This window comes from Janthinobacterium sp. GW460-12-1-14-LB5 (assembly GCF_059423585.1).
The window spans coordinates 1-55493 of the sequence record NZ_JBWKYD010000031.1 but is presented as its reverse complement, the minus strand read 5'-3'; the positions used below and the strand labels follow the sequence as shown (position 1 = coordinate 55493).

Below are 55493 nucleotides of genomic sequence, written 5' to 3'. Positions count from 1 at the left end.
CCGCGGCTGATTAATCTGACCTTGACCCTTTGCCGTGGCGACGAGAGCGACCAGCTCGACATTGCCCTGGACGACAGCGACGGCAAGCTGGCCCTGCCGCCGCGCGGCGCGCAGATCGCCCTGGCGCTGGGCTGGCAAGCCACCGGCCTGGTGGACATGGGCAAGTTCACCGTCGACGAGGTGGAGCACAGCGGCGCGCCCGACACTATCACCCTGCGCGCCAGGTCGGCCAACCTGATCGACACCTTCAAACAGCAGCAGGAACACAGCTTCCACAAGACCACCCTGGGCGCCATCATCGAGGCGATTGCCTTCCGCAACGAGCTGGCGTCGGGCGTGTCCGCGCGCCTGCGCGACACGGCCATCGAGCACATCGACCAGACCCACGAAAGCGATGCGGCCTTCCTGCGCCGGCTGGGCAGGAAGTACGACGCCGTGGCCACCGTCAAGAACGACACCTTGCTCTTCATCCCAATCAACCTGAGCCGCACCGCCAGCGGCAAGGCGCTGCCCGTCATTCCCATCACGCGCGCACTGGGCGACGGCCACCGCTACCACAGCGCCGAAAGCGACGCCTACACGGGCGTGCGCGCCTTCTGGCATGACGAGCGCTACGCGCGCCGCCGCAGCGTCGTGGCCGGCGTGCCGGGCAACAGCAAACGCCTGCGCACCACGTTCGCCAACGAAACCGACGCGCGCGCGGCCGCCGTCGCCGAATGGCAGCGCATCCTGCGCGGCCTGGCCACCTTTGAAATGAGCCTGGCCCTGGGCAACCCGGCCGTGTTTCCGCAATCACCCGTGACCGTGCGAGGCTTCAAGCCCGAGATCGACGCCACCGAGTGGCTATCGGTCAAGGTCACGCACAGCCTGGGCGGCAACGGTTTTATCACGCGCGTGGAGTTTGAAACGAAGACGGAAGCGGTCGAGGCGGAGCGCGAGGACGAGAAAGACCCGGACGAAGGCGTCACGGGCGTGGTGGCCAAGTGGAAAGACGTGGCAGCGAAGAAGAAAAAAGCGGGGCAGGAGCAGGCCGGCGCTACGGGCACGCTCAAGACGCTGGAGCATCTTTACAAAAGCAAGAGCGGTGCCAAGCGGGCCGCGAAACTGGCGTGGGAGCACATCAAGGAGGTGCGCGAAATCATTCGGGAGAACAGCGAGGAGCCATGGAAGCCGGCGGAAACGGCTTCCAAAGCCCAGGCGTGACGAACTACGGGAGGGTGACGGACTTTATCAGGACGCTCAATACTTCATTTGTTACACCCTTGAGTGTCTCCATAGTTCCGGCCTTCACTGATTGCACCAATCTCTCGCCCAAGGTAACGCGGCTGACCAGACTATCGGGGACAGCTTTGAGGGCGGTCAAACCTTTTTCGGAAAGTACCGCATCCGAAAAGCCTGTGGCTGACTTGCTATTGGGGCGTACGGAAATGTACCCCTCTTGCACCAACCATGTGGCGGTGTTGATAAATGCCTCTGCCGGAGGAGTCACTTCGGCACCTGTGAAGCTGTCAGCATTGAAGCATGCAGCTTCGCCACCTTCTACAAATTTTCTCGCGTCCAGGAAGATTGGTTTCGGGAAATTTTCGTACAATCTTGCAAAAATTTTGCCAGTTAGTACATCAAAAGCATCAATATTGGAAAGTGTCATGATTACCAGAAATTTTGAAGAAGTAGAACGTCAGGAAAACGAAATTCGGAACCATATCCATCGGCAGATATTGGGGCTATCTGACCAAGTACGGTCCAAAGAAATATGGCATAAGATTTTGGTGGCTGCTGATCCGGAAATCATTGCAACCGCGCTAAGCACACAGCTCACGCATTTCAACTATCAGGAAGTGCTCAGCCGCAAACAGTGCAACTGCTGCCAGTAATGAGCTCGCTTGGCGGGAGACTAGAAACTGGCAGGCCCCAACAGCACACTAAAGACGCTGGAGCATCTTTACAAGAGCAAGCAGGCCGCCAAACTGGCGGCGCTGCATGCGTGGAGGCATATTGAAGAAGTGCGGGACATCATTCGCGAGAATAGCGAGGAACCTTGGACGTCCGCGAAAGCCATAATAGCCGACGCAAAAGCGGCATGAAAGTGCAACACTTACATTCGCTCAGCGGCTACTTCCGCGTCAAAGCTGCTTGTCAAGCTACCTTGTATGTTTGCAGAACGACGCGATTCTCTAGCTCATTACCAAACGAACGCATTATGCCGATAGTGTTCTCCGTTATTTTATCTAACTCATCAAACGCAATTAATGTATCTTCTCCATGCGCGATGGAGTTTCGGCGCTTGAGTAAAATAACATCGATAAATGTCGCATTCTCCGAAAATAATGAAACCGAGAGGCCACACACTAAGCAGATATCGGTAAATACGTCAAAGTTAAGATTGGCCTTCGTGTTGATCAAATCATCGTTCACATGAGTGAATCTCCGATCAGAACAATCCAATACTTCATCAAGCAAAGTACAGCGCTCAGCCACGCTTATCTTTGATGTGGAAAGCGCCGCTAATCGGGGCAAAAAATAGTTCCGAGTGAATTGCCTATCAAGAGTTTTAAATGGGAATTTTCGCAGTGCAATATGCTCGAAATATTTTCTTGCTGCAAATTTTACGTAACCTTCCCAGTGAGCATAACAAATTGCAACTAAAGCGCGCAGAAGTACTTTCCGCATGCCCTCGTCTCCCCTTTTGATCGCCAGTTTTAGATCGGATATTTCTTTAACTCGCCAGTTTCTATCCGTAGTAATCTGCGTGGAAAACTCACCTTCCGTATAGGGTTTGCTCATGGACGGAACCATCTCTCGCCAAACGGAACGGTACGCTGAATTCGCACTGTGCCGCGGAGACCGAGCGAAGTAAATTGCGGTACCTCTGGCTGGTTCCAGAACGTCTCCATTTTCTCCTTGATAAATGCTTTGGCTTGAGCTTCGCCTAGGGCTTCTATCGCATCGAGGTTCTTTGCGACACCTACGGCTATGCCCTCTAAGCCGGACAGAACGACCTTGCCAACGTACTGACCACCGTTGTAACGTCGAAGCGCGTTGGCACCAGCGACATCGTTCAGCAATTGGAAAGTTTTGGTGATTAAATTAATAGCGCTGGCTTGGTCTCCGGCCGTAGCCAATTCAATGATGCCTTCATCAATGAATTCCTCAACGTCCAATCGACCATCATATGACAGCTTCACATGCACAAGAAAACGCATTGCCAACTCTATGTGCTTTTGCTTTTCGATTTGCTCCTCTCCAACAGATATAACGGTTCTGAACGCAGCTAAATCGGCTGCAGCCTTCACTGCTCGGAAATATGGACCGTTGACCATAAGCACAATGCAATTCCGAAGCTCTTGTGCATTGGCCTGCGTCCCTCCGGCATTGAGTCTTTGGAAAAGATCATACTTCGTCTGATCGTCACTCGGACGTTTTAGTATTTCAACGCCAAGTCTGCTGCGACGGATGGCAAGTTGCTGTGTTTTATCAATTGGCTTCTGATCGTGAATAGGCACATCGACAATACCGGCCGAGCTTTCCCACACTGCATTGTAAAGCGACGGCAAATACTTAGTCGCCTCGAGAGTGGATGGCGAATAATGACCGCCCGCAGGGTCACGCAAAGCACCCATGAATTCAAGTATGGTCGAAACACGTTGTAAACCGTCTACAAGCTCCCATTTCCCATCTTCTTTTTCAAATACGAAAATCGAAGGAAGTGGTATTCCAAGCAACAATGACTCAATTAATTTTGACTTCTGTCCGATATCCCATCTAAATAGTCGCTGAAACTCCGGATCGATAATCAAATCTTCGTCGTTGTACATAGTTACAATTTCACCGATAGACATCTGGTAAGCATCAGTTCGCACAAGGCGTTGTGCGACTTCAATTTCTTGACTAAGCATCTTGAATTCCCTTTTTTTGACTGAACGTTAGTTGCGTAATTTAAACCACTGATCGACCAACAACTCTTGTGCGGCACCATCGTTTTCAGGGTATGCCTGTAAAATTAGTTAAGTTGCAATTTTTCCCAGCAATGAGTACTTTTTACGGTATCGCAATCTGCTCTTTTAGTCATGACAGCTTTCTAACTTACGTCAAATGTGCATAGCTGAATATGATGCAAAAGGAAAACGTCCAACTCTGCAGGTTCAAGCGCTCGCATCTAGGAATTATAGGGGCGGAAAACTATGCAGAGTAAACAAACAGCAACTACAATAAGCATAAGAAGATGAATCATTTGCAGACTATTTTTCCTTTTTTCGTCCGCTACCGGCCACATTAAAAGTCTGCGGCCCAATGATATTCCCCACGAAATTTTGACCAATCTTGCCGTGGGTCTCAACGTGTGGGGCATTCCCTGCTTGGGATGCTGGGGGCGTTGGCGAGCGCATGCCACCAATCATCCCTAGTACGCCTGCTTTCCCGCGAACGTCCATACTTCTATAACCATCCAGCAGTTCTCTCTCATCCGAGGTAACGGCTGATTGCAGTCTCTCGCCCGTGATTATGTAATGGACATCGACCCCGATTCCAGCCAGCGCGCGCAAGTAAAGCGCATCCGGCGCACGCTCGTTTTGTTCATACAGCGTCTGCGCGCGTCGCTTCAGTCCGCCGGCGGCAGCAAAATCTTCTTGATTCATGCCCAGCCGCTGACGCTCTTCTTTTAGTATTTCACCAATTGATCTCATTTGTGCTCAAATTTATCTTTACAATGCTCTCATTTGGGAGCTATAGTTACGCCATTCCGTAGCGATTACAGATCATAACATTATGAAAAACGTATCCATTGTTGGACGCATTGCCAAGGGTGTAACTTCCCATCCCATGGGCGTCCGTCTAGCCCCGGCTGAAGTGGCCGAAGTCGAAGCCTTTGCCGCAGAACATGAACGATCTCGCGCCTGGTTCCTCCGCTTCCTGATCCTGCGCGGCCTCGCCGACTACAAGCGCGAACTCGCCTCCAAACCCACCCACTAAGGACAACGTCATGTACCCCGATGCAAAACGTATCCGCAGCCACCGCGTCATGCTGCGCCTCGATGACTATGAGCACCAGCTCGTTTCCTCGATCGCCAACTACCAAGGCGAAGAGCTTGCGGTGCTGGTGCGCCAGATCGTGATGCGTGAAGCCTTGGCCGTGATCGCCTTGGATGACGCCACCATCGACAGCGTACAGCGTCGCAGCGTTTAAACCGAGTCACTTTTGAGCAACTCTAAAGTTACAGAAAATGCCAGACCATCAAATTCACCTCAATGACGAAGAGCGCGCGGTGCTGGAACTCGTGCGCCAGCGCCAGGGGCTGGCAAGTATCGATCAGGCGGCTGAATGGCTCGTCAAGTCGCGCTTACGCAAGCAGTCAAAAAACATGACGGGTCGCGGTCGCGCCCTGTACCAAGTGGAAAGAAAGCAGAAATGAGAGTCATCGGCCTGCCCTGCCCGCATTGCGAATACACCGTCCGTGCCGTCAAAAGCCGCACGATGTCCGCCATGTTCAAGGAAATCACCTATATGTGCCAGAACCCGGACTGCGGGCACTCCTTCGTGGCAGGCCTGGAAGTGCTGCGCACCCTCTCGCTGTCCGCCATGCCCAGGGCCGATATCCGCATCCCGATGTCCCAGCATGCGCGCACGGCTGCCACCAGCCAGCTGGCCCTGGACCTGACAGCGGGCTGCTGATGGCTATCCCGATCCTCGCGCCGCCGTAACCCGGCCGCTGTAACTCCCCTCTTTTTCTGTGCCCTGCAGCGCTCCCTTTTGAGCGTGCGGGATTCGTTCAACCTGAAATAAGGAAAACCGATGGAAACCACGCTGCACGCCGCCATTCATGCCGACATATCCATGCCGTCAAACACGATCAACCCGATGTCGCAAAACTGCATTGTCCCCGTCGCACCTACGTGTTTTCTGCTGCAAGCCGGCGCCTGCATCAGCATCGCAGCGCTGACAGCCCAAATCCATGAGATTGCCAAGACCTATCACGCCTACGGCGCTGCCAATCTGACCTTCATCGTCAGCGATGCGCAGGCGCTGGAGCGTGACGGCTTTTTCGCGCCAGCCAAGCAGCGCGCCTTGGTCGGCAAGCTGCCCATCGAGGTGAACTACCTTTTCGCCAATGAGGCGGGTTCCCGGCACTGCTGCGGCGCATCGCACACGCTCCCGTACTGGGCAGAACATTTTCTCAAGGCAGGGGCACGCTAATGCAGCGCCTGGCCAAAACCTGCGGCATCTGGCTGCTGTCGCTCCTGATCGTCATCACCCCTGCCTTGCTGCAGGCCATCGGCGCCATCAAGGACTGAACCATGCCGGCGTCCCTTATCGACAATCACCTGTCCTTCCAGCCTGCCGCCGAGATTCTGGCCGCGCGCGACAAGGATATGCCAACGCCGCCAGGCGCCGGGCATGCGCTGGCCGCCATCGCCGAGGCCAAGGCCCAGCTACGCAGCATCAAGCCGCGCAACCTGGCGCCCTTCATGGCCCAGGCCTGGGGATTGTCGCCGCGCGGCGCGCGCCGCTCCGTGCTGATCGCTGCCGGTATGGACGCTGACCGCTGGGAATCGCCCATCCACTCATTTACCGAGGAAGAGCGCATCGAGCTGCGCGCCGCCACCTCCGCCGCTATCCGTGTGTACGAAAGACTGTTGAATGCCATCTAAAGAAATTCTCAAGCCCGCTCAGCGTCACGAGGCGTTTTTGCGATCCCCGTACTTCGCGCCCGAGCTGGCCCGTATCCCGTTCAAGTGGCGCAACCGCGTCATCACGGCCGCCATGGCCAAGATGGCGTGGTCGTCCTGGTACAGAGTGTACGAATCCATCGCCACCAGCTTTGTGCGCAAGTTCGCCGAGCAGTATGTGCCGGCCGGCGTTGACCTGTCGCAAAGCGACGCCGACATCGTGGCCACCGCCGAGCGTGCGGCCGATGGCGTGACCAAAATGCTGTGGATGGCAGTGTCCGACACGCACGCCTTGCAGATCATGGAAGACGAATGCGCCTCGTATGGCATCGAGCTGCCTGAGTTCGACGCGCTGACCGACACCATCGCCCGCCTGGTGGACGCCCGCTGGTGGCGCCGCCAATTGCGCAAGCGCGTAGGTCGCGCCTTTGAGGCCGGCAATATCCGCCTGGGCTACGTCAACTATCACGGTGAACCTTTCGCCAGTACCGAAGCAGTGCTTGCCCGTCTGGCGCAAAACCGGCGCAACGCGGCGGCGCTGGCCGCCACCCTGGTGCAAAACGAGAATGGCCAGCAATTCAGTATCGCCGAGCTGGCCGAGAAAACGACTGCGAATAAAGCCATCCGGCGCGGTGAGCTCATGTTGCGCATCAACGGCTTTGAGCAGATCGCCCGCGAGTGCGGCGACCAGGGCATTTTCGTCACCTGGACGTGCCCATCGCGCTTTCACGCCGTGCAGCACAGCGGCAAGCCAAATCCAAAATACGACAACTCGACGCCACGCGAGGCCAATGCCTACCTTGGCAAGATGACAGCCCTGTGCCGCTCCGCACTGGCGCGCCGTGGCATTGGCCTGTACGGATTTCGCATCGCCGAGCCGCATCACGATGGCTGCCCGCATTGGCATCTGCTGCTGTTCGTGCGCCCCACCGTGAAATACAAGACGGCCCACTTGCAGGACGTGGCCGGCCGCGCCATCCGCATCATGAAGCGCTACGCCTGGCGCATGGACCGTGGCGAACCGGGCGCCTTTGCGCGCCGCTTGGACGTCAAGCGCATCGACTGGGCCATCGGCAGTGCTGCCGGCTACATCATCAAGTATGTGGCCAAGAACATCGACGGCGTGGCCGAGCACAAGACAAAGGAAGGCTATGTCATCACGCCGGACACCGAAGGCGACATCGAGCTGACGCCATCGGCGCGCGTCGAGGCCTGGGCCGCGCGCTGGGGCATCCGTCAATTCCAGCAATGGGGCGGCGCGCCCGTCACCGTGTGGCGCGAACTGCGCCGCATCGAGGAAAGCATGCTCAACGAAGCGCCGGCCGCCATGCGCCGCGCCTGGAACGCCGTGCAAAAAATCGAGGGCGAAAAGCGCGCCTGCTGGGCCGAATACCTGCGCGCCCAGGGCGGCGCCCTGGTGCCGCGCAAGGAACTGGTCGTCACGCTGGCCAAGGATGAAAAGACCGTCATCGGCCGCTATGGCGAAACGCAACGTATCACGCCCTACGGCGTGCGCTGCAGCGACCTCATTGGCGTGGTCTTCAAGTCCGTGCGCCATACGTGGACGCCGGTACAGGCCACAGGCGGGCGCGCGGTGGCTGTTGGGGTTGCCGTTCCTCGGACTCGTGTAAATAACTGTACGCACCCCGACCGCCCTGCCCCGGCCGCGCCGCCAGCGGCGCCTATCCCTGACCTGCCTGACGAGGCAAAAACAGCGGTCATTGCCGCCTGGGCGGCCGTCAACGCCTGCCCGTATCCCCGGCTGATCGTCCCCGACACCCCACCCCATAAAGGAAATGGCACATGAGCACCTATGCCGTGATCGTTCGCACGCAAACCGAACGCTTTGAATTTTTTGAGGTTGCCGCATCCAGCGGCGACGTGATCGACGCCGCCATCGACCGCTTCGGCGTGTGCGGCGTTACCGCCAAACTGAAAGGAGCACCGCAATGCTGAACACCCTGACCGATTCGCCGCGGCAAATCGCCCTGGGCGACCGCGTGACATTCGATACCGACGAAGGCTACCAGGCCGGCACCGTCAACGACCTGCGCCGCGACGTGGGCAATGGCGAGCTGCATGCGTGGGTGGAACTGGACCACCAGTGGCCGGGCATGTTCCGGGCGGTGCCGCTAGCGGCCATTGTTTCCAGCCACGCTGCCCTGTTGGTGGCCGCATGAACGATACCGCAACGCTCGACATGTTCCCGCCAGAGGTCCGCGCACCGCGCAAACCAATCACCAGCGCAGATCGTGAGGCGGCACGCGCGCTGCGCGCACAGAAGCTGGCTGAGAAACACGAAGCGAAACGCTGGGTGGTGGTAGAGGCCCCTGGAACAGTGGATGAATACGTTTGGGACCATTGCAGGTGCAGCACGTACCGCGAGGCTTTGCGAATGGGCAGTGACTGCGGAGTGAGATTCGATGTGATGTTCAGGCTGCCAGACGGCAGTTTGACCACGGAGTTTTAAGCCATGAACAAAACATCCTACAAAAAATCCTTCCAAGCGAAGCTGACTAGCGAGGAAATGCGCCTTGACGCACTGGTTATGGCCGGCAGTCAGCCAGGCGACATTGCACGAGTCTGGAAGTACCGTGGCGGCGTCACCGTAGAGCGCGGCGGCATGGTCGTGCTGAGTGTAAGTCGTGCGCAGATCGGGCTGAACATGGCGTTGCCAGGGTGAAGTGCAGCGCCGCAAAAAAAGACGAGCGTATCCCCGCATGATGAGCTACCTGAATGAGCAATATTTCCACGAGTTGGTCTGCATGAGTGACAAGCAACGAAGAAAGCTGTTTTTCGGCCAATTTAATCAATCAAGTGAAGCACAAACAAACCATATGGACCAATACAAAGAATTCTGCCGGCTGCGCGACTACCGCAAGCCTGGCGTCGAAGTACCGCACCACACCGAGGCCGAAGCATTCGCCTTGGCGGTGCAAAGCAAAGCCGGCCATACAGAACCAGCCCAGCGCAAGAAAAACCCCACCACGAAAGGACTCAAATAATGAACGAAGACCGAATTATCTACCGCCAGGACTTATACAAAATGCTGGGCGTCACTTCGGAGACGCTGCGCAGATGGGTCAAGGATAACAAGCTGCCGCCAGCGGACGTTGCCATAACCCAGCGCACGCTGGGATGGCGCCTTTCAACGCTCCAAGCCGCTGGGATCAGGCTGCTTTAACAGCCAGTCAGCGAAGGCCTGAAGCATCACCCGGCGCTGTTTCAGGTACTCCGCGGAGTTGTAGACCCCGCGCACGCCGCCATCCTTGTGCGCGAGCTGCACCTCAACGTGGTCCGAGTTGTATTCGTGCTCGTTGGCCCAGGTGGAACCGACCTTACGCCAGCCGTGGCCCGTCATCTTGCCCTTGAAGCCGATACGGTGAATGAGGTAAAGAATCGCGTTTTCACTCATGGGGCGGCTACCGCCACGGTCGTTCGGGAAAACGTAGTTGCTGCCCCGCGAACGCAGCTTCATTTCCGCCAGCAGGGCCAGCGCCTGGGATGACAGCGGCACAAGGTGCTCGCGGCCCTTCTTCATGCGCTTGCCCGGTATCCGCCAGACATCCCCCTCCACTTCCGCCCAGGTCATGCGCCGCAGCTCGTCCGTGCGCGTCCACGTCAACGCCAGCAGCTTGCAGGCCAGCACGGACTGAATTTCATCTTCCAGGGCCAGGCGCTCCATGAACGGATGCACCTCAGCCAATGCCAGGGCGGCGAAGCCTTCGCGCGGCTTGCGGGAAAAGGCGACCTTCGAATTGATGTTCGATGCGGGATTTTCTTCGCAGTGGCCGTGCTGAATGGACCAGTCGAGCACCTGGCCCACCCACATGCGCACGCGCCGGACGTACACGGACAGGCCGGCGGCATCCATCGGGCGCAGCGCCGCCATCAAGTCTTCCTTGGTAATTTCACGCACGGTTTTCGCGCCCAGCGTCGGCGAGACGTACATGGCCAGCGCGCGCAATGCATTGGCCTTGTAGCCGGCGCTGATGTCCGTGCGTCCCGCCCAGTAGGTATCGATGGCGGCATCAAGGGTAATGGATGGGCTGCTTGTCTTGCGCTTGGGCTTGAGGTCTTCGCCGTCGATCAGTTTCAACCGCAAAACGTCCCGGCGCTCGCGCGCTTCCTTGAGGCCGATCAGGGGATACGGGCCGATGACGGCAGTTTGCTGCTTCCCGTCGTCGTTACGATAGGCCATGCGCCAAACCTTGTTTCCGCTCGGCAGGACGGCCAGCATCAGGCCGTGGCCATCGAAGAGCTTGCGCAGCTTGCCGTCGTTCGGCGTTGCGCGGCGGCAGTCTGCATCGGTAAGCGTATTGATGGCCATGCGAAATCCTGTAGGTACGGGTTTGAGAAAAACCGCATGATACCTACATTTCAGCCTACGCGTGATTCTGTGGGAAGGTTTTTGGATGGCTCCGAATCTGTGACTCGGAGGGATGAAAATCAAGCTAAGTCGTTGATTTTCAATGAAATTCGGTGGAATATAGGTTGAGTATACTCACGAATTTTTTATGTACTTGGCGGAAGCGGTGAGATTCGAACTCACGAACAGTTTAACCCGTCGCTAGTTTTCAAGACTAGTGCCTTCAACCACTCGGCCACGCTTCCAGATGGCAGCATTATACATAAAGGTCAGTGGCTTACCAATGGCTAGCACTCCCGTGGCCTTATTTACCCCGGCTCTTTGCTTGTGGCATAAACACTCATGCCAGCACACATGCCTTACACGCCCCAGTTTTCCCGCAGCGCCTTCTCGAACTCCCCCGCCGGCAATGGGCGCGAGAAGAGGTAGCCCTGTACTTCGTCGCAGCCGGAACTCTTCAGGAAGGCCAGCTGTTCGGCCGTTTCCACGCCTTCGGCGATGACTTTGTGGTGCAGTTGCTGGGCGATGCTGATGATGGTGCTGGCGATGGCGCAGTCGCTGGCGTCGGTCGGGATGCCGGTGGTGAACGAGCGGTCGATTTTCAGGGTGTCGATGGGGAAGCGCTTGAGGTAGGACAAGCTCGAATAACCGGTGCCGAAGTCGTCCAGCGACAGGGCTACGCCCAAGGCCGTGATGCGGTCCATGATGCCGATGACCCTCTCGATGTTGTGCATCAGGGTGCTTTCCGTGATTTCCAGTTCCAGCCAGGCCGCTTCCAGGCCGTAGCGGGCCAGGGTTGCCGCCACCCTGGCGGGCAAGGCCGCCGTGAATTCGCGCGCGGAGACGTTGACGGCCAGGCGGATCGGCGGCAAGCCCGCCAGTTTCCACGCTTGCGCCTGGGCGCAGGCCGCTTCCAGCACCCATTCGCCCACTTGCACCACCAGGCCCGTCGATTCGGCCAGGGGGATGAATTCGGCGGGCGGGATCATGCCGTGCTGCGGGTGGTGCCAGCGCACCAGCGCTTCGGCGCCGATGATGCGGCCGCTGCCCAGCGCATACTTTGGCTGGTAGTGCAGCAGCAGTTGCTGTTCCGACAAGGCCTGGCGCAAGCCTGTTTCCAGACGCATGCGCGCCTGCATGCCCAGGTTCATGTCCTGGCTGTAGAAAGCCACGCTTTCCGCTTCGCCGCCGCTGTCCTGCTTGGCGCGGTACATGGCGATGTCGGCCAGGCGCAGCAGGGTTTCCGCGTCTTGCCCGTCCTGCGGATACACGCTGATGCCGATGCTGGCGCCCACGCGCAGGTCGTGGCCCTCGATCAAAAACGGTTCCACCAGGGAAGCGAGCAGCTTTTGCGCCACCATGCTGGCCTCGAAATGCTGGCCGATGTCGAACAGACCGACGGCGAACTCGTCGCCGCCCAGGCGCGCCACCAGATCCTGGTCGCGCAAGGCATGGCGGAAACGCAGCGAGACTTGCCGCAGCAGCTCGTCGCCGATGCGCCGGCCCAGGGTGTCGTTGATCAGTTTAAAACGGTTCAGGTCGATGAACAGCACGCAGCCGAGCATCTTGCTGCGCTGCGCCACGGAGAGGGCCTGGTCGACCAGCTTGGCCAGCAAGGTGCGGTTAGGCAGGCTGGTCAGCGGGTCGTAATACGCCAGGTGGTGCAAGCGCTCTTCGGCCAGCTTGCGCTCCGTGATGTCCGTCAGGTAGGCGATGAGTCCGATGGGCTTGTCGTCCAGGTCTTGCAGCGGCGACAAGGACAGGCTGGCCCAGAAGACTTCGCCCGACTTCTTTCGGCGGCGCACCTCCATCAGGCGTCCTCCCTGCTCCAGGAAGGCGTCGTGGAACCCCGTGTCTTCATCGTCGTACAGGAACAGGATGTTGCGCCCCACGGCTTCCACCGAGGTGTAGCCGAACAGGCGCTCGGCGCCCTTGTTCCAGCTGGTGATGTAGCCCGTCAAGTCCATCGTCAGCACGGATTCGTGCAACTGGTCGAGGATTTGCGTCTGCTGCGCCAGCAAGGCTTCGACTTGCGCGTAGGCGTGCGTGGAACGTTGCGCCAGCGAATGCACTTGCAAGACGCCCGCCGTCAAGGATGCCAGGCTGGCCAGGTGGCGGCGGTCGGCGTCGCTGTACAGGCTGCGTCCCGCCACGCTGTAATGGCCGAAACAGTGGCCATCAAAACTGATTTCCTGCAGCAAGGCGGGCGTATCGCGGGGAAATGGCGCGGGCGGCGCAGCGGCGTCCAGGCTGGCCGCGGGCAGGAACTGGCCGTGCGGGCTGGCCATCACGGCGCTGGCGATGCGGCCCAGCTCGGCGACCAGCGCGGCGCCGCGCAAACGCACGACGGCGTCGCACAGGGCGGCGCTGTCACCGAGGAAATCCGACACCGGAAACAGGGTCATGCTAGAGGTTCCGGCTGACCTGGATGGCCCATTGGTAGGCCTGCAGCAGGCTGCGCCAATAGGTTTCTCCGTCGATGCCGGCGCGGCGCAAGCCCTCGGGCGGCGGCGCGGCGCTTTCGACCAGCGCCAGCAAGGTGCCCAGCTCGCCCTTGCGTTCGAGCAAGGCGACGCTCACTTCCGGCGCCAGGTTCAGGGTGGCGATGATCTCTTCCATCGGCATGCCCAGCAGGACATCCAGCAGGGAAAACACGCCCGCCATGAAGGCCAGGTCTTGCGCGTCGCGGTCGCCGCCGCGCAGCTGGCACAGCGCTTCCATCTGCGCCGCGCGCACGGCCGCCAGCGGCAGCAGCGCGTGGATCTTGCCGTCGTCCTGTTGCCGCGCATACAGCAGCAGTTGCAGCCAGCGCTGCAGCTGGCGCCGGCCCAGCAGGGTGATGGCCTGGCTGAAGCCCGTAATCGGCGCCGTGAAACCGAAGGCGGCCGAGTTGACCAGTTTTAATAAATGATAGCTGAGCGAGGGATCTTGCTTGAGCGGCACTTCCAGCTCGTGCGCGTCGGCATCGCGGGCCAGCAAGCCCAGCAACGCCAGCAGGCGGCGCCGCGAGGTGGCGTCTTCCGGCTCGCTTTGCTGGCGCGCCTGGTGCAGGGCGTAATCGCCGGCAAACCAGCTCACGCCGAGTTCTTGCAATGCGGCAAGCTGCCCCGCGTCGGCGATGTTGTAGGCCAGGTGCGGCCCCGGCAAGGGCAGCAGCTGATGCAGGGCCGGGCGGGTGCCGGCCGCATCAAAGCTCAAGGCGCGCGCCTCGACCTGCGCCGCCGTCACGGGACCGGCATCATCGCCATCGAGCAGGATGCGGTAGCCGGCGTCGCGCCATTGCTGGCATTTCTTTTGAATCTGCTTGTCGCCGGCAAGCTGCACAGGCAAACGGAAAATGGTGCGTTGCGGCGCCAGTTGCGCCAGCACGGCCTCGTCCACGCCATGCGGGTCGGCCAGGGGAATGATGCAGTCGAGCGGCGCCAGGAAGGCATACGCATCGGCGGCGGCCAGCGCCGCCAGCAGCGGCGCCGTCGAGGCCTGCGGTACATGCAGGGTGACAGCGACCCACTCGTTATGAGCATTGGCCACTGCTTGTAATCCCACCAACGGAAACAGGTTTGATTCAGACGCTGACATCGGTATCTCAGTGTGGGTAGGGCGCCATAGTAAATAAACTGGCCAGCATTGGCAACCCTGGCCCGACAGGGATGCCATTTCGACAGCAAGAATCATTCTATCCGAATCTCACCCACGAAACAGTTTAATTTTGGCAATAAATGTTCAAAAAAAACATTCCACCGGGAAACCCGCCTGGCATGCGGCTTGGACAAAAGACGGCGCCGCGCGCGGGCTCAGGCGCTGCCGCCATGCGCGTGCTCGACCGCGTATTTGATCAGTTCAGCCTGCCCTTCGATACCGAGCTTGCGCTTGATGTTCAGGCGGTGCGTCTCCACCGTGCGCACGCTCAGGTCCAGGTCGCGGGCGATCTGCTTGTTCGACTGGCCCGCCGCGATGTGCTGCAGCACTTGCTGCTCGCGCGTGGTGAGGAAGGAATCGTGGACTTGCGGGCGCGACAGCTGCCGCGCCAGGGCCGCGCTGTAATAAATGCCGCCGGACATCACCGTCTCGATGGCGAAGACGATATCTTTCCCTGGAGCATCTTTGAGCACATAGCCGCGCGCGCCGGCGGCGATGGCTTGCGACACGTATTCGAGCTTGTCGTGCATGGACAGGATCAACACGGCAATCTGCGGAAACGCCTGCTTGAACAGCGCCGTCGCTTCGATGCCGTTGATGCCGCGCATATTGATATCCATCAACACGAGGTCCACCTGGTGCGCGCGCGCCTGGGCCAGCGCCTCATCGGCGCCGCCCGCCTCGGCCACCACGTCGAAATGCGCCACCGCTTCCAGGCGCGCGCGCAAGCCGTCGCGCACGAGGGGGTGGTCGTCCACCAGCAAAATTCGGATCGTGTCGCTCATGGTTCTCATTATTAGTGTGTGGAGGGAAGATCGAGCCGCGCCAGCACCACGGTGCCGGCCGGGGACGAGGCGATGTGCAGGCTGCCGCCGATGGCTTCCATGCGTTCCGTCATGTTGCGCAGGCCGATGCCGCGCTGCGGGTGCAGGGCGATGCCGTCGAAGTCGAAGCCGCCGCCATTATCCTCGATGCGCAATTCCACGGCCTTGCCCGCCTCGCGCAGGCTCACTTCCACGCCCCTGGCATGGGCATGGCGCTCGCAATTGGTCAGCGCTTCCTGGGCGATGCGGAACAGGACGGTATTCACCATGTCGGGCAAGCCCTCGCCCGCCGCCGCCGGGCTGGCCGTGAAACTGGCTTGCGCGCTGCTGCTGTCGTTAAATTCATGCACCAGATGGTCGAGCGCGGCGGCCAGGCCCAGGTCGTCGAGGATGGCCGGGCGCAGGTTGTGCGAAATGCGCCGCACCTCGCCCAGCACCTTGTTCAGCTGCTCGGCGGCCCGTTCGAAGGTGGCGGGCGCCTTGTCTTTCTGCTCGGCATTGCCGGCCAAGCGCGCGATGCCCGCCTCGATCTGCAGTTTAATCGACACCAGCCACTGGCTGATGCCATCATGCAAGTCGCGCGACAGCCGCGCCCGCTCTTCTTCCTGCGATTCGACCACCCGCTGCGCCAGCACTTTCAGCTTGGCGTCGGCCACGCGCAGTTCGCGCAGGTTCAGCACGAGGCCGCAGGCGGCCACCAGCAGGGAGCCGAGGATGGCGATGGCGGCGATCAGTTCCATGGTCGAGCGGATATTGCGCGACTGCTGGGCGTCGACCTTGGCCAGCGCCTGGTCCACGTCATCCATGTAGATGCCGGTGCCCATCATCCAGCCCCACTCCGGCATCAAAATCACATAGCCGAGCTTGGGCGCGGACTTGTTCGTCGACGGCTTGATCCAGTTGTAGCGCTCGAAGCCGCCGCCGCCCTTCGCCCGCTGCATCAGGCGCTGGATGGTCAGGTTGCCCTCGGCGTCGCGCAACTGCCACAGGTTCTGCCCCACCAGCTCGGGCTGGCGCGGATGCATCAGCGACTTGCCCTGCAAATCATAGATGAAGAAATAGCCGTCGTCGCCATAGCTGAGGGCGGACAGGATGCGCTTGGCCTCCTCTTGCGTGGCGGCATCCTTGCGGCCCGACTGGTACAGGGAGGCGATGGAATGGCTGGCCAGGGTCACGTAATGCTTGAGTTCGGCTTCCTTGCTGGCCAGATACGCTTGCTGGATGGTGGCGCGCTGCTGCTCTGCCAGGGTAATTGCCTGGTGCCGCACGGCAAACGCGATGGCGCACAGGGCGAGGATCAGCGGCGTGAGGGCCAGGAAGATGACTTTCTGTCTGAGTTTCATGGCCTGGCGCTCCGGCGGCGTCTTTGCTGGTGGGAAGGCGTGATTTTACGTCGCGGCGCCGCGATCGGTCTGCGTAGTAATACTGAGCGTTACTGCGTAGTCGTGCGCTTGCGGCAATTATACGATTCCTGAATACTCGCCATAAGCTGCAGATACACCAAACTGACACCCAAACTGGCGACGACCAGGCCCGGCAGCACACATCATCGCACGGCACAGCGCCCGTCAATCTCTGGAGGAAGCATGAACCGCATTTTCAAACAGCTCGGCTGGGCAGCGCTTGCGCTGGCCGGCGCCGGGTCCCTGGGCGTTGTTGCCCTGCAACGTGGCGAACCGATCAGCGCGATCTGGATCGTCATCGCCGCTGTCTGCGTCTACCTGATCGCCTACCGTTTCTACAGCCTGTTCATCGCCGACAAGGTGCTGGGCCTCGATGCGCGCCGCATGACGCCCGCCTTCAAGCACAACGACGGCCTCGATCACGTGCCGACGAACAAATATGTGCTGTTCGGCCACCATTTCGCCGCGATTGCCGGCGCCGGCCCCCTGGTCGGCCCCGTGCTGGCCGCGCAGATGGGCTATTTGCCCGGCATGCTGTGGATCTTGGCGGGCGTCGTGTTTGCGGGCGCCGTGCAGGATTTCATCGTGCTGTTCATTTCCATGCGCCGCGACGGCCGCTCGCTGGGCGACCTGATCAAGGCTGAACTGGGCGAAATCCCCGGCATGATTGCGCTCCTGGGCTGCTTCATGATCATGGTCATCATCCTGGCCGTGCTGGCCTTGATCGTCGTCAAGGCGCTGACGGGTTCGCCATGGGGCAGCTTCACCGTGATGGCGACGATCCCCATCGCCCTGTTCATGGGCGTGTATTCGCGCTTCATCCGCGTGGGCCGCATCGGCGAAATTTCCATCATCGGCTTCGTGCTGCTGATGCTGGCCATCATCGGCGGCCAATACGTGCAGGAACACGCGGTCCTCGGCCCGATGTTCACGTTCACGGGCACGGAACTGACGTGGATGCTGATCGGCTACGGCTTCATCGCTTCCGTCCTGCCCGTGTGGCTGCTGCTGGCGCCGCGCGACTACCTGTCGACTTTCCTGAAGATCGGCACGATCCTGGGCCTGGCCATCGGCATCATCGTCGTCGCGCCGTACCTGAAAATGCCGGCCATGACCAAGTTCATCGACGGTTCCGGCCCCGTCTGGTCGGGCAATCTGTTCCCCTTCCTGTTCATCACGATCGCCTGCGGCGCCGTTTCCGGCTTCCACGCGCTGATTTCCTCGGGCACCACGCCGAAGATGATTGAAAACGAAAGCCACGCCCGCTTCATCGGCTATGGCGCCATGCTGATGGAATCGTTCGTGGCCATCATGGCCCTGGTGGCCGCCTCGACCATTGAGCCGGGCATCTATTTCGCCATGAACAGCCCGGCCGCCCTGATCGGCACCACGGCGGAATCGGCTGCGCAGGCGATCTCGCAGTGGGGCTTCTATGTCACGCCGGACATGCTGACGCAGACGGCCAAGGACGTTGGCGAGCACAGCATCATCTCGCGGGCGGGCGGCGCACCGACCCTGGCCGTCGGCATGGCGCAGATTCTCTCGGGTGCCATCGGCGGCAAGGCCATGATGGCTTTCTGGTACCACTTCGCCATCCTGTTCGAAGCGCTGTTCATCCTGACGGCCGTCGATGCGGGCACGCGCGCGGGCCGCTTCATGCTGCAAGACTTGCTGGGCAGCTTCGTGCCAAGCTTGAAAAAGACGGAAAACGTCATCGCCAACCTGCTGGCCACGGGCCTGTGCGTGGCGGCCTGGGGCTACTTCCTGTTCCAGGGCGTGGTCGATCCGCTGGGCGGCATCAACACCCTGTGGCCGCTGTTCGGCATCGCCAACCAGATGCTGGCGGCCATCGCGCTGATCCTCGGCACCTGCGTGCTGTTCAAGATGAAGCGTGGCCAGTATGCGTGGGTCACCATCACGCCGACCATCTGGCTGCTGCTGTGCACCCTGACGGCGGGCTGGCAAAAGATTTTCGACGCCAACCCGCGCGTCGGCTTCCTGGCGCATGCCAAGAAATACTCGGCGGCATTGGATGAAGGCACCCTGCTGGCGCCGGCCAAGTCGGTGGCGCAGATGCAACAGATCATCTTCAACGATTACCTGGACGCCGGCCTGGCCGCCTTCTTCGTAGTGGTCGTCGTCAGCGTGCTGTTCTTCGGCATCCGCACCATCCTGAAGGCGCGCGCCGACAGCAAGCCGAGCACCAAGGAAACGCCGTTCCAGGCCATGCCCACGGTGCAATGATGATCGACGAAATCATCAAGGCGGGACGGTATCTGGGGCAAAGCATGCGGCTCATGTGCGGCTTGCCCGAGTACGACACCTACGTGGCGCACCGGGAAGTGACCCATCCCGGCGAGCCGATGATGACGTATGAAGAGTTTTTCCGCGAACGGCAGGAAGCCCGCTACGGCGGGGCCGGCAAACGTGGGGGTTGTTGTTAGCGGACACCTGACCCAGCCTGCTGCGCGTCGATATAGGCGGCTTGCGATGCTCACCGTACTTTAGTACGGTTGCGCTTCTGGGCCGCCTCTCCCTTCCGCTCGCTACGGCTGGGTCATGTGTTGTTGCTCAGCAATAATTTGAGGGCGGTCTGGTTGGGCCGCCCTATTCATTTCCTCTCTTATAAGTTCCCCTCCCCTCTCCTCCATTAGACCCACATCAATATCGGGATGTGTCTTCGCGTCTATATTTTTCCAATAGGAATTAAATAACAGTCAACGGGCGACCGGGGAAGCAGCGAATTCATGTTCAATTTCCAACGCTCCAGCATCAGCCAGAAGCTGACCATGATCTCGGTGCTGTCGTCGGGCTGCGCGCTGCTGCTGGTGTTCGTGGCGTTTGCGCTGACTTCCGTGCTCAACCACAAAAACGATGAAGGCAAGCAACTGCTGTCGCTGGCGGGCGTGATCGGCGCGGCCAGCGCGGCACCGATGCTGCTGGGCAAGCCGGCGCAGGCGCAGGCGGAACAGGTGCTGGCGGCACTGTCGGCGCGCGACGAGGTGGCCCAGGCGGCCCTGTTCGACAAGGGCGGGCGCCTGTTCGCCCTGTACCGCGCGCCGCAGCATGCGGACGGCCTGCCGGCACCGGAAGACATGGACCCGGCCCTGCTGGCCGACATGGCCGTGCAGCCCGTCACGCAAGGCTCGGGCACCAACCTGGCGCCCGCCATGCGCTTGTACCGGCCCGTCTACCGGCCGGGCGAGCCGCAACAGATCATCGGCGCCGTGCTGATCGAGGCAGACCTGAACCATATGTGGCGCGACATCGGCCGCCACGTGGGCGCCATCGGCGGCGCCACCGTGCTGTCCTTCCTGATCGCCGTCTTCCTGGCGCGGCGCTTTAAAAGCGTGATCGCCGAACCGATCACCAAGCTGATTGATACGGCGCAAAAAGTGTCGAGCAGCCAGACCTACAGCCACCGCATCGCGCACCAGCGCAGCGACGAGCTGGGCGTGCTGATCGACAGTTTCAACGACATGCTGGCGCAGATCGACAGCCGCGACAGCACCCTGGCCAATTACCGCGACCAGCTCGAACGCCAGGTGGGCGTGCGCACGGCGCAGCTGGAAAAGGCCAAGGATGCGGCCGAGGCGGCCAGCCAGGCGAAGAGCGCGTTCCTTGCCACCATGAGCCATGAAATCCGCACGCCGATGAATGGCGTGCTGGGCATGACGGAATTGCTGCTGGCCAGCCCGTTGAGCCCGCAGCAGCGCCACTACACGAGCATGGTGCAGCGTTCCGGGCAGAATTTGCTGGTGATCATCAACGACATCCTCGATTTTTCCAAGATCGAGGCGGGCAAGCTGAGCGTGGAATACATCCGCTTCAATTTCCGCGAATTGCTCGACGACATAGAACACGTATTCGCGCCGCAGGCGGAAGCGAAGAATATCAGCCTGGAATTCGATATCGCCTATGACATCCCCATCGCCATCTGCGGCGACCCGAACCGTTTGCGCCAGATCATCGTCAACTTGCTGGGCAACGCCATCAAGTTCACGGAAACGGGCAAGGTCACCGTGAAAGTGGAAGTGTGCAGCGAAGACGCGCCCAGCGTGGGCTTGCGCTTCGAGGTGCACGACACGGGCATCGGCGTGTCGAGCGAAGCGCAGACGCGCATCTTCGAATCGTTTTCGCAGGCGGACGGCTCGACCACGCGCAAGCACGGCGGCACGGGCCTGGGATTGACGATCTCGAAACAGCTGGTGGAGCTGATGGGCGGCACTATCGGCGTTGATAATGCTTTAACGCAAGGCTCGATCTTCTGGTTCGAAGTAAATTTCGATAAGCGGCGGGTCGACAGCGATGACCCGTCCTTCAACCTGAAAACCACGCGAGGGTTACGCGCCTTGATCGTCGACCACACACCCGCCACGCGCGCCGTGCTGGAGCGGCAACTGGCCAGCTGGCACATCGTCAGCGACAGCGCCGGCACGGCCAGCGACTGCCTGGGCAAGCTGCGCGCGGCCGCGCAGGCCGGCACGCCGTATGCCGTGGCCCTGCTCGACATGGAATTGCCGCGCACCAGCGGCCTGGCCCTGGCCGCCAACATCAAGAGCGACCCGCTGCTGGCCGACCTCAAGTTACTGCTGCTGAGCACGGAACAGGCGGCGGCCGACCCGGTGCAGCGGCGCGAGGCGGGCGTGGCCTACCAGCTGATCAAGCCGGCCCGCGAATGCGATCTGTTCGACTGCATCGTCACGCCGCCGCGCGCCAGCGACAGCCTGCGCATCCATCCGCCGCACACGGCGCGCCAGGTGGGCCGGCGCCAGCGCCGCCGCGTGCTGCTGGCCGAGGACAATCCCGTCAACGTGGAAGTGGCGCTGGCCATGCTCGACAGCCTGGGCCTGGACGTGGTGTGCGCGCGCAATGGCGAAGAAGCCCTGCAGGCGGCGCAGGCCGAGGATTTCGATTTGATTTTGATGGATTGCCAGATGCCCGTGATGGATGGCTTTGCCGCCACGGCGGAAATCCGCCGCCACGAACAGCAGTGCGGCCACGCGCGCGTGCTGCCCATCGTCGCCATCACGGCCAATGCGCTGCAGGGCGACCGCGAAGCGTGCCTGGCGGCCGGCATGGACGATTACCTGAGCAAGCCGTTCACGCAGCAGGACCTGGGCCACACGATCGCGCGCTGGATCACCCTGCCGCGCGCGGCCACCGTGCACCACAGCGAAGCGCCGCAGGAGGCGCCTCCCGAACCGCCGCCCGTGGCAACGCCGCCATCCGCCGCCGCGCCGGCGGGCCAGCCGCTGAACCGGCAAGCGCTGGAAAACATCCGCGCCCTGTCCGGCACGGATGGCGATGCGCTGCTGGAACGGGTCATCCTCGCCTTTACCAGCGAGACGCCGCGCCAGTTGAGCGCCATGCGCGAGGCGATTGCGGGCGCGGATGCGGAAGCGCTGCGCAAGGTGGCGCACAGCCTCAAATCGGGCAGCGCCAACGTGGGCGCCGATGGCCTGGCGCAGCTGTGCAAGGAGATGGAAAAACTGGGCCGCGCCGGCAGCACCGAGGGCGCGGCCATCCTGCTGCAGCAGATGCAGCAAGCCTTCCTGTCCGTACGCGAATCGCTGAACGCCATCCTCGTGAAGGAACACTGACATGACAGCGCCCCTCTCCCCTCCCCGCGGCCTGGTGCTGGTGGCCGACGACGATCCCGTGATGCGCCTGCTGATGCGGCAAATGCTCACGCAGGTGGGCCTGGACGTGATCGAGGCCGAAGACGGCGTGCAGGCACTGGCCAGCTACAAGCACAGCGGGCCCGACCTGGTCATGCTCGACGTCGACATGCCCGCCATGGACGGCTTTGCCGTGTGCCGCGAAATCCGCCACCAGGAAGTGGGCGGCACGGTGCCCATCATCATGGTCACGGGCGGCGACGAACTGGAAGCCGTCACGCACGCCTACGAGGTGGGCGCCACGGATTTCATTTCCAAGCCCATCAACTGGCCCATCCTCGGACACCGCGTGCTGTACGTGCTGCGCGCCAGCGACGCCATCGCCCGCCTGCGCATCGCCGATGCGCACAACCGCGCCGTGCTGGCCGCCATCCCCGACACCTTCTTCCGCCTGAACCGCGAAGGCTTTTATCTCGACTATGAACAGGGGCATGACGCCAGCGCCGGCTTTTCCCTCAGCGACTGCGTGGGCAGCCATATCCGCGACGTGCTGCCGCCCGAAATCGCCGCGCGCCTGCTGGACAAGGCGCACGCCGTGCTGGCCACGCAGCATATCGGCTCGGTCGACTACACGCTCACGCACGAAGACAGCACGCGCCATTTCGAGGCGCGCCTGGTGGCGACGGGGGCCGACGAGGTGCTGGGCCTGGTGCGCGACATCAGCGAGCGCAAGCGCACGGAAGAGCAGATCCGCCGCCTCGCCTATTGCGACAGCCTGACGGGCATCCCCAACCGCCAGGCTTTCCTGGAAACGCTGGAACGCGAGCTGCTGCGCTCGAAGGAGCACGACAAGAAATTCGCCGTGCTGTTCATGGACCTCGACGCCTTCAAGCGCATCAACGACACCCTGGGCCACGACGTGGGCGACCATTTGCTCAAGGTGGTGTCCGAGCGCCTGCGCGAAACCATCCGCCCCAGCGACCTGGTGCTGCGCGCCGAGCACGAGTTCGGGCCCAGCTCCGGCGGCAGCAACCTGGCGCGCCTGGGCGGCGACGAATTCACGATTCTGATCCCCGACCTGGAGCGCGTGGAAGACGCGCTGAACGTGGCGCACCGCGTAAAAGAAGCCATGCGCCGGCCCTTCATGATCGAGGGGCACGAGATTTTCGTCACGGCCAGCATCGGCATTTCGCTGTATCCGGAAGATGGCGAGGACTGCAACTCGCTGCTCAAGTACGCGGACACGGCCATGTACCACGCGAAGAACTGCGGCAAGAACAACGCCAAGCTGTACAGCTCCTCGCTGACGATGGAAATCATGAGCCACGTCAAGATGGAAGTGGGCTTGCGCAAAGCGTTACAGAACAACGAGCTGTACCTGCTGTACCAGCCGCAGATCGACGTGCCCAGCACGCAGATCGTCGGCGTGGAAGCGCTGGTGCGGTGGCGCCACCCGGAGCGGGGCATCATTTCGCCTACGGAATTCATCCCGCTGGCCGAAGAGACGGGGTTGATCGTGCCCATCGGCGAATGGGTGCTGCGCACGGCCTGCAACCAGGCCAAGGCGTGGCAAAACGATGGCGGGCGCGCCATCCGCATGGCCGTCAACCTGTCGGCCAAGCAATTCAAGGATGAAAACCTGATGCAGATCGTGCTGTCGGCCCTGGCCGACACGGGCCTCGACGCGCGGCTGCTGGAACTGGAATTGACGGAAGGGACGTTGATGGACGATGCGCGCGCCACCATGGTGACCCTGGAGCAATTGCGCGGCATCGGCGTCTACCTGTCGATCGACGACTTCGGCACGGGATATTCGTCGATGAATTATCTGAAACGCTTCGACGTGCGGGCCTTAAAGATCGACAAGAGTTTTATCGCCGGCTTGCCGCAGGATACGGAAAACGCGGCCATCACGCGCGCCATCATCGCCATGGCGCACGGCTTGAAGATGGTGGTGGTGGCCGAGGGCGTGGAAACGGACGAGCAACTGGTGATGCTGGAAGAATACGGCTGCGACATGGCCCAGGGATACTTTTTAGGCCACCCATCGCCACACGACACGATCACGGCCATGCTGGCCAGGCAGACGGGCCAGCTGGCCAGCCTGGAAACTAGAGCACTTCGAAGGCAAGGATTTGCGTGACTTGCTGCGGATTAAAATTATCGTCAGAAATCATCACCAGGCTGCGGCGGCCGTTCGCCAGGCGCGGGCCCCAGCTGATGCCTTCGATATTGTCGACCCGGGACAGGCCGATCTTTTCCAGGTCCAGCAGCAGGCGCTTGCGCGCCGGCACATAGCTTGCGCCCGCCAGGGCGGGGATGGCCTGGATGTCGGTGGCGCCATCCGTCTCCATTTCGTAGATGCGCACGTGGTTCGTGTACAGGCCGTCCGCGTTGGCCACGCCGGCCCGCTCCACCACCAGCACCTGATGGTCGTTGACGGCGAGGATTTCCGACACGCCATTGTCCGCTTCGCGCCCCGGCGCGGGCCGCGACGCCACCGGCTCGATCGGATACGCATACTGGCCCAGCACGGTGCCGGCGCGGTCCAGGCGCGTGATGCGCACGACGGAGCCGTTGTCGGGCGTGGCCAGCGGGCCATCCTGGTACAGGGCCGCTTCCATGCCCAGCCACAGGCTCTTGCCATCGCTGGCAAACGACAGCGCTTCAAACGTCATATTGTTGCGCGAGCCGATTTCCTCCTTCGACACATTGAACATGGCGGGCGTGGGCAAGGTAGCCAGATAATGCCCATCGCGGTCCGCGTGGCGCACGAACGGATGCAAGCCCACCTTGCGGTTGCCTTCGCTGCCGTACCACAGGCTGCCGTTCCGCGGATCGACGCGGATGGTTTCGATGTCGGGAACCTGGTCGCCCCGGTCCAGCTTTGCATGGGCCAGGTTCGGATAGCGGCTGCCGTCGGGCTGCGTGAAGAAATGCACGCTGTTGAAGGTCACGGCGGAGAATGCCGTGCTGTCGTAGCTGAGCGTGGCGCGGTAAAAGCGGGCCGGATTGATTTCCGAGCGGTCATCGCTTTCCATCACCCAGGTATTGCTGGCCGCATCGTAGTCGATGCCGGACAAGCCGCCCACCGTGGTGCCCTCGAACGCGTATTTAAGCGCAATGCGCTGCTCGCCGATCAGGCGCAGGCCGGCAATCGGCGCGTCGTGGGGGAAGCTGGCGCAGGCGGAGAGGAGGATGGCGGCGGACGCCAGGGCAAGCGCGGTGCGCGCGCGGTGGAACGGTTGAGGCATGCTGATTCCGAAATTAATTGAACCCAGAAACAAAAGCTGGGGTCAGACCCGACGGGTCTGCCCCCCAAAAATTACACCACCCCATCGGCCTTGAGCCGCGAGATGGCCGCCGCATCATAGCCGAGCGACGCCAGCACCTCGTCGTTGTGCTGGCCCAGGGCCGGCCCCAGCCACTGCGTCTTGCCCGGCGTGGCGGACAGTTTCGGGCTGATGGCGGGCAATTTGACGGGCGTGCCGTCGGCGAAATGGTGCTGTTCGAACATGTTGCGGGCGAGAAATTGCGGATCGCTCATCATGTCGCGCACGGAGTAAATCTTCCCGGCGGGGACGTCTGCCGCCGTCAAGACGGCCAGCGCGCTGTCTATCGTGTGCGTGGCGCACCAGGCGCCGATGGCGTCGTCGATTTCCTGCGTGCGCGCCACCCGGCCGTCATTGCGCGCCAGCTGCGGGTCGCCCGCCATGTCGATGCGGCCCATGGCCAGCATCAAGCGCTTGAAGATGGCGTCGCCATTGCCGGCAATGACGATGTTTTCGCCATCGCCCGTCGTGTAGGTGTTCGAGGGCACGATGCCGGGCAGGGAGCCGCCCGTGCGCTCGCGCACGACGCCCGCCTGGTCGTATTCGGGCACCAGGGACTCCATCAGGTTGAACACGGATTCGTACAGGGCCACGTCGACCATCTGCCCTTCCCCGCCGTCCCGGCCGCCCGTCACGTCGCGGTGGCGTAGGGCCATCATGGCGCCGATCACGCCGTGCAGGGCCGCCACCGAGTCGCCGATCGACACGCCGACGCGCACGGGCGGGCGGTCGGCAAAGCCGGACACATAGCGCAAGCCGCCCATCGACTCGCCGATGGCGCCGAAACCGGGCAAGTCCTTCATCGGCCCCGTCTGGCCAAAGCCGGACAGGCGCACCATGATCAGCGACGGTTTTTCCTTTTTCAGCTGCTCATAGCCGAGGTCCCACTTTTCCAGCACGCCGGGACGGTAGTTCTCGATGATGATGTCCGCTTCCAGGGCCAGCTGGCGCGCAATCGCCCGGCCCTCGGGCGTTTTCAGGTTCAAGGTCAGACTTTTCTTGTTGCGCGCCTGCACCGACCACCACAAGGAGGTGCCATCCTTCAGCACGCGCCAGGTACGGATCGGGTCGCCGCCATCGGGCGACTCGATCTTGATCACGTCGGCGCCGAATTCGGCCAGCATGCGGGCGCAGAACGGCCCCGCGATCAGGGTGCCCAGTTCCAGGACTTTGATGCCCGTCAAAGGACCAGCCGACGTTTTTTCTTGCATGATTTAGGTTGCCCTGCGGTCGAGCATCGCGCGGGCAATCGTGCCCGCGTCGACGTATTCCAGTTCGCCGCCCACGGGCACGCCGCGGGCCAGGCGGCTCACGCGCAAGCCCCGCGCCTTCAGCATTTCGCTGATGTAATGGGCCGTCGCTTCGCCTTCATTCGTGAAATTGGTGGCCAGCACCACTTCATTGACCACGCCATCGTTGGCGCGGTTCAGCAATTTTTCGAGGTGGATATCTTTCGGGCCGATGCCGTCCAGCGGAGAGAGCCGTCCCATGAGCACGAAATACAGGCCCTTGTAGGTGAGCGTCTGCTCGATCATCAGCTGGTCGGCGGGTGTTTCCACCACGCACAGCAAGCGCTTGTCGCGCTCTTCGTCGAGACAGGTCTCGCACACTTCATGTTCGGTAAAGGTATTGCACAGGCCGCAGTGATGCACGGCATCGACGGCCTGGAACAGGGCGCGCGACAGCATGGCCGCGCCTTCCCGATCGTGCTGCAACAAATGAAACGCCATCCGCTGCGCCGACTTGGGGCCGACGCCGGGCAGGCGCCGCAGCGCCTCGGTCAAGAATTCAAGCGACTTTGACATGGATCAACCCTGCCCAGTGCCACAGATCGAGCGCATGCGGTGTTGCATCAGAATGGCATTTTGAAGCCGGCTGGCAAGTTCATGCCGCCGGTCAAGCCTGCCATTTTTTCCGCGGACGTCGCTTCCGCCTTGCGCACGGCGTCGTTGAAGGCGGCGGCCACCAGGTCTTCCAGCATGTCCTTGTCGTCGGCCAGCAGCGACGGGTCGATGGAGACGCGCTTGACGTCGTTCTTGCACGTCATGACGATCTTGACCAGGCCGGCGCCGGACTGGCCTTCCACTTCCACCAGCGCCAGTTGTTCCTGGGCCTTTTTCATGTTGTCTTGCATTGCTTGCGCCTGCTTCATCAGGCCAGCCAGTTGATTTTTCATCATAAGAATGCTCCGTTAATTCAGTTTGTGAGTGTGTTAATCATCAATGCAGGGTCGGCGCGGCGGAGCCGGCCGGTGCAGGGGTAATCGTTCCCGGCACGACAAAGGCGTCGAATACACGCTTCATGTCGAGCACGAAGGGATCGCTGGCGATGGTTTCTTCCGCGGCAAGCTGGCACGCCTCGCGGTGGGCCTGCGCTTCCGCGCTGGCCGTGTACCAGACGGCGCCCAGTTCCGTGTCGACATTCACCTTGCGGCCGAAACGCTCGCTCAGCACGGCCGCCAGTTTTTCCACGTTGGCCGGACTGCGCCACGTATCGATGGGTACGCGCAGGCGGAACGTGGTGCTGTGGCCGTCGTGCAGGCACTCGATCAGCTCGGCTTGCACGGCCAGCTGCTGGGCTATGCCGCGCAGGGGCAGCACGGCGGCGACGGCCGGCCAGTTGCCGTCCCAGTCCAGGCCCGGCACGGGCGTAATCACGTACGGCCCGCTGGGCGCGGCTTGCTTGGCGGCACGTTGCGGCATGACGACGGCCGGCTGCTCGCTGCTTTGCGCGGCGGGCGCCGACACGGCGGCCGAGGCACTGTCGTCGGAAAATTCGGTGACCCAGGGCGGCAAGTCGTCGTCGGCGGGCGCCTGCTGTGGCGGCGCCTGGCGCGCCGGCTGCACCGGTGGCGGCGCTTCCATCACGGCCACGGGTGGCGCATCGTCCCACGGCGCCGGCGCTTGCGCGGCGGCCGGTGGCGGCGGGGCAGCCTGGACGGGCGCGGCCGGGGCGGGCGCCACAACGGCAGCGGCAGCGGCAGCCGGTGCCGGTACGGCCGGCTTGGGTGCCGATGTTGGCGCCGACGGCGCGCTGCCCGGACGGCCTTTCGAGGCGGCGCGGGCCGCTTCCAGCGCCGCATTGATGGCGGCGCGCGCGGAACTGATCGGCGCGCCCGAGGCTGCCGGGGCAGCCGCAGGCGGCGGCGCTGCCGGTGCCGGGGCTGGGACAGGTGCCGGTGCTGGTGCAGCCGCGCGTGGCGGCGGCGCTTCGCTGCGGGCCATGCTGGCGGCAGCGGCGGCGACGACGGCGGGCGGCGTCACGGCGGCATGGCTGGCCACGCTGTTCGTGGCGGCGCGGGCGGCCGGTGCGGAAGCGCCAGCGGCGGCGCGCGCGGCAGCGACGGCGGCGGGACGGTTGCCAGGGGCAGCCGCCGGTGCCGCAGCCGGCACGCCTTCGGCGCCGCCTATGCCGGGCCGAAAGGCCAGCATGCGCAGCAAGGTCATGGTAAAGCCCGCGTATTCGTCGGGCGCCAGGCCCAGTTCATTGCGGCCATGCACGGCGATCTGGTAAAACAGCTGCACTTCTTCCGCGTCAAACGCGGCGGCCAGACGCACGATATCCGCATATTCAGGCAAATCCTGCGGCAAGGCAGCGGGCACGGTTTGCGCCAGCGCAATGCGGTGCAATAAAGTGCCCAGATCCTGCAGGGCGCCGTTATACGACAGGCTGCGCGAGGCCATTTCGTCGGCCACGGCCAGCAAGTCCGCGCCATCCTGCTGCGCCAGCGCGTCGAGCAGGCGCACCAGGTACGACTGGTCGAGCGCGCCCAGCATGCCTTGCACGGCGTCGAGCGTGACTTCGCCGGCCGCGTAGGCGATGGCCTGGTCCGTCAGCGACAGCGCGTCGCGCATGGAACCATGGGCGCCCTGGGCCAGCAGGCGCAAGGCCGGCTGTTCGAAGGCGATGCCCTCTTGCCCCAGGATATTGTCCAGGTGGCTGATGATGTGGCCGGGAGGCATCTGCTTGAGGTTGAACTGCAGGCAGCGCGACAGCACGGTCACGGGAATCTTTTGCGGGTCCGTCGTGGCCAGGATGAACTTGACGTGCTCGGGCGGCTCTTCCAGGGTTTTCAGCATGGAATTGAACGCGTGGTTCGTCAGCATGTGCACCTCATCGATCATATAGACCTTGAAGCGCGCATTGCTGGGTGCGTAGACGGCTTGCTCCAGCAGCTGCGCCATTTCATCGACGCCGCGGTTCGATGCCGCATCCATCTCTATATAGTCGACAAAGCGTCCCGCATCGATCGCCGTGCACGCTTCACAGACGCCGCAAGGCTGGGCCGTGATGCCGCCCGTGCCATCGGGGCCGATGCAATTGAGCGACTTGGCCAGGATGCGCGACAGGGTCGTCTTGCCGACGCCGCGCGTGCCCGTGAACAGGTAGGCGTGATGCAATCGGCCGCTGTGCAAGGCATGCGTGAGCGCGCGCACGACGTGCTCCTGGCCGACGAGCGTCTCGAAATTCTTGGGGCGGTATTTACGGGCGAGGACTTGATAGGACATGCTGAGATTTTACCATGCGATTTTGCGGGTGATCCTGCGCGGCGGGCGCAAGCCTCATGGCCGGGCCAGGCAAACCTGGCAAACGCGGCAAAGCAGCAATTGTATAACATGGCCAGCTGGAAATATGGAAAACACGGCAAGCCCGGCAATGCTGCGGCGTCGCAGGAAAATGGGGCCGTAAAAGCAAAAAAGCTGCCCATGGCAGCTTGATTGTTGATCCAGATTAAAACATTCCCGAAGGAGGCGAGCCTGATCTGCGGCACTCATGGTTAATAGCCGTGGCTGCTTCGTTCCCGACCTGACCAGGTTAGCCATGCCACGATGCGCAGGGGCCCGCCGGGGACAATTATAACCGACCTGCGCAAGATTGGGGAAGTCACGCAAAAACCAGAGTACCCCAACGGCGAAATCTGGGGTCGTACCCTGAGGGTACGACCCCGGCATCTGCTCTTGGGTTGGCCTTACAAACCCAGCTCCTGCCAGATCCCATCCACCTTCGCCTTCACTTCCGGCGTCATGGCGATCGTCGTGCCCCACTCGCGCGTCGTTTCGCCCGGCCATTTATTCGTCGCGTCGATGCCCATCTTGCTGCCCAGGCCGCTGACGGGCGAGGCGAAGTCCAGGTAATCGATGGGCGTGTTGTCGACCAGCGTGGTGTCGCGGATCGGGTCGACCCGCGTCGTGATAGCCCAGATGACCTCTTTCCAGTCACGGATATTCACGTCTTCGTCGACCACCACGATGAACTTGGTATACATGAACTGGCGCAAAAAGCTCCACACGCCGAACATCACGCGCTTGGCGTGGCCCGCGTACTGTTTCTTGATCTGCACCACGGCCATGCGGTAGCTGCAGCCTTCGGGCGGCAGATAGAAATCCGTGATTTCGCTGAACTGCTTTTGCAGCAGCGGCACGAACACTTCGTTCAGGGCCAGGCCCAGCACGGCCGGTTCGTCCGGCGGTTTGCCCGTGTACGTGGAGTGGTAGATCGGGTCGCGGCGCATGGTGATGCGGTCGATGGTGAACACGGGGAAACTGTCCTGCTCATTATAGTAGCCCGTGTGGTCGCCATACGGCCCTTCCAGCGCGTGCTCGTAGCCGCTCGGATGGTTTTCATCGGGATAGATATGGCCTTCGAGCACGATTTCGGCGGAAGCGGGCACGCGCAGCTCGCTGCCGATGGCTTTCACCAGCTCCGTGCGGCTGCCGCGCAGCAAGCCGGCGAACTGGTATTCGGACAAGCTGTCCGGCACCGGCGTGACGGCCCCTAATATAGTAGCGGGATCGGCGCCCAGCGCGACGGCGATCGGATACGGCTTGCCCCTGCTTTGAATGGCATGCTCGCGGAAGTCCAGCGCCCCGCCCCGGTGCGCCAGCCAGCGCATGATGACCTTGTTGCGTCCCAGCACTTGCTGGCGGTAGATGCCCAGGTTTTGCCGCTTCTTGTTCGGGCCCTTGGTGATCACCAGGCCCCAGGTGATCAGGGGAGCGACGTCGCCGGGCCAGCAATGCTGGATGGGCAGGCGCGCCAGGTCGACATCGTTACCTTCCCAGACGATTTCCTGGCACTTCGCGCCGCGCAACTCCTTCGGCGACATGTCCCACACGGATTTCACCAGGGAACCCAGGCCCAGCAGATCCTTGAAATCCTTCGGCGGTTCCGGCTCCTTCAGGCGCGCCAGCACATGGCCGATCTTGCGCAACTCGCTGACGTCTTCCGCGCCCATGCCCAGCGCCACGCGGCGCGTGGTGCCGAACAGATTGCCCAGCACCGGCATGTCGTATCCCGTCGGATTATTGAACAGCAAGGCCGGTCCGCCCGCGCGCAAGGTGCGGTCGCAGACTTCCGTCATCTCCAAAATCGGTGAAATGGGGGTCGAAATGGGCTTAAGTTCACCCATTTGTTGCAGTTGAGAAATAAAATCTCGCAAATCTGAATATTTCATGTGTTTTTAATTTTTTTTGACGTCGGACGCCGTTGCTGAAGGATCTATGCCAAGTAATTGATTTTATTGGCTTTTGGCACAATGCAAGACAAAAAGTAAGACATAAAAGTAATAAAGAAACGATTCGTTAGTATTGACTTGATATAAAACGGCTTCTACAATTCGCCCAACTTGAAAGAGCACGCCGGCCCAGAGCTTGATTTTAGCGTTTCTCTTTCATTCACGGAGTCGGGGCTCCACATGACATTTTAAGGAGTGTTTTCAAAAGGCGTCTGCCTTACCCCCGGTAAAAGTTGTATTGCGACTGATCCAATACCAAAAACGGGACCGATCAGCTCAAGCAAGCAATGACGGCGTTTCTCGCACGCATCCATACGCGGCGGAAACGATGATATTTCTGATGCACGGCATTGGCAGTACCCACAACACCGCGACACCGCGGAGGGGCTGCCTGTTGACGCGACATTTCGGGGAACTCTATGACTCATCGTAGCACTGAAGCAGCCTTGCCTGCTTCAACCGTGGCTGGGCAGCCAGCGTTGGCGCGTTTGCGCGCCCGCGCACAAGCCATTTCGGCGCGTGGCGTTTTGACCACGGCACAACACACACTGACAGTCTTCGGCATTTCCGCCCTGGCACTGATCGCCCTGCTGATGTTCCGCCCGGACCTGGGCAAGCAACTGACGCACAGCCTGTTCCCGCTGCCAATGGCAGAGGCGCAAGCCGTCGAAGCGCCGGCCCTGTCGGCACTGATGGAAGCGCCGGCTTCCGTGCAAACGGCCGCCGCCAGCGACGCACCTTTGAGCAAGGAAGAAAAAGCCTTGCTGGGCACGCAAAAGCAGCAGCAATGGGTCACCAACTGGCTCTCCAAGCGCTACCGCGTGGCCAACGACGCCACCAATATGCTCGTCTCGACGGCTTACCTGACGGCCCGTGAAATCAAGCTGGACCCGCTGCTGATCCTGGCCGTGATGGCCATCGAATCGGGCTTGAACCCGTTCGCGGAAAGCCCCGTCGGCGCGCAAGGCTTGATGCAAGTCATGTCGAAAGTGCACCATGAGCGCTTCCAGGAAATGGGCGGCGTGCAAGCAGCGCTGAATCCCGTCGCCAACATCCGCGTCGGCTCCCTGATCCTGAAAGACTACGTCACGCGTGGCGGTTCCGTCGAAGCGGGCTTGAAAACCTATGTGGGCGCCGCCAACTTCGCCACCGACTCGGGCTACGGCTCGCGCGTGCTGGCCGAATACCGCCGCCTGAAGCAAGTGTCGGCCGGCCAGCGCGTGCCGACGACGACGCCGGTGATGGCATCGAACACGCCAGCGCCAGCCAAGGCGCCTGCAGCGGAAAGCGGCATCACCATCAAAGTGCTGCCGCACAACGAGATCGCCGGCCTGTGACCCTTTAAAAGCCCTCACAGGGGCATCCAAAAAGCAGCACCCAAAGAAAAAGCCACCGCACGCAAGTGCCGGTGGCTTTTTTGTTGCCCTGCGGCAGCAGCCGCAGGAACTACGCTATATATTACTTGCGCTTGTTGGCGCCCACTTCTTCCTCGCGGAATTTCACTGCCAGCTTGTCGAGCACGCCGTTCACATACTTGTGGCCGTCGATGCCGCCAAACGACTTGGCCAGCTCGACCGCTTCGTTGATGACGACGCGGTACGGGATTTCCATGTTGTTCTTCAGCTCGAACGCGCCGATCAGCAGGATGCCGTGTTCGATGGGCGACAATTCCGCGATATTGCGATCGATCAAAGGTGCCATGCTGTCGCGCAGCGCCAGCGAATCCTTGATGGCGCCGTACAGCAGCACCGTGAAATGATCGCCATCGGCCTTGTCGAAGCCGTGGGCCGCGCGAATATTGTTCACGACGGTAGTCGCGTCTTCATTGTTCAGCAGCCACTGGTACAAGCCCTGCAGCGCAAACTCGCGCGCGCGGTGACGCGGCGTGCGGTTTTTGCTGGGGTTGGCGAGCAAATTTTTCTCAGTCATGATTGTTACCTGTTCTTAAGTACGTGTTCACTACAAATTCCGGCGAGACAGCACGGCGCGCTTTTCAACGTGCCGCAGCCAACCGCGTGTCAGAACGTTCGAGAAAATGCTCAGAGCAAGGCGCGAGCCCGAAGACAGTACGAATGTACGGCGAGGGCTTGCAACGCGGCTATGGGCGTTTTATCGGACGTTCACTACACGGCTAGTCCTCCTCGGATTCTTGCAACTCTTCTAGCGCTTGCGCCAGATTAGCCATTTCCACTGCCACGCGTGCCGCTTCCGCTCCCTTGACCAGCATGCGCACTTCCGCCTGCTCGTCGTTTTCCGTCGTCAACACTGCGTTGGCGATGGGGATGCCGTAATCGAGACCGACGCGCGTGATGCCCGCGCCCGATTCGTTCGATACCAGCTCGAAGTGGTAGGTTTCACCGCGAATCACGGCGCCCAGTGCGATCAGGGCGTCGAATTGCTCGGTTTCTGCCATTTTTTGCAGAATCAGCGGGATTTCCAGGGCGCCCGGCACGGTCACGTGCAGGATATCTTCATCGGCCACGCCCAGCTTGCTCAACTCTTCCAGGCATGCCGACAGCAAGCCACCACCGACGATTTCATTGAATCGTGCCTGGACGATACCGACGCGCAAACCTTCGCCGGCAAAATTGGTTTCGTATGCTCCTACGGTCATCATATGCCTCTTTAATCTGGTGGTTCAGGGCGACATGCACATGTCGCCATCATTTACTCTACATCGACGCCTGACAAAATCGTAGCGAGCGGCAGCGAGTTGTGGTCGAGAAGCGCAACTGTACGAAGGTACAGTGAGCATCACAGGCCGCAAATCGCGACGCGCAGTAGATTTAGTTAGGCGTCCTGGCCTGGATGGCACTGAAAACCCGTTACTTCCAGGTCAAAACCGACCATCGACGGCATCTTGCGGGGGCTGGCCAGCAATTGCATCTTGCTCACGCCCAGGTCGCGCAGGATTTGCGCGCCGATGCCATAGCTGCGCAAGTCCATGCTGGCGGCGCGGCCTTTCGGCTTGGCTTGCGGCGTATCGAGCGCGGCGAACTGGGCAAACAGCTCGCCCGACGTCTCGCCGCAGTTCAGCAAGACCATCACGCCCCGCTCGGACTGCTTGATGGCGGCCATCGAGGCGGCCACCGTCCACGAGTGGGTGGTCGCTTCGCTTTCCAGCACGTCCAGCAGGGAAACGGGCTGGTGCACGCGCACCAGCGCTTCCAGGCCGGGTGCCAAATCGCCATGCACGAGAGCCAGGTGGGCCGACGCGCTGGGCTTGTCGCGGAAGGCGATCAAACGGAATTCGCCATGCGCCGTGTGCAGGGTGCGCTCGGCAACGCGCTCGACCAGGGATTCCGTCTGGCTGCGGTAATGGATCAGGTCGGCAATCGTGCCGATTTTCAGGCCATGTTGCTCGGCAAACACCAGCAAGTCCGGCAGGCGCGCCATGGTGCCGTCATCCTTCATGATTTCGCAAATGACGGACGCGGGCGTCAGGCCGGCCATGGCCGTCAAGTCGCAACCGGCTTCCGTATGGCCTGCGCGCATCAGCACGCCGCCCTTTTGCGCTTTCAGCGGGAAGATATGGCCAGGCTGGACGATATCGCTGGGCTGCGTGCCCTTGGCAACCGCTACCTGGATGGTCTTGGCGCGGTCGGCGGCGGAAATGCCCGTCGTCACGCCTTCGGCCGCTTCGATGGACACGGTGAAGTTGGTGCCATAGGCGGTGCCGTTGCGCGACGTCATCATCGACAGGTTCAGCTCGTCGCAACGCTCTTCCGTCAGGGTCAGGCAGACCAGGCCACGCGCATGCGTGATCATGAAATTGATGGCTTCAGGCGTCACGAAATCGGCGGCAAGCACCAGATCGCCTTCATTTTCCCGGTCTTCTTCATCGACCAGTATCACCATGCGGCCGGCGCGTAATTCAGCGACGATCTCTTCGGTGCTGGAAATAGACATCTTTGATCCTCTTAGTAAGGCTAAAAACTGAAACATCGCGTGCGAACATTCCGCGAATTTCCGGGAATTTTCTTATAACCTGCTATTTTAAAGGATTTAGCGCTTGCAGACCTGAAATAAGACAGCTTTGCGGCATGGGCGCCGCAGCCTGCCCCGCAAAGCGCCGATTCCCCGATCCGGCGCACACGGCGGCGGCAAGACGCGCGCCGCCGGCCTTGCAAAGAGCATAAGATCAGCCAGTCACCGCCACGGCGCTGACACTCCACTCGCAGCGACACCCCACACAGGAGCGGCAACATGAAAACCCATGGATCGGCCATCTGGTCAGGCGGCATCAAGGACGGCAAGGGCGCCATCAGCACGCGCAGCGGCGCCTTGCAGGAATACCCGTACGGCTTTGCCAGCCGCTTCGAAGGCAAGCCCGGCACCAATCCCGAAGAATTGATCGGTGCCGCCCACGCGGGCTGCTTCACCATGGCCCTGTCGCTGATCCTCGGCGAAGCCGGCCTGACGGCGGAAAAGATGGAAACGACGGCCGAAGTCACGCTCGACAAGGTGGACGACGGCTTTGCCATCACGGCCGTCCACCTGATCCTGAAAGCGAAGATACCGGGCGCCGACCAGGCAAAATTCGAGGAATTGACGGGCAAGGCCAAGGCCGGCTGCCCCGTGTCGAAGTTGCTTAAAGCCAACATTACCCTGGATGCTACCCTGCTGCCCTAGATTTTATCCACGGGCTTGACGGGTTCCACGGGGGCCACCGGCGCCACCAGCGGCAAGCGCGAGTCGCTGGCCGGCAATGGCCGGTGCATCAAGCCGGGATTCAGGGCTGCATTGTTCAGGTTATACGCGGCAATGGCCGCCGCCACGGACGGGTCTTGCGATGAGGGCGGCGGCACGGCCATGCCCGCGGCTTGCGCAGCCAGCTCTTGCGCCTGCGCATTTTGCTGGGCCAGCGGGGCTTGCGCCGTCGCCAGGCCCGCATCGGCTTGTCCCTGCCCCGCGCGCACCTGCGCCTGGGCCGCCCGCGCGACGTCCTCCTGCTGCGCCAGCTGCTCGGCATTCATGCGCTCGCTGTCGATGCGCAGGGCATCCACGCGCTGGCTGTCTGCCCGCTGCGCCTGCAAATCCAGGTTCAACTCTTCCGCTTCCAGTTGCTGCTGCAATTCCAGTTGTCGCTGTGCAATCGCGACCGTTTGCGGCGGCGCCTCGTCGACGGCCTGCGGCTGCGCGGCCTGCAGCGCTGCGCCCGTCAAATCCGCTTCGACATTGTCCGCCAGCGGCGCGCCCTGCTGCCGGGCCAGCACGGCGCCTACCTGCGCCAGCACGTCCGTTCCCTGTTGCAAGGCGTCCAGGGTCGCATGGCTGTCGGCCGCATACGCGGCCTGCAACGTGGTCGCATCGACATCTTCATTGCGCAAATCGATGCCGATGCGGGCCAGCTGTGCTTGCGTGAGCAGGCTGCCGTCCTGCGCCAGCGCGGCCGCCGCATCCGTCGTGCCATCGCCCGACAGTAAATCGTAGCGCTGCGCCAGGCTGCCCGGCGTGTCGCCGGCCGTCGCCAGCTGGCTGGCGTCGATGCCGCTCGTCTGCAGCTGGGCAAACGATTCCGTCAGCTGCCGCGCCAGCACCAGCAAGTCCTCATTGACATTCACGGGAGTATTTGCCGCCCTGGCCTCCTCCGTGGCACCCTGCAAGGCCAGCAATTGCCGGCGCGACAAGGCCACGCCGGACAGGAACTGGCCCAGCGGAGAGAGGTCGACCTGGGTCGATGACTGAATGGCAAGGGCTGCAGCCGCGCTGGAAGGCGGCACGGGCGTCGCCGGCGCCAGCGGCGCTAGCGTTGCCGCGCCCACGCGGGGCGTGGCCGGGATGGTATTGGGCACGGTTGCGCGCGAAATCGGGTCCATGACTGGCCTCCACTGCGGAAAGCTTCATAGTATGCGCGTCTGAAAGAAAAGCAACACACGCTTGCCAAGGCGGCAGGTGTGTTGCCTTACGCTGTAGCGTTAAGCGGCAGCCTTGTCCAGCGACAACATCCGCTCGACATAGCGGGCGATCAAATCGATTTCCAGGTTGACCTTGCCATCGACCGTCAAATGTTTCAGGGTCGTCATGGCGATGGTGTGGGGAATCAAATTGATCGAGAAGCGGCAGCCGTTGACGGCGCCCGCGCCCAGGTCTTCCACTCGGTTGACGGTCAGGGACACGCCGTTGACGACGACGGAACCCTTGAAGGCCAGGTATTTCGCCAGTTCGTGCGGCGCTTCGATCACCAGTTCCCACGATTCGCCCACGGCTTCGAACTTGCGCACGATGCCCAGGCCGTCGACGTGGCCGGACACCAGGTGGCCGCCCAGGCGCTCGGCCAGGGTCAGGGCTTTTTCCAGGTTCACTTCCGTCGTCGTATCGAGGCCCACGGTGCAATTGAGGCTTTCGCGCGAGACATCGACAGCAAAGCCCGTGTCCGACTTTTCCACCACCGTCATGCAGGCGCCATTGATGGCGATGGAGTCGCCGAGGGCCACGTCGGCCAGCGGCAAGCCGCCCGCGTGGATGGTCAGGCGCACGCCTGCGTCGAGGCCGCCTTCGAGTGCTTGCACGGTTTCAATCTTGCCGATGGCGGCAACAATTCCTGTAAACATGAACTAACCCTATAAAAGAATAAAAGTATTAATTGCGCTGGGCGAATCTTGCAAGGATACGCAAATCTTCGCCCACTTGCTGAACCTGGTGAAATTGCAAAGTGCGCTGCTGTTTGATATCCGTCAATGCGGGCAAGGCAAACATGCCTTGCGCGTCGCCCAGCAAGGTGGGCGCCAGGTAGACCAGCAGCTCGTCGACGCAGCCTTCGCGGATCAGCGAGCCGTTCAGCCTGGTGCCGGCCTCGACGTGGACTTCATTGATTTGCCGGCGTCCCAGTTCCAGCATCAGCGCGGCCAGGTCGACCTTGCCGGCCGCGTTCGGCAACAGGATGACTTCCGCGCCGAGCGCCTGCAGTTGCGCCTGTTTCTCCGGGTTGGCCACGGCCGCCACGATCCACGTGCCGCCGCCCTGCAAGATGCGCGCGTCGAGGCTGATGTCGAGCCGGCTGTCGACGACGATGCGGCGCGGCTGGCGCGGCGTTTCGACGGCGCGCACGTTCAGTTGCGGGTCGTCCGCCTTGACCGTGCCGATGCCCGTCAGGATGGCGCAGGCGCGCGCGCGCCACGCATGGCCGTCGGCGCGCGCCTGCGGCCCCGTGATCCACTGGCTTTGTCCGTTGTGCAAGGCCGTCATGCCGTCCAGGCTGGCCGCCGTTTTCATGCGCACCCACGGCTTGCCGCGCTGCATGCGCGAAAAGAAGCCGATATTCATTTCATATGCCTCGTCCGCCAGCACGCCCGTAGTGACGGCAATGCCAGCCGCTTCCAGCTTGGCCAGTCCCTGCCCCGCCACCAGCGGATTCGGATCCGTCATGGCGGCCACGACGCGTCCCAGCCCCGCGCGCACGAGCGCATCGGAACAGGGCGGCGTGCGGCCATGGTGGTTGCAAGGTTCCAAAGTGACATACGCGGTGGCGCCACGCACGTCGTTGCCGCGCGCCGCCGCATTCGCCAGCGCTTGCACTTCGGCATGATCCTGTCCCGCCGCCTGCGTCACGCCGGCGCCGATCACCTGGCCATCGCGGACGATCACGCAGCCGATGCGGGGATTGGGCGAGGTCGTGTATAAACCGCGCGCCGCCCATTCCAGCGCCAGGCGCATGCCATCGATATCGTTGAGTATTTCCACGGGCTTCTTTGCTTGAAGGTGAGTCATTGGTCAATCGTGTCAGGAACTGTCGGCCACGCCGCTGCAATTGACCGCTTGCTGCTGCGGGTCGCACACGCGCACCCTGCCCAGCATATTGATTTTAATATGGCGCACCTGCTTTCCCAAAGTCAGGGACAAGGTGCCCCAGCGCGCCGCCAGGCTATTGGTCGCGCTGCAACTGCGTCCTGCAGCATTGTAGGCGATATAAAACGGCACCGTGGCCGAGGAAAACACGAACTGGACCGTGATGCCCGCCGGCAGCGGGTCCTGGCGGAACAGCAATTCGTCGCCACCGTCGAACGCCAGGTTGGCATTGCTGTCAATAAACACCAGCCAACCCGCGCTCCAGTCCGTGCCACCGGACCCTGCCGGCATCAGCAGCACGCGCCGGCCCCGCGCCATCGCCTGCGCCCGCGTCAATTCGATGGCCGAAAACAAGTCCGTGGCCGCCGCGCGCACCTGCTGGCGCGCCAGCACATGCTGCAAGCTGGGCAAGGCCGCGGCCGCCAGCAGCGCGGCAATCGCCAGCACGGCCAGCAATTCGAGCAAAGTATGCCCTATCCACCGTGGCCGCTGGTGCGTGGCCATGAACTAGGGCCAGCAATGGCTGGCGGGGCCGCTGCTGCCGCGCTGGCCCGTGCTGCTCAAGGACAGCACGCCGCAATCGGCATCCTGGAACTGCGCGTCGACCTTGGACGTGCCCGGCATGGCCCGCAACAGCACGCATTGCCCGATTGCCAGGCCGGGACAGGCCAGCGCCTCGATTTCATACGCGCTGCCGGCCGCGCCTCCGTCGCCGGACCACCATGGAAATGCTTGCGCCTGCGGTGCCGGCGAGGCCGAGGAAAAGGCCAGATAATGATTGTTTTGCGAATAATAGCGTTCCTGCTGCTGCATCAGCCGCAGCAGGGCCGCCTGCCCCTGCACCCGCTTGGCCCGCACGACATGGCCGTGATAAGCGGGCACGGCCAGCGCCAGCAGCAGGCTCGTGATTGCCAGCGCGGACAACAGTTCGATCAGGCTGAAGCCCGGCGGATTGGCTGCAGGAACGCCACCGTGTGCCGCGAACCGGTTCTGCCTTGTCAACGTCCCCATGCGACTCCCCCTTTCCAACAAGCGCCAGCCGATACGATGCGCAGGCCGGCACGCTTGTCACTTGCGACACGCAGCCATGCCCACGCCTATTTTTTCTTGGCCGCCTCATGCAATTCGCGCCAGTTCGCCACTTCGCGCCAGCTGAGGCGCCGGGCCGGCAGCGGCGCGCTGACGACCTTGAGCACTGCCCCGCTGGCCGCGCCTGGCAAGCCCGGCTGCAGCACGGCCAGTTCCTTGCGCCCTTCGGCCCGCCCTGCCGCCGTCGCAGCGCCCACCGTGCTGTTCAGTTCGAGCGCCAGCGGCGGCGCGCGCGCCAGGCCATCGAACAAGCGCCCCGTCTGCTCGCCCGCCTGCACGACACCGGCGCCATCGGCGGCAAAGCCACTGAGCACATCGAGCACGTACAGGCGCGTGGCCGGCCTGGCGCAAGCGTCGCGCCCCGGCAGGACGGTATTGAACAGCACCTTGCCGGCGGCCAATACGGGACTATTGATGCCGCGTTCGCCCGTCTGCGCGGTATTGAGAAAATCGAGATACCAGCCGCGCATGGCGTCGCTGCCCGTGTAGCGCAGCTCGGCGCCGTCGACGCGCATGCCGCCCGCCGCCTCGCCCAGGCTGCGCTGCTCCAGGTCGGCCCGGCTGCGCGTGGGCGATGTTTCCCGCACATCGTCGTGCACGGCGTAAAACGACTGCGACAGAAAGGCGGAAGGCCAGGTATCGCCCGCTTCGACCAGCTTGCCCGTGCCGAACAGCAGCAGATAGCCGCCACCGGGCGCGTACGCCACGTTCAGTTGCTGTGTCACGGGCTGGCGCCGGCCCTGCGCATCGCGCGCAACAAAGACGAGCTTGCGCCCCTGGCCATCCTTCCACGGCGGCCCGCCAGCCAGGTCGAGGCGCCAGATATTGCCCTGCAAATCGCCCGCATAGATATACGCGAGCGCGCCGTCGCCGCCCGGCACCACGGCGGGCGGGCCCAGCGCCTGGGGCATGGCATCTGCGCCCGCATCAGTGTCATGGCCACCATCGCCACCGCCGCCGGCCACGGGCACCTTGAGGCGGAAGTAATTACTTCCCAACATCCAGGGCGTGCCGGGCGCCTTGTCCAGCGCCAGCAGGAAGATGGCGGCCGCCGATGCTGACGCCGTCGTGTCCTTGCCGTCGTTTACATAATTGTTGTAGCCGCTGGCGACGATGGCGAAATCGCGGTAGGCCGGCGCCCCCTCCTTGGCGCCCATATTGATGCGGGCAAAGGCGGGCGGCGCGCGCACATTGCCCATCAGCCTGTCGTCGCGGTCCGTAAATTCCCACAGCGCACCGTCCTGCGCGAAGCGCGCCGGGTCCGTGATGTCAAGCGCAAACACGCCTTGCGCCCCGCCGCCCATGCCCGACACCAGCACCGTCTTCCAGTGCCCCGCCGCCAGCACTTCCGCCGTGGCTGCGGCGCCGTCGAGCAGCGGGCCGGGGCTGTAGTGAGTACTCGCAGCGGCTGCCGCAACGTGCAGCAGCGCCTGCGGCAGATAGGCAAACAATTCGCTGCCCGTGCGCGCATCGAAGGCGTGCAGCAAGCCGTCGTTGGCGCCTACATACAGCATTTTCCGGCGCTGCAACAGCGCCTGGCGGTGCAAGCCATATCCCGCCCCCGGCATGCCCAGCCCCGGCGCGCCCACGTACACGAGATTGCCGTATGGGGCCGCACCCAGGCTGCCAGACCTGCGCCGCAGGAAGCCGCCCGGCTGGCCCGCCTCGTGCGCGCGCTGGCCCAGCAGATACGCCAGCCTCGCCTCGCCCCGACCGTCGCCGCCGCCATCGAACGCGCCGCGCTGTTCCGCGTCGAGCCGCGTCCAGGCCAGCGGCATCAGGGCGCCCTTGGCGTCGAGCGTGTAGACGGGACGCAAGGCCGCTGGCGTTCCCTCCGGCGCCACCTTGTCCAGCCCGCCCGCGCGCCACCTTGGCTTGCCGGGAAGCAGTGCGCCATCGGCGCCCACGGCAAACGCGGTGCGCGACAAGGTCATGCTGCCATCGGCCAGGCGCAGTTGCGTCTGGAACCAGTACGCCTCTTCCGTGTCATTGGCCAGCGCCATCAGGGCCGGCCCTGCCAGCGCCGCCGGCAAGCTGCCCTTGTCGGCGGCCGCAAAGGCTGCGCGCAGTCCCGCGATCAAGGCGGCCGGATCACTGCCGGGCAAGTAATGGGCGGGCCAGCGGCCGTCCAGGCTCCATTCCTCCAGCGCGTTGCCCGCCGCGCTCTTGTAGGGGTTGGCGTCGCCATTGGCATCGAGAAAGCCGCCATATTTGGCCGTAAGCAATAAAGGCGTAGCAGCGGGCGTAGCGGCCGGGTCTCCCTGGCGCAAGTCGCCCGCATAGTGCTCAACCTTGGCAATGCCGTCGTTCTTGCCGCCGGGACGCAGGGCCTGCATATGCGACCAGTAGGCCAGGCCCGCCGCATGGTAGCTGGCTCCGCCCGTCCCGTCGGCCAGCAATTCCAGCGCCGCCAGTTCGGGCCGTGGCGCGGGATTGCCCTGCGCGCCGCCGCTTTCCAGGCTGCCCACCGCATGCGTCCAGGCCATTGCATCGAACGGCGGTGGCGCAAAACCATCCGGCGCGCGGGCGCGGTCGCCGCTTGACGCGGGAGTCACAGGAACATTGCCGGGCACGTAGCGATCGCCCGCCATGCCCGCATCGCCGAGGCTGACGACGATGTGGCGTTGGCAACTGGCCGTTTGCGGGTCGCTCCATGGAGTCACGACCGGCAAGCCGCCATCGATGGCAGGCGGAGCCGTGGCAGGAGGCACTGCGGCGCTCGCTTGCCGCCCCTGCAGGTAGCGCAGCGATTCGTACAGCAATTCGGCCAGCGGCGCCGCGCTCGCATACGCGCCCGGATGCCCGGCATTGCCGCGGCCCAGGCCATTGATGTAAGCGGTCACCCCGCCGCCAGGGCCCGCAGCTTCAGACATATAGACGCCAGTGGCGGGATTCCACTCGGCGCCGGCATTGTCTTGCGGCAAAAAATCGGGCGCCGTCCAGCGCAGCCTGCCCACGTGGGCCAACGGCGTGCGCAGCACGCCGCCATACACGGGGCCGGCGCTGGCGGACACGCCGTTCAAGTGGCCAAACACGCCCACGCGCACCCTGCCGCCATGGCGCTGCACGGCGCCCACCGGCTTGTAGTTCTTGCCATACGCGAGGCACAAGTCGTCGCGCAGCGGCCCTTCATCGGCATCGCACACGCGCACGCGCGCGAGGAACATGCCGTGCGTGGCAGCAAAGCCGGGCGCGTCGCAACTGCCGCCCGGGGGGGCGCTGGCGTCGCCGAACAGCAGGCGGTTGCGGCAGGAAACGATGGCCAGTTGCGCCAGCGCAAATGGCGTCGCCGCCGCCACGCCGGTCTGCAAGACTTTGCGCGGGAAAAAGACAGGGTGGGCATAGAAGTCGATGGGGCTGCCGGCATCGGGCAGCCAGGCACGCTGCAGCACCGTCTTGCGCACCTCGTCGATGACGCGGTCGCCGCCCGTGAGCGCGTAACGGACGATGTCGAGCATGCTGGCGCTGGCCCAGTTCAGAAAGTTGCCGCTAAAACTATCGCCGCCGCAACCGTGCAGCGCATCGGCCGGCTTCAGCACGGAGAAGTAAGCGGTCGCTACGCGCAAGTCCGGCAGCATGATGCCATCCTTGCTGCGGTACGGATAGCTGTAGCACATGCGCGCATGAAAGTAACCGAGGTACTCGCGCTGCGGCGCATAATCGCCGCCGTGCGCGGCAGCGGCCGCCGCATGCGTGAGGGACAGGTTGAGCAGCAGGTTCGGCGGCACTCTGGCGCCGTGCAAGCCCGCGTCGGCCCGTGCCAGCGTCACGGGAGGTGCGGCCGCAAGGGCGGTGCCGCAAGCCAGGCAAACCAGGCTGATCAGCAGCAGCCAGGCGGCCCTCAAAGCGGATGAGCAAATCCTCATGGCCCCGCTCCCGCCGCCTGCTTGCGGTAATAACTTTGCAGCACGACTTGCGTGCTGTCCTGCGCGCCAAAACCGATGGCAGTGATGCGGTACACATAGCTTTCCGTGGCCAGGCCGCCAGCCACCGTCGCCGCCTGCGCGCCGGGCGGGTGGAACGGCAGCAGTTCGATCAGGTAGCGGGGCAGGCGCGACGGCAGGAAACCCTGCCCCGTCTGCATGACGGCGCCCGTAAACTGGCCATATGGCACGGCGCGGCTGCTCCCTTCGGCGCCATCGAGGTCCGTACTCAGCCAGAGCGCCGGCGCATCTGGCGCTGCGGGCAGGCACAGGCCCAGTGCGCCGCCTTCGCCGCAGCCGTCCGCAAACCCGGCCGCGCTGCCTGGCGCGAACAGGCTGCTGCGTCCCGGCGCGCCGGGCAAGCCTTCGATATCGTTCTGCGCATCCACCAATGCCTCCTCCGCCGCCTGAAACGCGATCTGCCGGTCGCGCTCGCCGCGTGCCGCCTTTTCCCCCTGCAAGGCCATCTGCGCCGCCGATATGCCCAGCAACAAGATAATCACCAGCAGGCCCAGCACATACACAAGGGTGGCGCCACCGTGGCGCGCACGAGGTGAACAACAAGGCAAGCAAGGAGGCAAGCAACAGGTAACGCCCGCGCCAGCCATCGCGCCGTCCGCCTAGGCCGGCCCGTTGCGCAGCATGATGCTCGTCTGCACCAGTTGCCGCAGCCGGGAACGCGTCGCGGCAGGCAAGGACGCGCGCGCGATGCGCACGCCCGTGTCATCGGCGCCGTGCGCCTCCGCATACGCCTTGCCGAACAGGTCGAACTGCGCCGGCCCCAGTTCCGCCATCTTGTCCGCCTGGCCCGCCTCGCCATGCAGCAACAGCGCCACGCGCACGCTGGCCACGCGCTTCCAGTGCGTGCGCCGCTGCAAATCGCGCTGGCGTGCGGCCGCATCCGCACCCGCCAGCACCAGCGCCGCATCGTAGGCGTCGAGCGCGCTGGCGTTGACATAGCGGTTCGCCACGCCGTCCGGCGACGTATCCGTGTCGAGGCCATACAGCACCTGGAAACCATCGACGCCGCGGATGACGGCGTCCGCGCCCCAGCCGTTCGCGCCACGGTATTTGCAGCGCAGTTCGCCTTCGCCATCGGCGCCCTGCGCCACATAGAAAATGCTCCAGCCCCGCTGCGCCTCCGTTTGGGCGGCGCCTACGCCGAAGCCGGCGCAATTGAGCACGGAACCATCGCCGCCCTCGTCCTTGCCGGCGCCGTAATAGCGCAGGGCCAGCACGTCGCTGCCATGCAGGGCGCCGGGCAGCGCGCCGCTGATGCCTTCGCTGTTCTTGCCCAGGCTGCGCGCGTCGAGCCCGGCAACATTCGCGCTGTCGTAATCGGCATGGGCGACGGGCGCGGCGCTGCTGTCCCAGTTCACATACGCCGTCTGGCGCACGGCGCGGGCGATAGTGTCGAGCGCATAGCGGCCATTGTCGTCCAGGCGCGCACTGGCGGACTGGTCGCCATAACTGCCGCTGGTGGCCAGCAGCACGCTACTGGCGGCCAGCATCAGCAGCGCACCCAGCGACAGGGCCACCAGCAGCTCGACCAGGCTCATGCCGCAATGCCAGCGAATGGCGTGCGTGCCGTTCATGCGCCGCCTCCGCCCAGCTGGAATGCAAGCCTGGGCAGCGGCTCGCCGGCCGCATCCACGACGGGCTGGCCATCGGACAGGCGGGTGCGCCAGCCCAGCTTGATGACGATGGGCGCGCCCTTGCCGCCGCTGCACGCCCAGTGCAAGCCTTGGGCGGCGGCGTCCCATGCGGCAAGGTCGCGGCAGATGCGCAGGCGCGCGCCGGGCAAGGCTGATTGCAGCACCTGCTTCCATTCGGCGATATCGAATTGCGCCAGTTCGGCCGCGCCGCAGGCGGCAGCGCCGAAACAGTCGGGCGCACCGCCGCCCGCGTCGGCGCCGTCCGCCGCCGCATATTCCACCTTCAAATAGGGATTGCCCGTATCGGGGCCATTCATGAGCACGCTATTCGCGCGCATGCGTTCGGCCATGCCGGCGGCCAGTTGCGCGCCCGCCGACAACAGCGCCGATTCATGGCGCGCGCGCAGGGAGTTCAATTGCAAGATGCTGGCACCGAGCAAGCCCAGCGTCAACAGCAGCAGCGACACCAGCACCTCGACGAGGCTGCTGCCACCCGCCAGAAACTTATCGCGACCGCCATTGCGCATGCCTTGCTCCCTTCCGCAGAAAGAGTCGCAAGAACAGGCGGCCCAGCTACAAGATAGGCGCGCACAAAAATCGGGATCTGCGCTAGCGCAAACAGCGCAGCGATAAGGGGAGAAGAAGGGCGTTGGGATTGATCAGACCGCTTGCCAGGCGAGCGCTGACGTGGTGAAAACGGGGTGCGAAAACGGGGCGCATGAGCGGCCCCGCTGTCGGCAAAGCGAGCGTCAGGGCTTGCGTGCCTGTCCCACTTCGGCAATCGCATCCTGGAACTCGGCCAGGTCTTCGAAATTCTTGTAGACGGAGGCGAAGCGGATGTAGGCGATCTTGTCCAGACGCTTGAGTTCCTGCATGACGAGTTCGCCGATATAGCCGGAATCGACTTCACGCAAGCCGCTGGTCAGCAGTTTTTCCTGGATGGACGCGATGGCCGTATCCACAGAGGCGGCCGCGACGGGACGCTTACGCAAGGCCAGCATCAAACTGCCGCGCAACTTATCCGCAGCGAACTCCGTCCGGCTGCCATTCTTTTTGACGACGGCCGGCATGATAAGTTCAATGCGTTCATATGTCGTAAACCGCTTGTCGCATTTGCCGCAGCGGCGGCGGCGCCGAATGGCATCCCCTTCCTCCGATACGCGCGTATCGAGAACCTGGGTATCGCCGTGCTGGCAAAATGGACATTTCATGGGCTGGCTACAACTTTATAGTAATAATTACGGGAAATCGCCGCCCTTGTACAAAGGGCGCCCGAATCACTCCGGGCGCCCTGGGGCACGAAGGAATGTGTCATACAGAATCTTACTCCGTATGACACATTCTGGACAAATAATTATGCTGCGTACACCGGGTGCGCGTCGGCCAGCACTTTCACTGCCGCTTTCACGCGCTCGATGGTGGCGGCGTCATGCGGGTTGTCCAGCACGTCGGCGATCAGGTTGCCCACTTCTTCCGCTTGCGCTTCCTTGAAACCGCGCGTCGTCATCGCCGGGCTGCCCAGGCGGATGCCCGAGGTGACGAAAGGTTTTTGCGGGTCGTTCGGGATGCCGTTCTTGTTGCAGGTGATGTGCGCGGAACCGAGGATGGCTTCGGCTTCCTTGCCCGTCAGGTTCTTGGCGCGCAGGTCGACCAGCATGACGTGCGATTCGGTGCCGCCGGAAACAATGCGCAGGCCGCGCTTGATCAGGGTCTTCGCCAGCACGTCGGCGTTCTTGATCACTTGCTTCTGGTATTCGACGAATTCAGGGCTCAGCGCTTCCTTGAAGGCGACGGCCTTGCCGGCGATCACGTGCATCAGCGGGCCGCCCTGGATGCCGGGGAAGATGGCCGAGTTGATGGCTTTTTCGTGTTCGGCCTTCATCAGGATGATGCCGCCGCGCGGGCCGCGCAGCGATTTGTGCGTGGTCGAGGTGACGAAGTCGGCGAACGGCACCGGGTTCGGGTACAGGCCGGCGGCGATCAGGCCGGCGTAGTGGGCCATGTCGACCATGAAGTAGGCGCCCACTTCCTTGGCGATCTTGCCGAAACGCTCGAAGTCGATCTTTTTCGAGAATGCCGAGGCGCCGGCGATGATCAGCTTCGGCTTGCGTTCGCGGGCCAGGCGTTCCATCGCCTCGTAGTCGATGTCTTCTTCCGCCGTCAAACCGTAGGAAACGACGTCAAACCACTTGCCGGACATGTTCAGCGGCATGCCGTGGGTCAGGTGGCCGCCTTCGGCCAGCGACATACCCATGATCAGGTCGCCTGGTTTCAACATGGCGAAGAACACGCCCTGGTTCGCCTGCGAGCCCGAGTTCGGCTGCACGTTCGCGCATTCGGCGCCGAACAGCTGCTTGACGCGGTCGATGGCCAGTTGCTCGGCCACGTCGACGTATTCGCAGCCGCCGTAGTAGCGCTTGCCTGGATAGCCTTCGGCATATTTATTCGTCAGCTGCGAGCCTTGCGCTTCCATTACGGCTGGCGACGTGTAGTTTTCCGACGCGATCAACTCGATGTGATCGTGCTGGCGCACGTTTTCTTTTTGAATGACGGCGAACAATTCAGGGTCGACGTTGGCGAGGTTGTGATCTTTTGCAAACATGTAAAAACTCCAAGTATGAGGGTGCTTGTACTGGCAGGTTGGATCGAATGAGGGGAGCCGGCGTTAAGTGAATAACAACATTGGACAGGCAGCCTCTTCGTGCTTTTCCATAGTGGCTACCCAGGCGAACGGCTGATGAAAAATCTCACGTTTCCCGGTGGATGCCCACCTTTCGCCGGTTTGCCGATCGCCATTCTTGGAGATCGCCGACTTTTCGCCAGTCACGTGAGACGTAATGGAAGTCAAATTGTAAGTTAAGTGCCCAAATTGAGCAAGGAATGCAACGGTGCGGCTATAATCGCCGCGCGCCACCGCAGCCCGGGCGAGGCCACAGGCCGCCCAGCGACGTGAGCGCGGCGCTTAAGCCGGGCTTAAACCTGGCGGCGGCTTGTAAGCGTATGTTACGAGGCTTGCCATTGCCTACCCCGGATTTACAATGCTGCGGTGCAACTTATATGCCGCTTTTGCATGGCTTTCCAGCAAGCGCCCACAGTCACAAGAAGAAAAATCGCGTAAAATGTTGCTCAATCTCACTACTGGCGCAATAAACATGCCTTCAGTCTTTACCTGGAACGTACGTGTCTACTATGAAGACACCGACGCCGGCGGCATCGTCTATTACGCAAATTACCTGAAATTCTTCGAACGCGCGCGCACCGAATGGCTGCGCGCCATCGACGTGGGCCAGCAGGAATTGCTGGAACAGCACGACGCGATGTTCGTTGTCAAAAGCGTCAACGCCGACTATCATGCGCCAGCCAGGCTCGATGACACGGTAAGATTAACCTTAAGCATAGAGAAAATGGGGCGTGCCTCCATCGTTTTCCTGCAACAAGCCTGGTGCGGCGACCGCCTGCTCAACACGGCGCGCGTCAAGGTCGGCTGCGTCGATTCGGCATTGCGCCCGCGCGCCGTGCCCGACGCCGTCGCGGCCCGCATGCGCGCCGCCTGAGCCCTACCCGCCACCCCCGGACAATTCACCCAACAGACTGCCAGCCAATGAACGTTACACAAGATCTTTCTTTCCTCGCGCTCATCTCCAATGCCCATTTGATCGTGCAACTGATCATGGCCCTGCTGCTGCTGATTTCCCTGACCAGCTGGACCTACATTTTCCGCAAGATGTTTGCCGTGCGCCAGGCGCGCAAGCAAACCATCGAATTCGAACGCAGCTTCTGGGCCGGCGGCAACCTGCATGCGCTGCACCAGAACGCCAGCGGCAACCGCGACCAGAGCGGCGCGCTGGCCCGCATCTTCGACGCCGGCATGGGCGAATTCATCAAGGGCAAGGCATCGTACGGTTCGCGCGAAGCGCTGGACGTCGGCGCCGTGCTCGACGGCGCCCGCCGCGCCATGCGCGCCGCCTTCCAGCGTGAAATGGACGTGCTCGAATCGCACCTGGCCTTCCTCGCCTCCGTCGGCTCCGTCTCGCCCTACATCGGCCTGCTCGGCACCGTGTGGGGCATCATGAACGCCTTCCGCGGTCTGGCCAACGTGCAGCAAGCGACCCTGGCCGCCGTCGCGCCCGGCATTGCCGAAGCGCTGATCGCCACCGCCATCGGCCTGTTCGCCGCGATTCCTGCCGTTGTCGCCTACAACCGTTTTTCGCACGACATCGACCGCCTGGCGATCCGCTTCGAGAGCTTCGTCGAGGAATTCTCCAACATCTTGCAGCGCCAGTCGCGCTAAGAGGGAGCAGCGTCCATGGGTTCTTCCTTCAATAGCGGCGGCATGCGCGGCGGCCGCGGCCGCAAGTTCAAGTCCGAGATCAACGTCGTGCCGTACATCGACGTGATGCTGGTGCTGCTGATCATTTTCATGGTGATGCCGTCGTCGAACAATCCCAGCGTGGTGAATCTGCCCAACGCGGAAAAGTCGGCGAAACCGCCCGATGACTATATTCAGATCGTGCTGAAACCGAATGGTTCGCTGTCGATCGGCGTGATCGGCAAGGAACAGCTGTCGCCGGAAACGGAACCGAACCGCGACGCCCTGCTGCGCAAGCTGCGCGGCTTGCACGAAAGCAATCCCGACTATCCCGTGATGATTGCGGGCGACAAGGAAAGCAAGTACGACGATGTGATCCAGCTCATTTCGGAAGCGAAAAAGATGGGCATTACCCGCGTCGGCCTGGCCACCAAGTAAGCGCAGCACCCTGTTTCCAGACTTGACCGTTTTTAGATAGACTAGACTTTGCAGAACAAACAAATCGACCATGTACTCGGCAAGCCCTACAGCGTGCCGCGCGAACGCAGCCGCTGGCCCTCGCTGGGCCTGGCGCTGGCGATGCACCTTGGCCTGCTGTTTTTCCTGTGGGTGGGCGTACACTGGCAAAATACGGAACCTGTCGCCGTCGAAGCGGAAGTGTGGGACCTGAAAGTACAAACGGCCGCGCCGCCGCCCGACGTGGCGACGGAACCGGAGCCGACACCGGCGCCGCCGCCGGAAGTGGAACAGCCGGCCCCGCCGCCACCGCCGCCCGTGGCCGCGCCCGAGCCGAAAGTCGACCTGCGCGAGGCGGAAATCGCCCTGGAACGCAAGAAGGCCAAGCTGAAAGAAGAGAAAGCGGCAGCGGAAGAACGCCGCAAGCAGGAACAGAAGGAACGCGAGGAAGAAAAGCGCGAACTGGAAAAACAGAAGCAGAAAGAAAAAGACAAGGCTGAAAAGCTCGAGAAAGAAAAGGCTGACAAGCTGGAGAAAGCCAAGCTCGAAAAAGAGAAAGAAAAAGCACAAGAAAAAGCCGAGAAAGAATTGGCTGAGAAGAAAGCTGCGGCCGAAAAAGCCGCCAAGGCCAAGAAAGCGGCGGCGGAAAAAGCGGCAGCCGACAAATTGCGTGCCGATGACATGAAGCGCATGATGGCGCAGGCAGGCAATGGCACAACGGGTACGGCCGCGAAAGCGACCGCGCCACGCAAGGACAGCGGCTATGTCGCTGCCCTGACGAGCAAGATCAAGAGCAATATCGCGTACAGCGGTAGCACGGAGGTGCCGGGCAACCCGCGCGCCGTGTTCAAGATCGAGCAACTGCCAACTGGGGAAATTATTTCGGTCCGAAAGATAAAAAGTAGCGGCCTGCCGGCGTATGACAGCTCGGTGGAAAACGCCATTAATAAATCGTCGCCACTGCCGAAGAAAAAAGACGGCACCGTGGAACGCGAGATTGAACTCATATTCGAGATGAAGGATTTGCCTAAATGATGACCATGAAAAAAATGAGCTACGTCGTGCTCTGCGCCGGCCTGATGCTGGGCGCGGCCGGCGCCCAGGCGCAGCTGCGCGTGGAGATTACGGGGATCGGCAGCAACCAGATCCCGGTGGCTGTCGCCACCTTTGTCAATGAATCAGCGGCGCCGCAATCGTTATCCGGCATCATCAAGGCCGACCTGGCGCGCAGCGGCGTGTTCAAGCTGATCGACGCCGATGCGCCCGTGGCGGAAACGGCGCCCGTCAGCTACGAGCAGTGGAAATCGCGCGGCGCCGACGCGCTGGCGGCCGGCAGCGTGCAAAGCATGGCCGATGGCCGCCTGGACGTGCGCTACAAGCTGTTCGACACCATCAAGGGCGCGCAGATCTCCAGCATGAACAATGCGGCCGCGCCGCAGTTCAACCGCCTGCTGGCGCACAAGATCGCCGATGACATCTATGAGAAGTTGACGGGCGTCAAAGGCGCGTTCGCCACGCGCATCGCCTACGTCACGCAATCGGGCCGCGAATACCGGCTGGAAATCGCCGACGCCGATGGCGAAGGCATCCAGGTCGCCCTGCGCTCGAACGAGCCGATCATTTCGCCGTCGTGGTCGCCGGATGGCACCAAGGTGGCGTATGTGTCGTTTGAAAAGAAAAAGCCCATCGTCTACGTGCAAAACCTGGTGACGCGCCAGCGCACCATCGTATCGAATGAAAAAGGCAGCAATTCCGCGCCCAGCTGGAGCCCGGACGGCTCGCGCCTGGCCGTGGCCCTGTCGCGCGATGGCCATACCCAGGTCTACACCGTCAATGCCGACGGCAGCGGCTTGCGCCGCGTCAGCACCAGCAGCGGCATCGATACGGAACCCCAATTCTCGGCCGATGGCCAAAGCATTTACTTCACCAGCGATCGCAGCGGCGGACCACAGATCTACCGCATGTCGAGCAGCGGCGGCGAAGCCAAGCGCGTGACGTTTGGCGGCTCCTACAACATCAGCCCGCGGATTTCGTCCGACGGGAAGACACTCGCTTATATTTCCCGTCGCGACGGCAATTTCCAGCTCTACGCGCTCGACCTGGCTAGTGGCCAGGAACTGCGCCTGTCGGACACCGCCAACGACGAATCACCGAGCTTTTCGCCCAACGGGAAATATATCATGTACGCGACCGAATCCGGACGACGCAAGTCGCTGGCAGTGGTATCGGTGGATGGCCGCGTCAAACAGCGTTTGACTACGCAAGCTGGCAATATCAAGGAGCCCACCTGGGGTCCTTTTATGAAGTAAATGCTGTACAGTTTCACCTTTAACCATGACCCGGAGAATAAAAATGAGTAACTTTAAAAGTTTGGCTTTCATCGCCGCTACCGCAGCCCTGCTGTCCGCCTGCAGCACCCCAGTCAAAGTAGCAGAGACCCCAGTGGTTGAGCGCGCTCCTGAAAAAGTCGTCGCTCCAGTTGACACCCGTCAAGTTCAGCCAGTAACGACCGCATCGGTCGATCCACTGGACGATCCAAAAGGCGTACTGGCTAACCGCAGCATCTACTTCGACTTCGACAAGTACGTCGTGCGCGAAGCGGACACCCCAGTCGTGCAAAACCACGCTGCTTACCTGGTGAAAACCCCATCGCGCAAGATCCTGATCCAAGGTAACACCGATGAACGCGGTGGCGCTGAGTACAACCTGGCCCTGGGCCAGAAACGTGCCGAAGCCGTGCGCAAGTCGATGGCTGCCCTGGGCGTGCCGGAAGGCCAGATGGAAGCCGTGTCGCTGGGCAAAGAAAAGCCTAAAGCACAAGGCAGCAACGAAGCAGCATGGGCTGAAAACCGCCGCGCTGACATCGTTTATTGATGTTGACGGGTGAGCGCGCAAGCATTGACGCTTACCTAACTGGCCAGTCATAGGCATAATAATGGGGCGCAGCGCGGTGATTCACCGCCCGGCGCCCCGTTTGCATGTTTGCGTAACCTTAGAAAGCCCGACCCATGATGACATTCTCGAAAGCCGGCGTCGCCGCCGCCTTGATGGCCGCGTTTGCCTACCTGCCCCTGCACGCCAACGCCGCCCTGTTCGACGACGACGAAGCGCGCAAGGCCATCCTGGAGCTGCGCGCCAAGGTCGACGCCATGGCGCGCGACCTGAACAGCCGCATCGATGCCAAGGCGGACAAGACCAGCACCTTGAGCCTGCTCAACCAGCACGACCAGACCATGCAAGAGATCGCCCGCCTGCGCGGTCAGATCGAAGTGCTGGGCAACGACCTGGCGAACACGCAAAAGCGCCAGAAGGATTTCTACACAGACATCGACGCGCGCCTGCGCAAGCTCGAACCGCGCCAGGTCACCATCGACGGCCAGGAAGCGGCCGTGGGCGTGTCCGAGCAAAGCGCGTACGAATCCGCGTTCGGCCTGTTCAAGTCGGGCGACTACAAGGGCGCCGTGACGGCCCTGGACGGCTTCGTCAAGCGCTATCCGGAATCGGCGTATGCGGCCAACGCGCAATACTGGCTGGGCAATGCCTATTACGCCCAGCGCGACTGCAAGAGCGCCATCACGGCCCAGCAGGCCGTGCTGAAACACTACCCGGACAGCCCGAAGGCGCCCGACGCCATGCTCAACATCGCCAGCTGCTACACGGAGCTGAAAGACAAGCCAAACGCGACCAAGACGCTGAACGCCCTGATCTCGCGCTACCCGGACTCCAGCGCGGCTCAAGCGGCCAAGGAACGGGCCGGTAAAAAGTAAAAGCGGGGAAAAAATTGCCCGTTAGGTTTGACAGAATCCCGGGCACCCCCTATAATCTTCCTTCTTCGGGTCGTTAGCTCAGCTGGTAGAGCAGCGGACTTTTAATCCGTTGGTCGCAGGTTCGAATCCCGCACGGCCTAC

56 protein-coding genes, 2 tRNA genes, 1 other RNA gene and 1 riboswitch (1 of these 60 running past the window's edge) are annotated in these 55493 nt (G+C 62.4%); of the genes, 28 read left to right on the top strand and 31 right to left on the bottom strand.

Annotated elements, in window-relative coordinates; genetic code table 11:
• Positions 1–1203, top strand: the 3' portion of a protein-coding gene (locus AC07X6_RS25255; RefSeq protein ID WP_494792765.1) for a phage late control D family protein. The gene continues 66 nt to the left of window position 1, outside the view; 1203 of the gene's 1269 nt are visible here — the last part of the coding sequence; the start codon falls outside the window, past its left edge; the stop codon is at positions 1201–1203.
• A 4-nt stretch (positions 1204–1207) separates the two neighbouring features.
• Here AC07X6_RS25255 and AC07X6_RS25250 read toward each other — a convergent pair whose 3' ends face one another.
• On the bottom strand, positions 1208–1648 hold the full coding sequence (locus tag AC07X6_RS25250; protein WP_494792764.1) for a hypothetical protein: 441 nt from the start codon (positions 1646–1648) through the stop codon (positions 1208–1210).
• Here AC07X6_RS25250 and AC07X6_RS25245 point away from each other — a divergent pair.
• Positions 1647–1874 carry a hypothetical protein gene (locus tag AC07X6_RS25245; RefSeq protein WP_494792763.1) on the top strand — a complete coding sequence of 76 codons (228 nt, stop codon included), beginning with the start codon at positions 1647–1649 and terminating at the stop codon, positions 1872–1874. The genes AC07X6_RS25250 and AC07X6_RS25245 overlap by 2 nt on opposite strands.
• 262 nt (positions 1875–2136) lie before the next feature.
• Here the strand turns inward: AC07X6_RS25245 and AC07X6_RS25240 are convergent, their stop codons facing one another.
• The 3 genes from AC07X6_RS25240 to AC07X6_RS25230 all read right to left on the bottom strand — a co-directional run bounded on the left by AC07X6_RS25240 (position 2137) and on the right by AC07X6_RS25230 (position 4682).
• Positions 2137–2784 (bottom strand): MAE_28990/MAE_18760 family HEPN-like nuclease, encoded by a 648-nt coding sequence (locus AC07X6_RS25240; protein WP_494792762.1) that lies wholly within the window; start codon positions 2782–2784, stop codon positions 2137–2139.
• Entirely contained in the window at positions 2781–3896 is a 1116-nt protein-coding gene (locus AC07X6_RS25235; protein WP_494792761.1) for a GmrSD restriction endonuclease domain-containing protein, read from the bottom strand. The genes AC07X6_RS25240 and AC07X6_RS25235 overlap by 4 nt, the downstream gene beginning before the upstream one ends.
• Before the next feature lie 342 nt (positions 3897–4238).
• On the bottom strand, positions 4239–4682 hold the full coding sequence (locus tag AC07X6_RS25230) for a helix-turn-helix domain-containing protein (protein WP_494792760.1): 444 nt from the start codon (positions 4680–4682) through the stop codon (positions 4239–4241).
• 82 nt (positions 4683–4764) lie between these two features.
• Here AC07X6_RS25230 and AC07X6_RS25225 point away from each other — a divergent pair, with 82 nt between their 5' ends.
• From AC07X6_RS25225 to AC07X6_RS25170, 12 genes are all read left to right on the top strand, one after another.
• Positions 4765–4968 (top strand): hypothetical protein, encoded by a 204-nt coding sequence (locus AC07X6_RS25225; protein ID WP_494792759.1) that lies wholly within the window; start codon positions 4765–4767, stop codon positions 4966–4968.
• A gap of 10 nt (positions 4969–4978) precedes the next feature.
• Positions 4979–5182, top strand: a complete 204-nt coding sequence (locus tag AC07X6_RS25220; RefSeq protein ID WP_035820909.1) for a hypothetical protein — start codon at positions 4979–4981, stop codon at positions 5180–5182.
• Between the two features lie 37 nt (positions 5183–5219).
• Positions 5220–5408: a hypothetical protein gene (locus tag AC07X6_RS25215; protein WP_494792758.1), complete on the top strand. Its 189-nt coding sequence runs from the start codon at positions 5220–5222 to the stop codon at positions 5406–5408.
• Entirely contained in the window at positions 5405–5668 is a 264-nt protein-coding gene (locus AC07X6_RS25210) for an Ogr/Delta-like zinc finger protein (protein WP_494792757.1), read from the top strand. Before AC07X6_RS25215 ends, AC07X6_RS25210 begins: the two co-directional genes overlap by 4 nt.
• A gap of 120 nt (positions 5669–5788) precedes the next feature.
• Positions 5789–6190, top strand: a complete 402-nt coding sequence (locus AC07X6_RS25205) for a hypothetical protein (protein WP_494792756.1) — start codon at positions 5789–5791, stop codon at positions 6188–6190.
• A 101-nt stretch (positions 6191–6291) separates the two neighbouring features.
• Entirely contained in the window at positions 6292–6645 is a 354-nt protein-coding gene (locus tag AC07X6_RS25200) for a hypothetical protein (RefSeq protein ID WP_034745810.1), read from the top strand.
• Positions 6635–8470 (top strand): replication endonuclease, encoded by a 1836-nt coding sequence (locus tag AC07X6_RS25195; protein ID WP_494792755.1) that lies wholly within the window; start codon positions 6635–6637, stop codon positions 8468–8470. The genes AC07X6_RS25200 and AC07X6_RS25195 overlap by 11 nt, the downstream gene beginning before the upstream one ends.
• Positions 8467–8619 (top strand): hypothetical protein, encoded by a 153-nt coding sequence (locus tag AC07X6_RS25190; RefSeq protein WP_175444804.1) that lies wholly within the window; start codon positions 8467–8469, stop codon positions 8617–8619. The genes AC07X6_RS25195 and AC07X6_RS25190 overlap by 4 nt, the downstream gene beginning before the upstream one ends.
• Positions 8613–8843 (top strand): hypothetical protein, encoded by a 231-nt coding sequence (locus AC07X6_RS25185; protein ID WP_494792754.1) that lies wholly within the window; start codon positions 8613–8615, stop codon positions 8841–8843. The genes AC07X6_RS25190 and AC07X6_RS25185 overlap by 7 nt, the downstream gene beginning before the upstream one ends.
• Positions 8840–9133, top strand: a complete 294-nt coding sequence (locus AC07X6_RS25180; RefSeq protein WP_492993093.1) for a hypothetical protein — start codon at positions 8840–8842, stop codon at positions 9131–9133. The genes AC07X6_RS25185 and AC07X6_RS25180 overlap by 4 nt, the downstream gene beginning before the upstream one ends.
• A gap of 3 nt (positions 9134–9136) precedes the next feature.
• Positions 9137–9346 (top strand): hypothetical protein, encoded by a 210-nt coding sequence (locus AC07X6_RS25175; RefSeq protein ID WP_494792753.1) that lies wholly within the window; start codon positions 9137–9139, stop codon positions 9344–9346.
• Positions 9347–9383: 37 nt separating this feature from the next.
• Positions 9384–9668 (top strand): hypothetical protein, encoded by a 285-nt coding sequence (locus tag AC07X6_RS25170; RefSeq protein ID WP_494792752.1) that lies wholly within the window; start codon positions 9384–9386, stop codon positions 9666–9668.
• 143 nt (positions 9669–9811) lie between these two features.
• Here AC07X6_RS25170 and AC07X6_RS25165 read toward each other — a convergent pair whose 3' ends face one another.
• From AC07X6_RS25165 to AC07X6_RS25140, 6 genes are all read right to left on the bottom strand, one after another.
• Positions 9812–10993 carry a tyrosine-type recombinase/integrase gene (locus tag AC07X6_RS25165; RefSeq protein WP_494792751.1) on the bottom strand — a complete coding sequence of 394 codons (1182 nt, stop codon included), beginning with the start codon at positions 10991–10993 and terminating at the stop codon, positions 9812–9814.
• Between the two features lie 194 nt (positions 10994–11187).
• Positions 11188–11277 (bottom strand) — tRNA-Ser (locus AC07X6_RS25160).
• Between the two features lie 114 nt (positions 11278–11391).
• On the bottom strand, positions 11392–13437 hold the full coding sequence (locus tag AC07X6_RS25155) for a putative bifunctional diguanylate cyclase/phosphodiesterase (protein WP_494792750.1): 2046 nt from the start codon (positions 13435–13437) through the stop codon (positions 11392–11394).
• A 1-nt stretch (position 13438) separates the two neighbouring features.
• Positions 13439–14563, bottom strand: a complete 1125-nt coding sequence (locus AC07X6_RS25150; protein ID WP_494792749.1) for an EAL and HDOD domain-containing protein — start codon at positions 14561–14563, stop codon at positions 13439–13441.
• A gap of 263 nt (positions 14564–14826) precedes the next feature.
• Positions 14827–15456 (bottom strand): response regulator transcription factor, encoded by a 630-nt coding sequence (locus AC07X6_RS25145; protein WP_230542392.1) that lies wholly within the window; start codon positions 15454–15456, stop codon positions 14827–14829.
• 11 nt (positions 15457–15467) lie between these two features.
• Complete coding sequence (locus AC07X6_RS25140) at positions 15468–16838, bottom strand: cache domain-containing protein (RefSeq protein ID WP_494792748.1); 1371 nt, start codon at positions 16836–16838, stop codon at positions 15468–15470.
• Between the two features lie 243 nt (positions 16839–17081).
• Here AC07X6_RS25140 and AC07X6_RS25135 point away from each other — a divergent pair, with 243 nt between their 5' ends.
• The 4 genes from AC07X6_RS25135 (at position 17082) to AC07X6_RS25120 (ending at position 24662) form a co-directional block, all read left to right on the top strand.
• Entirely contained in the window at positions 17082–19142 is a 2061-nt protein-coding gene (locus AC07X6_RS25135) for a carbon starvation CstA family protein (RefSeq protein WP_494792747.1), read from the top strand.
• Positions 19142–19342: a YbdD/YjiX family protein gene (locus AC07X6_RS25130; RefSeq protein ID WP_010396213.1), complete on the top strand. Its 201-nt coding sequence runs from the start codon at positions 19142–19144 to the stop codon at positions 19340–19342. Before AC07X6_RS25135 ends, AC07X6_RS25130 begins: the two co-directional genes overlap by 1 nt.
• Positions 19343–19645: 303 nt before the next feature.
• Positions 19646–22501, top strand: coding sequence for a hybrid sensor histidine kinase/response regulator (locus AC07X6_RS25125; protein WP_494792746.1), 2856 nt, complete (start codon positions 19646–19648; stop codon positions 22499–22501).
• A gap of 1 nt (position 22502) precedes the next feature.
• Positions 22503–24662, top strand: a complete 2160-nt coding sequence (locus tag AC07X6_RS25120) for a putative bifunctional diguanylate cyclase/phosphodiesterase (protein ID WP_230542396.1) — start codon at positions 22503–22505, stop codon at positions 24660–24662.
• On the opposite strand, the gene AC07X6_RS25115 is transcribed toward AC07X6_RS25120, so the two are convergent.
• From AC07X6_RS25115 to ubiD, 7 genes are all read right to left on the bottom strand, one after another.
• The gene (locus tag AC07X6_RS25115; RefSeq protein ID WP_494792745.1) at positions 24631–25773 is read right to left on the bottom strand and encodes an esterase-like activity of phytase family protein; all 1143 of its coding nucleotides are present in this window, start codon (positions 25771–25773) and stop codon (positions 24631–24633) included. The genes AC07X6_RS25120 and AC07X6_RS25115 overlap by 32 nt on opposite strands.
• Before the next feature lie 71 nt (positions 25774–25844).
• The gene (locus tag AC07X6_RS25110) at positions 25845–27062 is read right to left on the bottom strand and encodes a CaiB/BaiF CoA transferase family protein (RefSeq protein ID WP_494792744.1); all 1218 of its coding nucleotides are present in this window, start codon (positions 27060–27062) and stop codon (positions 25845–25847) included.
• A 3-nt stretch (positions 27063–27065) separates the two neighbouring features.
• On the bottom strand, positions 27066–27656 hold the full coding sequence (gene recR, locus AC07X6_RS25105) for a recombination mediator RecR (RefSeq protein ID WP_076570564.1): 591 nt from the start codon (positions 27654–27656) through the stop codon (positions 27066–27068).
• 47 nt (positions 27657–27703) lie between these two features.
• Entirely contained in the window at positions 27704–28030 is a 327-nt protein-coding gene (locus tag AC07X6_RS25100) for a YbaB/EbfC family nucleoid-associated protein (RefSeq protein WP_034759121.1), read from the bottom strand.
• 40 nt (positions 28031–28070) lie between these two features.
• Complete coding sequence (dnaX, locus tag AC07X6_RS25095; RefSeq protein WP_494792743.1) at positions 28071–30359, bottom strand: DNA polymerase III subunit gamma/tau; 2289 nt, start codon at positions 30357–30359, stop codon at positions 28071–28073.
• A gap of 239 nt (positions 30360–30598) precedes the next feature.
• Positions 30599–30697: signal recognition particle sRNA small type (ffs, locus tag AC07X6_RS25090), an RNA gene on the bottom strand.
• Between the two features lie 123 nt (positions 30698–30820).
• Complete coding sequence (ubiD, locus tag AC07X6_RS25085) at positions 30821–32305, bottom strand: 4-hydroxy-3-polyprenylbenzoate decarboxylase (RefSeq protein WP_494792742.1); 1485 nt, start codon at positions 32303–32305, stop codon at positions 30821–30823.
• Positions 32306–32784: 479 nt separating this feature from the next.
• Between ubiD and AC07X6_RS25080 the strand changes: the two genes are divergently transcribed.
• Positions 32785–33702: a lytic transglycosylase domain-containing protein gene (locus tag AC07X6_RS25080; RefSeq protein ID WP_171984962.1), complete on the top strand. Its 918-nt coding sequence runs from the start codon at positions 32785–32787 to the stop codon at positions 33700–33702.
• Between the two features lie 121 nt (positions 33703–33823).
• Here the strand turns inward: AC07X6_RS25080 and nusB are convergent, their stop codons facing one another.
• The 3 genes from nusB to ribBA form a co-directional block, all read right to left on the bottom strand.
• Positions 33824–34294 carry a transcription antitermination factor NusB gene (gene nusB, locus AC07X6_RS25075; protein WP_071078713.1) on the bottom strand — a complete coding sequence of 157 codons (471 nt, stop codon included), beginning with the start codon at positions 34292–34294 and terminating at the stop codon, positions 33824–33826.
• A 202-nt stretch (positions 34295–34496) separates the two neighbouring features.
• Positions 34497–34979, bottom strand: a complete 483-nt coding sequence (gene ribH / locus AC07X6_RS25070; protein WP_099664961.1) for a 6,7-dimethyl-8-ribityllumazine synthase — start codon at positions 34977–34979, stop codon at positions 34497–34499.
• A gap of 176 nt (positions 34980–35155) precedes the next feature.
• A complete protein-coding gene (gene ribBA / locus AC07X6_RS25065) occupies positions 35156–36274 on the bottom strand; it encodes a bifunctional 3,4-dihydroxy-2-butanone-4-phosphate synthase/GTP cyclohydrolase II (RefSeq protein WP_494792741.1) in 1119 nt (372 codons plus the stop codon).
• 297 nt (positions 36275–36571) lie between these two features.
• Between ribBA and AC07X6_RS25060 the strand changes: the two genes are divergently transcribed.
• Positions 36572–36997 (top strand): OsmC family protein, encoded by a 426-nt coding sequence (locus tag AC07X6_RS25060; RefSeq protein WP_230542401.1) that lies wholly within the window; start codon positions 36572–36574, stop codon positions 36995–36997.
• On the opposite strand, the gene AC07X6_RS25055 is transcribed toward AC07X6_RS25060, so the two are convergent.
• From AC07X6_RS25055 to glyA, 11 genes are all read right to left on the bottom strand, one after another.
• Positions 36994–38184, bottom strand: a complete 1191-nt coding sequence (locus tag AC07X6_RS25055; protein ID WP_494792740.1) for a hypothetical protein — start codon at positions 38182–38184, stop codon at positions 36994–36996. The two genes, AC07X6_RS25060 and AC07X6_RS25055, sit on opposite strands and share 4 nt — an antisense overlap.
• A gap of 99 nt (positions 38185–38283) precedes the next feature.
• Complete coding sequence (locus tag AC07X6_RS25050) at positions 38284–38919, bottom strand: riboflavin synthase (RefSeq protein ID WP_070219574.1); 636 nt, start codon at positions 38917–38919, stop codon at positions 38284–38286.
• A 28-nt stretch (positions 38920–38947) separates the two neighbouring features.
• Entirely contained in the window at positions 38948–40021 is a 1074-nt protein-coding gene (gene ribD / locus AC07X6_RS25045) for a bifunctional diaminohydroxyphosphoribosylaminopyrimidine deaminase/5-amino-6-(5-phosphoribosylamino)uracil reductase RibD (protein WP_230542414.1), read from the bottom strand.
• Positions 40022–40087: 66 nt separating this feature from the next.
• Complete coding sequence (locus AC07X6_RS25040) at positions 40088–40657, bottom strand: GspH/FimT family protein (RefSeq protein WP_494792739.1); 570 nt, start codon at positions 40655–40657, stop codon at positions 40088–40090.
• A 3-nt stretch (positions 40658–40660) separates the two neighbouring features.
• Positions 40661–41164, bottom strand: a complete 504-nt coding sequence (locus tag AC07X6_RS25035; protein WP_494792738.1) for a type IV pilin protein — start codon at positions 41162–41164, stop codon at positions 40661–40663.
• A gap of 86 nt (positions 41165–41250) precedes the next feature.
• Positions 41251–45108, bottom strand: a complete 3858-nt coding sequence (locus AC07X6_RS25030; protein ID WP_494792737.1) for a pilus assembly protein — start codon at positions 45106–45108, stop codon at positions 41251–41253.
• Positions 45105–45689, bottom strand: a complete 585-nt coding sequence (locus AC07X6_RS25025) for a pilus assembly PilX family protein (protein WP_494792736.1) — start codon at positions 45687–45689, stop codon at positions 45105–45107. The genes AC07X6_RS25030 and AC07X6_RS25025 overlap by 4 nt, the downstream gene beginning before the upstream one ends.
• A gap of 96 nt (positions 45690–45785) precedes the next feature.
• A complete protein-coding gene (locus AC07X6_RS25020; protein WP_494792735.1) occupies positions 45786–46760 on the bottom strand; it encodes a PilW family protein in 975 nt (324 codons plus the stop codon).
• Positions 46757–47347: a type IV pilus modification protein PilV gene (gene pilV / locus AC07X6_RS25015; RefSeq protein WP_494792734.1), complete on the bottom strand. Its 591-nt coding sequence runs from the start codon at positions 47345–47347 to the stop codon at positions 46757–46759. Before pilV ends, AC07X6_RS25020 begins: the two co-directional genes overlap by 4 nt.
• 222 nt (positions 47348–47569) lie before the next feature.
• Complete coding sequence (nrdR, locus tag AC07X6_RS25010; protein WP_034759169.1) at positions 47570–48031, bottom strand: transcriptional regulator NrdR; 462 nt, start codon at positions 48029–48031, stop codon at positions 47570–47572.
• A gap of 143 nt (positions 48032–48174) precedes the next feature.
• Entirely contained in the window at positions 48175–49422 is a 1248-nt protein-coding gene (glyA, locus tag AC07X6_RS25005; RefSeq protein ID WP_230542409.1) for a serine hydroxymethyltransferase, read from the bottom strand.
• Between the two features lie 111 nt (positions 49423–49533).
• A riboswitch (ZMP/ZTP riboswitch) is annotated at positions 49534–49657 on the bottom strand.
• A gap of 315 nt (positions 49658–49972) precedes the next feature.
• On the opposite strand from glyA, the gene ybgC reads away from it, so the two are divergent.
• The 8 genes from ybgC to AC07X6_RS24965 all read left to right on the top strand — a co-directional run bounded on the left by ybgC (position 49973) and on the right by AC07X6_RS24965 (position 55492).
• A complete protein-coding gene (gene ybgC / locus AC07X6_RS25000; RefSeq protein WP_230542410.1) occupies positions 49973–50374 on the top strand; it encodes a tol-pal system-associated acyl-CoA thioesterase in 402 nt (133 codons plus the stop codon).
• Positions 50375–50421: 47 nt separating this feature from the next.
• Entirely contained in the window at positions 50422–51111 is a 690-nt protein-coding gene (tolQ, locus tag AC07X6_RS24995) for a protein TolQ (RefSeq protein WP_034759183.1), read from the top strand.
• 15 nt (positions 51112–51126) lie between these two features.
• Positions 51127–51567, top strand: coding sequence for an ExbD/TolR family protein (locus tag AC07X6_RS24990; RefSeq protein ID WP_223278896.1), 441 nt, complete (start codon positions 51127–51129; stop codon positions 51565–51567).
• A gap of 48 nt (positions 51568–51615) precedes the next feature.
• On the top strand, positions 51616–52620 hold the full coding sequence (tolA, locus tag AC07X6_RS24985; RefSeq protein WP_494792733.1) for a cell envelope integrity protein TolA: 1005 nt from the start codon (positions 51616–51618) through the stop codon (positions 52618–52620).
• A gap of 5 nt (positions 52621–52625) precedes the next feature.
• On the top strand, positions 52626–53894 hold the full coding sequence (gene tolB / locus AC07X6_RS24980; protein ID WP_230542415.1) for a Tol-Pal system beta propeller repeat protein TolB: 1269 nt from the start codon (positions 52626–52628) through the stop codon (positions 53892–53894).
• A 43-nt stretch (positions 53895–53937) separates the two neighbouring features.
• Complete coding sequence (gene pal / locus AC07X6_RS24975) at positions 53938–54459, top strand: peptidoglycan-associated lipoprotein Pal (protein WP_230542412.1); 522 nt, start codon at positions 53938–53940, stop codon at positions 54457–54459.
• A gap of 134 nt (positions 54460–54593) precedes the next feature.
• Positions 54594–55352 carry a tol-pal system protein YbgF gene (gene ybgF, locus AC07X6_RS24970; RefSeq protein WP_230542413.1) on the top strand — a complete coding sequence of 253 codons (759 nt, stop codon included), beginning with the start codon at positions 54594–54596 and terminating at the stop codon, positions 55350–55352.
• Between the two features lie 67 nt (positions 55353–55419).
• Positions 55420–55492, top strand: a tRNA-Lys gene (locus AC07X6_RS24965).
• The last annotated feature ends 1 nt before the right edge of the window (position 55493 follow it).

Bases quoted from the DNA above. Each gene is read 5' to 3' on its own strand.
- AC07X6_RS25245 (WP_494792763.1), top strand. From the start codon at position 1,647: ATGATTACCAGAAATTTTGAAGAAGTAGAACGTCAGGAAAACGAAATT.
- AC07X6_RS25250 (WP_494792764.1), bottom strand. From the start codon at position 1,648: ATGACACTTTCCAATATTGATGCTTTTGATGTACTAACTGGCAAAATT.
- AC07X6_RS25240 (WP_494792762.1), bottom strand. From the start codon at position 2,784: ATGAGCAAACCCTATACGGAAGGTGAGTTTTCCACGCAGATTACTACG.
- AC07X6_RS25235 (WP_494792761.1), bottom strand. From the start codon at position 3,896: ATGCTTAGTCAAGAAATTGAAGTCGCACAACGCCTTGTGCGAACTGAT.
- AC07X6_RS25230 (WP_494792760.1), bottom strand. From the start codon at position 4,682: ATGAGATCAATTGGTGAAATACTAAAAGAAGAGCGTCAGCGGCTGGGC.
- AC07X6_RS25225 (WP_494792759.1), top strand. From the start codon at position 4,765: ATGAAAAACGTATCCATTGTTGGACGCATTGCCAAGGGTGTAACTTCC.
- AC07X6_RS25220 (WP_035820909.1), top strand. From the start codon at position 4,979: ATGTACCCCGATGCAAAACGTATCCGCAGCCACCGCGTCATGCTGCGC.
- AC07X6_RS25215 (WP_494792758.1), top strand. From the start codon at position 5,220: ATGCCAGACCATCAAATTCACCTCAATGACGAAGAGCGCGCGGTGCTG.
- AC07X6_RS25210 (WP_494792757.1), top strand. From the start codon at position 5,405: ATGAGAGTCATCGGCCTGCCCTGCCCGCATTGCGAATACACCGTCCGT.
- AC07X6_RS25205 (WP_494792756.1), top strand. From the start codon at position 5,789: ATGGAAACCACGCTGCACGCCGCCATTCATGCCGACATATCCATGCCG.
- AC07X6_RS25200 (WP_034745810.1), top strand. From the start codon at position 6,292: ATGCCGGCGTCCCTTATCGACAATCACCTGTCCTTCCAGCCTGCCGCC.
- AC07X6_RS25195 (WP_494792755.1), top strand. From the start codon at position 6,635: ATGCCATCTAAAGAAATTCTCAAGCCCGCTCAGCGTCACGAGGCGTTT.
- AC07X6_RS25190 (WP_175444804.1), top strand. From the start codon at position 8,467: ATGAGCACCTATGCCGTGATCGTTCGCACGCAAACCGAACGCTTTGAA.
- AC07X6_RS25185 (WP_494792754.1), top strand. From the start codon at position 8,613: ATGCTGAACACCCTGACCGATTCGCCGCGGCAAATCGCCCTGGGCGAC.
- AC07X6_RS25180 (WP_492993093.1), top strand. From the start codon at position 8,840: ATGAACGATACCGCAACGCTCGACATGTTCCCGCCAGAGGTCCGCGCA.
- AC07X6_RS25175 (WP_494792753.1), top strand. From the start codon at position 9,137: ATGAACAAAACATCCTACAAAAAATCCTTCCAAGCGAAGCTGACTAGC.
- AC07X6_RS25170 (WP_494792752.1), top strand. From the start codon at position 9,384: ATGATGAGCTACCTGAATGAGCAATATTTCCACGAGTTGGTCTGCATG.
- AC07X6_RS25165 (WP_494792751.1), bottom strand. From the start codon at position 10,993: ATGGCCATCAATACGCTTACCGATGCAGACTGCCGCCGCGCAACGCCG.
- AC07X6_RS25155 (WP_494792750.1), bottom strand. From the start codon at position 13,437: ATGACCCTGTTTCCGGTGTCGGATTTCCTCGGTGACAGCGCCGCCCTG.
- AC07X6_RS25145 (WP_230542392.1), bottom strand. From the start codon at position 15,456: ATGAGCGACACGATCCGAATTTTGCTGGTGGACGACCACCCCCTCGTG.
- AC07X6_RS25140 (WP_494792748.1), bottom strand. From the start codon at position 16,838: ATGAAACTCAGACAGAAAGTCATCTTCCTGGCCCTCACGCCGCTGATC.
- AC07X6_RS25135 (WP_494792747.1), top strand. From the start codon at position 17,082: ATGAACCGCATTTTCAAACAGCTCGGCTGGGCAGCGCTTGCGCTGGCC.
- AC07X6_RS25130 (WP_010396213.1), top strand. From the start codon at position 19,142: ATGATCGACGAAATCATCAAGGCGGGACGGTATCTGGGGCAAAGCATG.
- AC07X6_RS25125 (WP_494792746.1), top strand. From the start codon at position 19,646: ATGTTCAATTTCCAACGCTCCAGCATCAGCCAGAAGCTGACCATGATC.
- AC07X6_RS25120 (WP_230542396.1), top strand. From the start codon at position 22,503: ATGACAGCGCCCCTCTCCCCTCCCCGCGGCCTGGTGCTGGTGGCCGAC.
- AC07X6_RS25115 (WP_494792745.1), bottom strand. From the start codon at position 25,773: ATGCCTCAACCGTTCCACCGCGCGCGCACCGCGCTTGCCCTGGCGTCC.
- AC07X6_RS25110 (WP_494792744.1), bottom strand. From the start codon at position 27,062: ATGCAAGAAAAAACGTCGGCTGGTCCTTTGACGGGCATCAAAGTCCTG.
- recR (WP_076570564.1), bottom strand. From the start codon at position 27,656: ATGTCAAAGTCGCTTGAATTCTTGACCGAGGCGCTGCGGCGCCTGCCC.
- AC07X6_RS25100 (WP_034759121.1), bottom strand. From the start codon at position 28,030: ATGATGAAAAATCAACTGGCTGGCCTGATGAAGCAGGCGCAAGCAATG.
- dnaX (WP_494792743.1), bottom strand. From the start codon at position 30,359: ATGTCCTATCAAGTCCTCGCCCGTAAATACCGCCCCAAGAATTTCGAG.
- ubiD (WP_494792742.1), bottom strand. From the start codon at position 32,305: ATGAAATATTCAGATTTGCGAGATTTTATTTCTCAACTGCAACAAATG.
- AC07X6_RS25080 (WP_171984962.1), top strand. From the start codon at position 32,785: ATGACTCATCGTAGCACTGAAGCAGCCTTGCCTGCTTCAACCGTGGCT.
- nusB (WP_071078713.1), bottom strand. From the start codon at position 34,294: ATGACTGAGAAAAATTTGCTCGCCAACCCCAGCAAAAACCGCACGCCG.
- ribH (WP_099664961.1), bottom strand. From the start codon at position 34,979: ATGACCGTAGGAGCATACGAAACCAATTTTGCCGGCGAAGGTTTGCGC.
- ribBA (WP_494792741.1), bottom strand. From the start codon at position 36,274: ATGTCTATTTCCAGCACCGAAGAGATCGTCGCTGAATTACGCGCCGGC.
- AC07X6_RS25060 (WP_230542401.1), top strand. From the start codon at position 36,572: ATGAAAACCCATGGATCGGCCATCTGGTCAGGCGGCATCAAGGACGGC.
- AC07X6_RS25055 (WP_494792740.1), bottom strand. From the start codon at position 38,184: ATGGACCCGATTTCGCGCGCAACCGTGCCCAATACCATCCCGGCCACG.
- AC07X6_RS25050 (WP_070219574.1), bottom strand. From the start codon at position 38,919: ATGTTTACAGGAATTGTTGCCGCCATCGGCAAGATTGAAACCGTGCAA.
- ribD (WP_230542414.1), bottom strand. From the start codon at position 40,021: ATGCGCCTGGCGCTGGAATGGGCGGCGCGCGGTTTATACACGACCTCG.
- AC07X6_RS25040 (WP_494792739.1), bottom strand. From the start codon at position 40,657: ATGGCCACGCACCAGCGGCCACGGTGGATAGGGCATACTTTGCTCGAA.
- AC07X6_RS25035 (WP_494792738.1), bottom strand. From the start codon at position 41,164: ATGGGGACGTTGACAAGGCAGAACCGGTTCGCGGCACACGGTGGCGTT.
- AC07X6_RS25030 (WP_494792737.1), bottom strand. From the start codon at position 45,108: ATGAGGATTTGCTCATCCGCTTTGAGGGCCGCCTGGCTGCTGCTGATC.
- AC07X6_RS25020 (WP_494792735.1), bottom strand. From the start codon at position 46,760: ATGAACGGCACGCACGCCATTCGCTGGCATTGCGGCATGAGCCTGGTC.
- pilV (WP_494792734.1), bottom strand. From the start codon at position 47,347: ATGCGCAATGGCGGTCGCGATAAGTTTCTGGCGGGTGGCAGCAGCCTC.
- nrdR (WP_034759169.1), bottom strand. From the start codon at position 48,031: ATGAAATGTCCATTTTGCCAGCACGGCGATACCCAGGTTCTCGATACG.
- glyA (WP_230542409.1), bottom strand. From the start codon at position 49,422: ATGTTTGCAAAAGATCACAACCTCGCCAACGTCGACCCTGAATTGTTC.
- ybgC (WP_230542410.1), top strand. From the start codon at position 49,973: ATGCCTTCAGTCTTTACCTGGAACGTACGTGTCTACTATGAAGACACC.
- tolQ (WP_034759183.1), top strand. From the start codon at position 50,422: ATGAACGTTACACAAGATCTTTCTTTCCTCGCGCTCATCTCCAATGCC.
- AC07X6_RS24990 (WP_223278896.1), top strand. From the start codon at position 51,127: ATGGGTTCTTCCTTCAATAGCGGCGGCATGCGCGGCGGCCGCGGCCGC.
- tolB (WP_230542415.1), top strand. From the start codon at position 52,626: ATGAAAAAAATGAGCTACGTCGTGCTCTGCGCCGGCCTGATGCTGGGC.
- pal (WP_230542412.1), top strand. From the start codon at position 53,938: ATGAGTAACTTTAAAAGTTTGGCTTTCATCGCCGCTACCGCAGCCCTG.
- ybgF (WP_230542413.1), top strand. From the start codon at position 54,594: ATGATGACATTCTCGAAAGCCGGCGTCGCCGCCGCCTTGATGGCCGCG.